This is a genomic window from Salmonella sp. JXY0409-18 (assembly GCF_020268625.1).
Lineage (GTDB): Bacteria > Pseudomonadota > Gammaproteobacteria > Enterobacterales > Enterobacteriaceae > Salmonella > Salmonella enterica.
The window spans coordinates 2641741-2699411 of record NZ_CP084216.1 but is presented as its reverse complement, the minus strand read 5'-3'; the positions used below and the strand labels follow the sequence as shown (position 1 = coordinate 2699411).

The window sequence follows — 57671 nt, the reverse complement described above, 5'->3', positions numbered from 1 at the left end:
GGATAAATTGCGGCAAGGTAAGCAAAGGGATTGCGGTAAGCATGGGAATACCCACACGTTCTACCCGTACTTTCCACCAGCGTTTTAACGGATAACGTAAAAACAACATGTACGAAAAATAACCAGAAATAACAAAAAACACCTGCATACGAAAAGCGTGGATAAAATCGTTAAACAGGGTTAGCCACCACGATGGCGCGGCGCTATTGACATGCCAACTGTGAGTGGAATAGATCAACGAGATATGAAAGGGAATCCCTAACAACATCAGCCATGCGCGGATAGAGTCAAGAAAATATTCGCGCGGCGCGGGTACAGAGCTCATATAAGGTCACGTATTCTCAGATTTTTCACCTTATCCATAAGGCGAATTATAGTTACATTCGGTAGCAACCCTACACCAACTCCGACAACCTGTCTCCAGGATAAGCACGCAAAGTGAAAACAGGCGCGGGAGGTGCTTAATCCATGAGCCAGCGCGCTGAACAAAGCCTGGATTCAGTTGTCGTAATGCCTGATTATCCATTAAAATGGATCGGATCGATATAAGCACACAAAGGGGGAAGTGCTTACTTATTATGAAACATAAACGACAAATGATGAAAATGCGTTGGTTGGGCGCAGCTATTATGTTAACGCTCTACGCATCATCGAGCTGGGCGTTCAGTATTGATGACGTGGCAAAACAAGCTCAATCTTTAGCCGGGAAAGGCTATGAGGCGCCTAAAAGCAACTTGCCCTCCGTTTTCCGCGACATGAAATATGCGGATTATCAGCAGATCCAGTTTAACAGCGATAAAGCCTACTGGAACAACTTAAAGACCCCTTTTAAGCTCGAATTTTACCATCAGGGGATGTACTTCGATACGCCGGTCAAGATTAACGAAGTGACGGCGACGACGGTCAAAAGAATCAAATACAGCCCGGATTACTTCAATTTTGGCAATGTTCAGCATGATAAAGACACGGTAAAAGATTTAGGCTTCGCCGGGTTCAAAGTCCTGTACCCCATCAACAGTAAAGATAAGAACGACGAAATCGTCAGTATGCTTGGCGCCAGCTATTTCCGCGTGATCGGCGCAGGCCAGGTATATGGCTTATCTGCGCGCGGCCTGGCGATTGATACCGCCTTACCATCTGGTGAAGAGTTTCCCCGCTTTCGCGAGTTCTGGATTGAGCGTCCAAAACCCACCGATAAGCGTTTGACCGTCTATGCATTACTCGATTCTCCGCGCGCGACCGGCGCTTACCGTTTTGTGATCATTCCTGGCCGCGATACCGTGGTGGACGTGCAGTCAAAAGTCTATCTGCGCGATAAAGTAGGCAAGCTGGGCGTTGCGCCATTAACCAGTATGTTCCTGTTTGGGCCAAACCAGCCGTCGCCGACGACCAACTATCGTCCGGAACTGCATGACTCGAACGGCTTATCCATTCATGCGGGTAATGGCGAGTGGATTTGGCGTCCGCTGAACAATCCAAAACACCTCGCGGTGAGCAGCTATGCGATGGAAAACCCTCAGGGATTCGGCCTGTTGCAGCGCGGCCGCGAGTTCTCGCGCTTTGAAGATTTAGACGATCGCTACGACCTGCGTCCAAGCGCCTGGATTACCCCGAAAGGCGACTGGGGCAAAGGTAAGGTTGAACTGGTTGAAATTCCGACCAATGATGAAACCAACGATAACATCGTCGCTTACTGGACTCCGGATCAATTGCCGGAACCGGGTAAAGAGATGAACTTCAAGTACACTCTGACCTTCAGCCGCGATGAAGATAAACTTCATGCGCCGGATAATGCCTGGGTGCTGCAAACACGCCGCTCAACGGGCGACGTTAAACAGTCAAATCTGATTCGCCAGCCCGACGGCACTATTGCCTTTGTGGTGGATTTCGTTGGTGCCGACATGAAAAAACTGCCGCCGGATACGCCTGTCGCTGCGCAAACCAGCATTGGCGATAACGGTGAAATCGTTGACAGTAATGTACGCTATAACCCAGTCACTAAAGGCTGGCGTTTAATGCTGCGCGTGAAAGTCAAAGACGCGAAGAAAACCACGGAAATGCGTGCCGCATTGGTGAATGCCGATCAGACGCTAAGTGAAACCTGGAGCTACCAGTTACCTGCCAATGAATAAAACAACTGAGTATATTGACGCACTGCTGCTTTCTGAACGTGAGAAAGCGGCATTGCCGAAAACTGACATCCGCGCCGTACATCAGGCGCTGGATGCCGAGCATCGGACTTACTCGCGAGAAGACGATTCACCGCAGGGTTCCGTAAAAGCCCGCCTTGAACACGCCTGGCCGGATTCATTGGCGAAGGGGCAGTTAATTAAAGATGATGAAGGGCGCGATCAGTTGCAGGCTATGCCAAAAGCGACGCGCTCTTCGATGTTTCCCGATCCCTGGCGAACCAACCCGGTTGGCCGTTTCTGGGATCGCCTGCGTGGGCGGGATGTAACGCCGCGCTATGTTTCTCGTCTGACAAAAGAAGAGCAGGCGAGCGAGCAAAAATGGCGTACCGTCGGCACTATACGCCGCTATATTTTGTTAATTTTGACTCTGGCGCAAACCGTTGTCGCGACCTGGTATATGAAGACCATTCTGCCTTATCAGGGATGGGCGCTCATCAATCCTATGGATATGGTGGGGCAGGATATTTGGGTCTCCTTTATGCAGCTCCTGCCCTACATGCTGCAAACCGGTATCCTGATTTTGTTTGCCGTGCTGTTCTGCTGGGTGTCAGCCGGATTCTGGACGGCGCTGATGGGCTTCCTGCAACTGCTTATCGGGCGCGATAAGTACAGCATCTCCGCGTCTACGGTTGGCGATGAGCCCCTCAATCCGGAACACCGGACGGCGCTGATCATGCCTATCTGTAATGAAGACGTTAGCCGCGTTTTCGCCGGTCTGCGCGCGACCTGGGAGTCCGTTAAAGCCACAGGCAACGCCGCGCATTTCGACGTCTATATCCTTAGCGACAGTTATAACCCGGATATCTGCGTGGCGGAGCAAAAGGCGTGGATGGAGCTTATTGCGGAAGTGCAGGGCGAAGGCCAAATTTTTTACCGTCGCCGCCGCCGCCGTATGAAACGCAAAAGCGGCAATATTGACGATTTTTGCCGCCGCTGGGGCAATCAGTACAGCTATATGGTGGTGCTGGACGCGGACTCAGTGATGAGTGGCGAGTGTCTGAGCGGGCTGGTGCGCCTGATGGAAGCGAATCCAAACGCCGGGATTATCCAGTCTTCGCCGAAAGCGTCGGGGATGGATACTCTGTATGCCCGCTGCCAACAGTTCGCGACCCGTGTTTATGGGCCGCTGTTTACCGCCGGGCTGCACTTCTGGCAGTTGGGAGAGTCGCACTACTGGGGGCACAATGCCATTATCCGCGTGAAACCGTTTATCGAGCACTGCGCTCTGGCGCCGCTGCCGGGAGAAGGTTCGTTCGCCGGATCGATTCTTTCTCACGACTTTGTGGAGGCGGCGCTAATGCGTCGGGCAGGGTGGGGCGTCTGGATTGCCTACGATCTCCCCGGCTCCTATGAAGAGCTGCCGCCAAACCTGCTGGATGAGCTTAAACGCGACCGCCGCTGGTGTCACGGCAACCTAATGAACTTTCGTCTGTTCCTGGTGAAAGGAATGCACCCGGTGCATCGCGCCGTGTTCCTGACGGGGGTAATGTCATATCTGTCCGCGCCGTTATGGTTTATGTTCCTCGCGCTTTCTACCGCGCTGCAGGTCGTTCATGCGTTAACAGAGCCGCAATATTTCCTTCAGCCGCGCCAGCTTTTTCCAGTCTGGCCGCAGTGGCGTCCGGAACTGGCAATCGCGCTGTTTGCGTCAACGATGGTGCTGCTGTTCCTGCCGAAGCTGCTCAGTATTATGCTGATCTGGTGTAAAGGCACCAAAGAGTATGGCGGTTTCTGGCGCGTTACGCTGTCGCTGTTGCTGGAAGTGCTGTTCTCCGTGTTGCTGGCGCCGGTGCGTATGCTGTTTCATACCGTGTTTGTGGTCAGCGCGTTTCTCGGCTGGGAAGTGGTCTGGAACTCACCGCAACGCGACGATGATTCTACGCCGTGGGGAGAAGCCTTTATGCGTCACGGCTCTCAACTGCTGCTGGGGCTGGTCTGGGCGGTGGGTATGGCGTGGCTGGATTTACGCTTTCTGTTCTGGCTGGCGCCGATTGTCTTTTCGCTGATTCTGTCGCCATTTGTTTCGGTGATCTCCAGTCGTTCAACGGTAGGATTACGCACCAAACGCTGGAAGCTGTTCCTGATCCCGGAAGAGTATTCGCCGCCTCAGGTGTTGGTCGATACCGATAAATATCTGGAGATGAATCGCCGCCGTATTCTGGACGATGGTTTTATGCATGCGGTATTTAACCCGTCGCTTAATGCGCTGGCGACCGCGATGGCCACCGCGCGTCACCGTGCCAGTAAGGTGCTGGAAATAGCCCGCGATCGTCATGTGGAGCAGGCGCTAAACGAAACGCCGGAGAAACTGAACCGCGATCGGCGTCTGGTTTTGCTCAGCGATCCGGTGACGATGGCGCGTTTACACTATCGGGTCTGGAATGCGCCAGAGAGATACTCTTCCTGGGTAAACCATTATCAGTCTCTCGTCCTGAATCCGCAGGCGTTGCAGGGACGAGCATCGTCAGCGGGATAAGGTCTTCAGGTCTGGAGTGAGGTGAAAAATACCGGCGTGATGCCGGTATTTTTATAGTGAAATGAGGTATCAGGTGCGTATATTCGCGGTGAGCATAATGGTGATTACCCTGAGCGGCTGCGGCAGTATTATCAGCAGAACGATCCCCGGACAAGGACACGGCAACCAGTATTACCCTGGCGTGCAGTGGGATATGCGTGATTCCGCATGGCGCTATATCACTATCCTCGATCTGCCCTTCTCACTGATCTTCGATACACTGCTACTGCCGCTCGATATTCACCACGGGCCTTATGAGTAATTAACGCTCATCCCATTCGTCTGCCGCAGTACGGCCTTCCTCGGTATCAAGCGGGGGTTCAAGCTGGAATTCCCCTTCATCCCATTCATGCAAGGTATTCTCTTCCTGCCATTCCTGGCGGATCTCTATCTCATCATAATCGCCGTCAAACACGCTCTGCGCGGCTTCACCACTCAGCATCGGCAGACATTCGCCATCTTCACCTTCATCGGCGAAAAATTCGACCTGCCACATGATGTCCCCATCCTGCAGTACATATTTCTGAACGTTGAACTGCTGCACATTCGCTTCATCTTGTTCGAGGCCTGGATGGTCAGCCAGAAATTCTTCCCGGGCTGCATCGATAGCTTCTTCCAGCGTGGCATACATGGTCATCAGTGTCTCCCTTTGATTTGACGAGGTATTTAGGGAAAGAATAGCTGATTCTGTGATATTGCAAGTATGAAAGCGCAAAAATCATTCTATTGCCAGTCTGCGCCGTCGTAAGCTGTTCCATGAATAGATAGCATTGAACAACACCACGCCTGCCGTGACGCAGAATACGGCGCGGAAGCCATAGCTCGCGGAAATTGCGGCGCCCATGAGAGGGCCGGTGACGTTGCCGATATCGCGGAAAGATTGGTTGTAACTGAATATGCGCCCGGCTATCTGGTTGGTAGAGTTGTAAACCAGCAGAGTTTGAACGGCTGGCAGCAGCGCGCCATCCGCCGCGCCAAGCAGAAACCGCAATAGCGCGAGCTGCCACGGCGTTTGCACAAAAGACATTGGAATCAGCAGCAGTACGGAAATAATCAGCGCGACGATAAGGATCTTTTCCGGGCCAATTTTGTCGCCGAGCTTGCCGAGTCGGGGGGCGCTAAGTAATGCCGCCACGCCGGGAACGGACGCTATCATCCCGCTAATGAACGCAATATTACTGACATTTCCCGCGAGTTCGCGCACATAGAGCGTCAGGATGGGCGCAATAGACCCCGTCGCCACCTGAATAATCAGCGTGGTGACAAACAGGCTTAACACCAGGCGGGGATTTTTTAACGAGGCGACCACTTCCCGAACGTGAAGCATCTCTTTTTTGCTCACCGGCAGGAAATTCTCGCGAATAAAAAAGAAGGTGAGCAGAAAACAGATAAACAACACGCTGGCGGTAATAAAAAAGACCGGGCGAAGGCCGTAATGGTCGGCGAGCAGACCGCCCGCAAGTGGGCCAAGCAGAGCGCCGCTGACGCCGCCAGTAGAGAGCGTCCCTAACGCCCAGCCGCTTTTATGGCGCGGCACCTGAGTGGCGATGAGCGCATTGGCGTTGGGAATAAATCCGCCCAGCAGGCCTAATAACGCGCGGAGGATCAGAAATTGCCAGATATTTTGCGCCATGCCCATTAACAGCATCACAATGGCCATGCCGAGAGCGGAACGCAACAGCATAATCTTACGCCCTTTACGATCCGCCAGACCGCCCCAAAAAGGGGAAGCGATAGCTGAAAAGAGGAACGTAATACTAAAGACCAGCCCGGACCACATGTTGAGCGCGCTATGGCCTGTTACGCCGAGTTGCTCAACGTAGAGAGGGAGAAAAGGCATGACCAGACTGAATGCCGCGCCGGTTAAAAAACAGCCCAACCAGGTAACGGTTAGATTGCGTTTCCAGTTTATGGGGACATCAGAGGGTGACATAGCGTTCCACAGTATGATGCGCGGTTTGCGCTATCATCAATTTAATTATGAGCGTACTAATTATAATTATGCGCCGACCTTACCAGCCTCGCAATGTGGGGAGCTTTTAAAGCTAAAAGAGGGGAAAAATTGCAGCCTGACGGCTGCAATCCTGTCAATAGCGCGATGGTACGCCTTCAGGGCGAGTTTTAAAGCGGCGATGCAGCCACATATACTGCTCTGGTGCCATCATAATGCACTGCTCGACAATTTTATTCATCCATGCGGCAGTCGCTTCTGCGCTCTCCAGCGGAGGCGAATATTCCGCAGGAAGAATGATCAGTTCGTAGCCTTTCCCATCGGGTTTACGGCGAGGCACGAAGGGGATAATACAGGCTTTAGACATGCGCGCGAGCATCCAGGTACCGGAGGTCGTGGCAGCCTGGTCGACAGCGAATAATGGTACAAAAACGCTGGCGCGCGGGCCATAATCGTGATCCGGCGCATACCAGATCAATTCGCCGCTTTTCAATGCCTTAACCATGCCTTTCAGATCTTTGCGATCCAACATCGATTTATTGGAGCGTAAGCGTCCCCAGGTCTGTAACCAGTCGAGCAACGGATTATCATTCGGGCGATAAACTCCAATACCCGGGTTATGCATACCAAACATGCGGGCGCCAAACTCAAGGGTAAGGAAATGTATTCCTACCAGAATGAACCCCAGTCCCTGCGCCTTAACTTCACGGATATGCTCCAGACCGCTCGCTTCCATCCAGCGGTTCACTCGCCGATCGGGCCAGAACCAGGCCATGCCGGTTTCCATCACGCCCATACCGACGGATTCAAAGTTTTTGACCACCATGGTGTGGCGTTCCTGCGCGCTCATTTCCGGAAAGCATAATTCAAGGTTGCGATAGGCGATTTTCGCGCGGCGTTTCATTACGCGTCGCGCCAGGTGGCCCAATGCGCAACCCAATTTATAGATGACCGGGTAGGGGAGTTGCACGACCAACCAAAGCGCGCCTATACCCAACCAGGTTAACCAATAGCGCGGGTGCAGTAAGGCCACGGAGAACTTAGGCAACTTCGTCATTTCTATCCTGTCTTTCAACGAACAATTCCTCGTATTCTCGCATCTTTTTGCGTTGAGCAAAAATATGTAGCAGGAGAGTGGCGATTAAATCGACAATTGTTGTTAATTATTTAGTGTAAAGCAGGAAATGTAGCGCAAAATGTGTGGATGTAAATTGGCGAGACTTGCCTTATCATGCCTGCCCACTTTATTTTTTGCTGATTGCAGGATACGTACACCATGCCAGTGTTACACAACCGCATCTCTAATGACGAGCTGAAAGCCAAAATGCTGGCGGAAAGCGAGCCGCGTACGACAATTTCTTTTTATAAATATTTCACAATCGCCTCGCCGCAACAGACGCGGGACGCGTTGTATCAGGTGTTTACGGCGTTGGACGTTTTTGGTCGCGTTTACCTGGCGCATGAAGGCATCAATGCGCAAATCAGCGTGCCGCAAAGCAAGCTCGAGACGTTTCGTCAACAGCTTTATACGTTCGACCCCGCGCTGGACGGGCTGCGTTTAAATATCGCTCTGGAGGATGACGGAAAGTCATTTTGGGTGCTGCGTATGAAAGTTCGCGACCGTATCGTTGCTGACGGTATTGATGATCCGACTTTTGACGCCAGTAATGTCGGCGATTATCTGAAGGCGGCAGATGTGAATGCGATGCTGGACGATCCTGACGCGGTCTTTATTGATATGCGCAACCATTATGAGTATGAAGTCGGCCATTTCGAAAATGCTCTGGAAATCCCGGCGGATACGTTTCGTGAACAGTTGCCAAAAGCGGTTGAAATGCTGCGGGAACATGCAGATAAAAAGATAGTGATGTACTGTACCGGCGGTATTCGTTGTGAGAAAGCCAGCGCCTGGATGAAACACAACGGTTTCAATAAAGTCTGGCATATTGAGGGTGGCATCATTGAGTACGCCCGTCGCGCGCGCGAGCAGGGGCTTCCCGTTCGCTTTATCGGCAAAAACTTTGTATTTGATGAACGAATGGGCGAACGAATCTCGGATGAGGTTATCGCGCATTGCCATCAGTGCGGCGCGCCCTGCGATAGCCATACCAACTGCAAAAATGACGGTTGCCATCTGCTGTTTATCCAGTGTCCGCAGTGCGCCAGTAAATTTAACGGCTGCTGTAGTGAACAATGCTGTGAAGAGTTGGCCTTGCCGGAGGAAGAACAGCGCCGACGTCGCGCGGGTCGCGAGAACGGCAACAAAATTTTTAATAAATCGCGTGGTCGGCTTAATAGCAAATTGAGCATTCCCGATCCGGCTGAGTAATATTTTGCCGGATAGCCGCGTAAAGGCCGCTATCCGGCATTTCGCCAGGCGTTACTTCTGCTGAACGCCTTCTACTGAGATGATAAGCTCAACCTCTTGTGAGGCCGGGCCGAGATCGGTAGTTATATTGAAATCTTTCAGCTTAATTTTTCCTTCGGCCTCAAAGCCCGCGCGTTTACCGCCCCACGGATCGTCGCCCTGGCCCATCAGCTTCGCTTCCAGCGTCACCGGTTTAGTCACGCCATTGAGCGTCAGATTGCCGGTAATATCCAGTTCATCGCCCTCTTTTTTCACGCTGGTAGAGGTGAAGGTTGCCTGCGGGAATTTCGCAACATTAAGAAATTCCGCGCTACGCAGGTGTTTGTCACGTTCGGCATGGTTAGTGTCGACGCTATTGGTGTTAATGGTCACGTTCACTTTGTCTGCCGACGGATTTTTTTCGTCAAAAGTGAACGTGCCGTCGAAATCTTTAAAGGTGCCGTATAGCCAGCTGTAGCCCAGATGCTGAATGCGGAAATTGACGAACGCATGTTGGCCTTCTTTATCAATTTTATACTCCGCCGCCACGGCGGAACCGGTCGTGAATAACAAGGATGCGAGGGTGAATCCCAGCAGGTTTTTTTTCATTTTTGAGCTCCATAGTCAGATGACGACATTCCTGTCATACGTTTCAGTGTGTCGTCTTTATCGATGAAATGGTGTTTTAGCGCCATAACCCCATGCGAGAGCGAGATAATGACCAGCGACCAGGCAAACCACAGATGCAGCGTTCCGGCGATGTCAGCCTGCGCGCCCGCGTCCGTAAGCGTGGCCGGAATCTCAAACCAGCCAAAGACGCTAATCGGTTTACCATCGGCGGTGGAAATCAGGTAGCCGCTAATGATTATTGCAAAGAGCAGGAGATACAGGAGAAAATGACCCGCGGCGGCGCCAGCGCGCGTTAAACGGGAATAGCTGGTCAACGCAACGGGCGGCGGAGAATAAAGCCGCCAGATAATACGCACGATCAGCGCCATCATCAGTAACATGCCAATACTTTTATGTATTTCCGGTGCCTGGTGATACCAGCCGTCGTAATAACTGAGCGTGACCATCCATAAACCCAACGCAAACATGCCATAGACCACCAGGGCGGTCAGCCAGTGGAGCGCGGCGGAAACCACGCCATAACGCTGTGGAGTATTTTTAAATTGCATAAACACACCAATGAATATTTCACGAGAGAATGAAAATGGCGTGGAAAAGCGCCGAATGCAACTTATAAATAAGAATTTGAATGATATTTATTTTTATTTCAATAATTTTGATGTTGTTTGCGGTTCAGCTTCAGAAGTTTCGAGATATTTCCCCCTGATAACCGCGCAACGGCAGGAACTGGCATTATTGCCGTGCTTCAACGTTATGAAATAAAAAGTGAGGAACTTTCAGGAAGTGTCAGTTAACGTCAGTGAAAAGCAATCAGAAGAAAAGGAGATAAACAATATCCATCACCGCCAGCAGCGACCAAAGAATAACGTAAAGCATGAAATGTTCGCGAATATTATTCATCAGAAAATGAAAGAGACGACGCATAGCTTACCTTAATAAACAGCCCCTTTACGGGGCCGACAAATTATTGGCTAAAACGGGAAAGCCGGAACGGCGTCAGATCAAAGGAGGGCGTTTTTCCCAACGCAAAATCCGCAGCGATTTCTCCTAACACCGGGGCGAATTTAAAACCATGTCCGCTGAGTCCAGTGATGACAAGCGTATTCTCATGGCCAGGCAGCGTATCGATAATAAAATCCTCGTCCGGCGAATTATCATAGGTACATGCCGCCCCATGTAAACAACCGCCGATACCCGGCAGTACATTACGCAAGAAAGGAAATGCTTCCGCGCCATCGCTGGCAACGGCGGCAAAGGGCTTGCGCTCTTCCGGAGCCTGTATTAGCTGTCCGCCATTGTGTTTGCCGATTTTTAACTCGTCGTTCTCCGCCGGGAAGCCGTAATATTGATCGCCGTTGGGCATTTCGCCGGTAAAGGCCGGAAAGCGGTTTTTAGTACTGTAACGTCCATCCGCCTTAAACCAGGCAAAAACTTTACGTACGGGCTGAACGGGCAGCTCCGGTACCAGCGCTTTGACCCAGGTGCCCGCGCTAATCAGCGCTTTGCTGGCGTGGTAGCAGCCTTCACTCGTCTCTATCGTCACACCGTTATCATCATGGTGAATATGGCTTACCGGGCTGTTGAATAGCTGTGCGCAGCCTGCTTCTCGGGCCAGACGAAGCCATGTGGTAATGGCTAATTCGCTGCGCAGGAAACCGGAGTCAGCTTCAAACAGCCCGATATAATTATCGGGCACGCGAATTTCCGGCCAGCGCGTCATGAGGGCCGTCGCGTCCAGGCGCTCGACGTTCAATTGCCACTGTTGCGCGCTTCGTGCGACGTTGGCTAAGAAAGCGGAATCGGCCGGTCCGAGGTTGACGACGCCGGAGCGGACAAAAATAGGCTCTTCATTGTGTGTGGAGAGTTCATCCCAAAGCGCCTGGGCGCGAAGCACCAGCGGGACATATTTTTCGCCTTCACCATAAGCGTGGCGGATAAGACGGGTATCGCCGTGGTGGCTGCCCTGTTGATGAGGCGGCATATGCGCATCGGTCATCAGGACCTTTAGCCCGGCGCGGGTGGCGTAATAACCAGCGGCGGCGCCAACCGAACCGCTGCCGATAATAATAAGGTCGTATTTCATCAGCTTCTCTCTGCTATCGCGATGATTTCAGGGTAAATAACTGCGCTGAGATATACAAGCCAGAAATAAGTGAGGCACCTTACGGTGCCTGAGAGAGGGGGAGCGCGTCACGCTAATGGCGACGATACTCGTTTTCCTGGTAATCACCTGATTCTATTTTGGCGATGCCGGCTTCTAATATTGAAATAAATTGCCTGGCTACATCTGTCGTTAACCAGAGCGTTTGACCAACTTCAGTCCCTTCCGGTTCCGGACGATTTGGGGTCTGGTAGTGCAAACGCAGCATCAGCGCATCATAGCTATCGACGGTGCTGATGTCCCATCCTACAAGCGGATGGGTCTGAATGACTTCATTATTCTTTTCCATCATGCCCCCCTGGTACGTGTTATAAGACAACGGTTCTCGAGGTTCAATGCGTGTTTTTCTTCTGAAGCAACTTCAGTATACCAATTAATAAGGCTATTCACTGCGTTTTTAAAGAGACCGGAGGATAAATTTCTCTTTTTAAGAATTATATGAACAATAAAGCGGCAGTTCATTCATATTTTTTTAGGATGTTGTGCAATTATTTTGACGGTCAGGCGAAATATTCATCAGTTGCGCAAATAAAAAAGCCGGGGCGACCCGGCAAACATACATCACTGCATATCATTTTTTATTCATTGATGAACCAGTCATCAGCGCTCTCCCAGGTCTCCTGGAGAATCTCGCTAATGCGTTCTTTGTCCTCTTTTGATGCGCCAATGACGGACAAGTTGTTGGCGGTAGCGTAACGTACGGTGACGTTACCCAAGTTCTCAGGAAAATGATGGCTAATACGACGGGAGAGTTCGCCCGCCAGCGCATCAATCGCACCGGCAGGCAGAGGTGACGTTTTGGCTATAGTGACTTCAATACGCATAATGGCCCCCTGTTGAATATACTGGATATATATACAGTTAAATCCAATATATAGCAACAAGTAAGCGCATTTTTTATTTTTTTACTGACCAGCGTACTGTTTCACCCGCTAAAAAAGGCACCAGCGAATCATCAGCCAGCGCGATATTTTCCGGTATCTGTTGTTCATCGCGAACCAGTTCCACCCACCCCGTATTCACTGGCAGGCCATAGAATTGCGGGCCATTGAGTGAACAGAACGCTTCAAAGTGCGCCAGCGCGTTCATTTCCTCAAACACGGCGGCATAACTGCCAAGGGCGGAGGGGGCGTTGAAACAACCAGCGCAGCCGCAACTGGTCTCTTTACGATGACGTGAATGCGGCGCTGAATCCGTCCCCAGGAAGGCGCGCGTAAAACCACTGGCAACCAGTTCGCGTAACGCCTGCTGGTGAATATTGCGTTTCAGAATCGGCAGACAGTACAGGTGAGGACGAATGCCGCCAACCAGCATATCATTACGGTTAAACATTAAATGTTGAGGCGTAATGGTAGCCGCCAGGTAGTCGTTGCCGTCACGGACATACTGCGCGGCATCTTTGGTCGTGATGTGTTCAAAGACCACTTTAAGCGCGGTCAGACGCTGGCGTAGCGGTTCCATTACGGTGTCGATAAAACGCGCTTCGCGATCGAAGATATCAACATCCGCATGGGTCACCTCACCGTGGACCAGTAATGGCATTCCGAGTTTTTCCATCCGCTCCAGTACCGGCATGATAGCGTCGACTGACGTTACGCCATGACTGGAGTTAGTGGTGGCATTGGCCGGGTAAAGCTTAGCCGCAGTAAACACGCCTTCATGGAAACCACGCTCCAGTTCATCGGCATCGAGCGAATCCGTTAAATAGCAGGTCATTAACGGCGTGAAATCATGCCCGGCGGGCACCGCATCGAGAATACGCTGGCGGTAGGCGATCGCTGCATCAACGGTCGTGATGGGGGACGCCAGGTTCGGCATCACGATAGCGCGACCATAAATTTCGCTGGTATAGGGTACGACCGTTTTTAACATGTCGCCATCGCGAAGGTGAACGTGCCAGTCGTCCGGGCGGCGGATCTTTAAAACCTGGGATGGTGCAGTCATTAATAAGCTCCGGCTGAGGAATAGTCTTTTTGCCGGAAACAAAGGATAAGCGGAAACGTTTTCGTTTGCACGTAAAAAAAGGGCGCGAGCGCGCCCTCCGAAATCAATTGGTGAAAGGAATAACGATTTCACCAGGTTTAACTTCAATGCCTTTCGCGAGTTTCTTCGCTAACGCTTCGCCTTTACTGCTGTCCTCACGCAACACGTAAGCGGGCCGCTGGTTAAAGTAGCTACGTAAAGACTGATTTAAATAGGGCAGGAGCGTTTGTAGCACCGATTGCATTTTCTCCGGCGTCACGGTGGCGTCTACTACTTCCATCTCCTGAAGATAGATGGCGCCTTTTTCTTTATCAAAGACCGGCAGGGCTTTTAGCTTGAGTTTCATCGTCGCTTTTTGACTGCCAAACAGGGAATTCATATCCAGCCTGGCATCGCCAGTAAGGGTGACTTTATTAGGCTCTTCCCGACCAATCTGGCTGACAAGGTTAGTCAATACGATATGCGCGTCGGCAATGCCGGGCAGACCAATATCTTTTGAGAAATTATTCCGTTTTTCAAGCGCTTGATTGATTTCTTGTTCGCTAATGGTGTATTGCGTAAGTTGATTACAACCCACTAACAGGCCGCTAACTACCAGCGCAGCGGCAAAAAAAAACTTTTTCATGGCGTTCCTTAGCATGTTGCCTGTGCCCTAATCTTGACACAAAGCAGCATGTCGCGCCAGCGGACATGGCGCCACTAGAAAAAGCTGAAAAAGGCGGCAAGAAAGGGTTGCCGCCTGGCGGGCGTTAGATAGCCATTGAGGAGAGTAAATTAATTTGCGTCTGCTTTGCCATATTATCGCGATAGTCCGCGACTTTTGTCGGCCAGTGAATACCGGCGACCAGCGTCAGATTACGCAGAAGCGGAAACAGATGAATATCATCTTCCGATAATTCGCCGTTAACGGCGTTAGGCTGTACGATGAGTTTATCCAGCAAACGTAAATCATCGCCGATCTTTTTAATCAGTCCGGCAGAGTGCGCAAGATGGTTGTCAAAACTGCCAGATGAGGCTTCTTTTTTGCGGATAAAATACTGGCGCGCCGCAGGGGTAGAAAATTCATCGAAAGCGGATTTTGCAAATCGCGGCAGCAGTAGCTGATTAACGTAACCGTTAACTTTGCGCAACCACTCCTCAATGGCTGGATTGCGTTTCCCGGTTAACAGCGGTTTGCCGTCGAGGTTGTCGACATAATGTACAATATCCATACTTTCAGGAAGGTAGCGACTATCATCCTTTTGCAGGATGGGCACCATCTTTTGACCAATCATCCGGGTGGGCGTCGCCTCGTCGTCATTTTGTAACACGTTAAGTTCAACGGGGATGTTCTTCAGGCCGAAAATCATGCGGGCTTTAACGCAGAAAGGGCAATGATCGTAAATATAAAGCTTCACGTTTCTCCTCCATTTGACTGTCGGTTCCTGACCAGTATGGAGGAGATAGCGACAGGTATCAAATCAGGCGCCGGGTTCCAGCATCCGGCGCGGCGTGCGTTTATGACTAAATTGCCAGCCTAAAGCCAAAAAGGTGATAAAGCCGATAATACCGAGCATCATCCACGGTAGTTCAGGCTGCGCAAGCGCTTTACCCATATCAAACAACCAGCCGCCGCCGATATAACCAATCGCGCCGCCAATGGCTAATCCCAGACGGCTAAAGCCCATATAGCTTCCCCGCGCCCTCGCGTCCGCGAGCGACGCGCTGAGCGTTTCGCGCGCCGGTTCGGCGATAACCGAGCCGATGTAGAAAGCGCAAATAAGCGTAAAAAGCTGTTGTAAATTGCCCACCATCCCGATGGGGATCATGCTCAGCGACATGACGAGTAAACCAGCCATCAGCCGATGCTCCAGCCGAAAACGCTTTTCGCTCCAGCGGGCAATCGGGTAGAGCAACGTCAGCGAGAGACACGCTTCGATAGCGTACATCCATTTCACGGCAGCAGGCGAACCGGCGATATCGTTTACCATAATCGGCAGCATTAACATGACCTGTACCGCCAGCATATAATAGCCCGCCAGCGTCAGCACGTAGGTGACAAACCTTTTATCGCTCATGACGCGGCGCATTCCTTCACGCACCGGCGTTCTGACCGTTGATAGCTTCCAGGCCGGAAGCAGCCATGCGTTGAAAAGGGCGCATAATATGAACAAAATAGCGCCCGTCGCGCAGACCAGGCGAAAATCGTATTGTAGCAACCAGCTTCCCAGCAGCGCGCCAATCACCGCACCCGCGCTGTCCTGCATCATCAACAGAGAGAAGAAGCGGCCCCGTTGCTCCGGACGAATTAATTTGACCACCAGCGCTGAGCGCGGCGGGTCGAAAAGCGTACCGCCGAGACCGGAAAGAAAGCAGGAAAACCACAAGAGCCAGGGCTCATGCGCGATACCCATAGTGGCAAAGCCGGCGGCGCGCATCAGCATACCGGTGACAATCATCGGTTTCGCGCCAAAGCGATCGGCGATGGCGCCGCCAAAAATGCCCAGACCTTGTTGAATAAACTGGCGCAGGCCGAGCGCGATCCCTACCATTACGGCAGCCCACCCCATTTGATCGACAAAGCGAATAGAGATGAGCGGGAAGACGACGAAAAAACCCAGCACCACTAACATGTTATCGATGAGAAGAAAATATTTACCCAGGTTCCTCGCCTGCGAGACGCGCGACATTTCCCCTCCCGGGAAATAAAAGATGAGCGTCTTCTATTCTGCGGCGGCGTTTCGTTTTTTCCTACCGTTAGCGGGACAATATTTTTTTATCAAAAGTCCTTTTTAATCGAGAGTTTTCATCAAAATGTGGCAGCAATTCAAAAAATGACGATTTGCGCTTTTCACAGAGCCTGGTTGCGCAGGTATAGTAATGTTACTGGCGTGCTGAAGACGTTACAGGAAGGAGTAGGTATAGAATGTTTGGCTATCGTAGTAACGTGCCAAAAGTGCGCTTAACCACCGATCGTCTGGTGGTACGTTTAGTGCATGAGCGTGATGCCTGGCGTCTGGCCGATTATTACGCGGAAAATCGTCATTTTTTAAAACCCTGGGAACCGGTCCGTGATGAAAGTCATTGTTATCCTTCAGGATGGCAGGCGCGTCTGGGAATGATCGGTGAATTTCACAAACAGGGCTCCGCCTTCTATTTCGCGCTACTTGATCCGGAAGAAAAAGAAATTATCGGCGTGGCGAATTTTTCCAATGTGGTGCGCGGTTCTTTTCATGCCTGTTATCTGGGCTATTCCATTGCGCAAAAGTGGCAGGGGCAGGGGCTGATGTTTGAAGCCTTAACCGCTGCGATTCGCTATATGCAGCGCACTCAGCATATCCACCGTATCATGGCGAACTATATGCCGCACAACAAACGTAGCGGCGCGTTGCTGGCGCGGCTTGGCTTTGAAAAAGAAGGCTATGCGAAAGATTACCTGTTGATTGATGGACAATGGCGCGACCATGTCCTGACGGCGTTAACCACGCCGTTATGGACGCCGGGGCGTTGAGCGGCTTACGGAATGAGAGGCAAAGGGAGAAAACGATGAAATATGAATTAACCGCCACTGAAGCGCGAGTGATTGGCTGTCTGCTGGAAAAGCAGGTGACAACGCCGGAACAGTATCCGCTTTCCGTCAACGGGGTGGTGACAGCCTGTAATCAGAAAACCAACCGTGAACCGGTGATGAACCTGACGGAACAAGAGGTACAAGAACAACTCGATAACCTGGTGAAACGCCACTTTTTGCGTACGGTCAGTGGGTTTGGCAATCGCGTCACCAAATATGAACAGCGCTTCTGTAATTCCGAATTTGGCGATCTGAAACTTAGCGCGGCGGAAGTGGCGCTCGTCACTACGCTGCTGCTGCGCGGCGCGCAAACGCCCGGCGAGTTGCGTAGTCGGGCGTCGCGGATGCATGAATTCAGCGATATGGCGGAAGTTGAATCCACGCTGGAACGGCTTGCCAGTCGTGAGGACGGCCCGTATGTCATCCGTCTGGCGCGTGAACCGGGTAAGCGCGAAAGCCGTTATATGCACCTTTTTTGCGGCGACGTCGATGAACTGTCTCTCCAGACGTCTGCGCCGGAAAGTGCGTCGGGCGATCTTCAGTCGCGCGTCGAAGCGCTGGAAAGCGAAGTGGCGGAGTTAAAGCAACGGCTGGATTCTTTGTTAGCTCACCTGGGAGAGTAATGTGAGAACATTACGGATTGGCATTGTCGGATTAGGCGGTATTGCGCAGAAGGCCTGGCTGCCGGTATTAACCAACACCGCCGGATGGACGTTACAGGGCGCCTGGTCTCCTTCGCGGGATAAAGCCTTACGTATCTGCGAAAGCTGGCGCATACCGTATGTGGATTCGCTGGCGAATTTAGCGTCCGGCTGCGATGCAGTCTTCGTCCACTCCAGTACCGCAAGCCATTATGCCGTGGTCAGCGAACTTCTCAATGCCGGCGTCCATGTTTGCGTGGATAAGCCGCTGGCGGAAAGTCTACGTGATGCCGAACGGCTGGTGGCGCTGGCGGCGCAAAAAAAATTGACGCTGATGGTTGGCTTTAATCGCCGTTTCGCGCCGCTGTACCGCGAACTGAAGACGCGCCTCGGTACTGCGGCGTCACTGCGTATGGATAAACATCGTACCGATAGCATCGGGCCGCACGACTTACGTTTTACTTTGCTCGATGACTATCTGCATGTCGTGGATACCGCTCTGTGGCTGGCGGGCGGCGAGGCGCGCCTTGCCAGCGGCACGTTGCTCACCAGCGAGTCCGGCGAAATGTGCTATGCGGAACATCATTTTTCCGCCGACAAACTACAAATTACTACCAGTATGCACCGGCGCGCCGGAAGTCAGCGTGAATCGGTCCAGGCCGTCACCGACGGCGGGCTGTATGACGTAACGGATATGCGTGAATGGCGCGAAGAGCGCGGGCAGGGTATTCTCATCAAACCCATTCCGGGTTGGCAAACGACGCTTGAACAGCGTGGTTTTGTCGGATGCGCGCGACATTTCATTGACTGCGTACAAAATCAGACGGTTCCGGAAACGGCGGGGGAGCAGGCGATTTTGGCCCAGCGCGTCGTGGAGGCGCTGTGGCGGGACGCCATCAGCGAATAATCCTCTGTAACATCTGGCGGTAGTAATTCATCGTAATCCAGGTACTATACCCTCAATAATTCGAGTTGCAGAAAAGCTAACGCACATGCAACTCGAAGTATGGCGGGTATATATGCCCACTCTACATAATACCTCTTTTCACAGTGAATAATGGCAAACCGTGGGGAGTCTGTAAGGCCTGATAAGACGTTTTAACGTCGCCGTCAGGCGCGGTGATACAGCCGGATACGGCAGAAGTTGCGTTATCCGGTCGATGGATCAGCCATGCAGGAGTTTTACGCCAGGGTCTGGAATACAAAAGAAATGAATTTATTGAAATCGCTGGCTGCTGTCAGCTCGATGACTATGTTTTCACGCGTGTTGGGCTTTGCCCGTGATGCGATTGTCGCCAGAATTTTTGGCGCAGGGATGGCGACCGACGCCTTTTTTGTGGCGTTTAAACTCCCCAATCTACTACGCCGGATCTTTGCCGAAGGCGCTTTTTCTCAGGCCTTTGTGCCTATCCTGGCGGAATATAAGAGCAAGCAGGGTGAAGAAGCGACGCGGATCTTTGTCGCTTACGTTTCCGGCCTGTTGACGCTGGCATTGGCCGTCGTGACGGTGGCCGGTATGCTGGCCGCCCCGTGGGTGATTATGGTAACCGCGCCGGGTTTTGCCGATACTGCGGATAAATTCGCGCTGACGACGCAACTGCTGCGGATTACGTTTCCCTATATTCTGCTGATCTCGCTGGCTTCACTGGTTGGCGCCATTCTCAACACCTGGAATCGCTTCTCCATTCCCGCTTTTGCGCCGACATTTCTTAATATCAGCATGATCGGTTTTGCATTATTCGCCGCGCCATACTTTAATCCGCCGGTGCTGGCGTTAGCCTGGGCAGTCACCGTCGGCGGCGTGCTGCAACTGGTGTATCAACTTCCGTATTTGAAAAAGATCGGTATGTTGGTGCTGCCGCGCATTAACTTTCGCGACACCGGGGCGATGCGGGTGGTCAAACAGATGGGGCCGGCGATTTTGGGCGTATCCGTCAGTCAGATCTCCCTTATCATCAATACCATTTTTGCCTCGTTTCTGGCCTCCGGCTCGGTCTCATGGATGTACTATGCCGATCGGTTGATGGAGTTCCCGTCCGGCGTGCTGGGCGTGGCATTGGGGACCATCCTGTTGCCGTCATTGTCGAAAAGCTTTGCCAGCGGCAATCATGATGAGTACTGCCGCCTGATGGACTGGGGGCTGCGTTTGTGCTTTTTACTGGCGTTGCCGAGCGCGGTAGCGTTAGGCATTCTGGCGAAGCCGCTGACGGTCTCGCTGTTTCAGTACGGTAAATTCACCGCCTTTGATGCGGCAATGACGCAGCGGGCGTTAATCGCCTATTCGGTGGGGCTGATTGGCTTGATCGTCGTAAAAGTGCTGGCCCCGGGCTTCTATTCTCGCCAGGATATTAAAACGCCGGTGAAAATCGCCATCGTGACGTTAATCATGACGCAGTTAATGAACCTGGCGTTTATTGGACCGCTGAAACACGCCGGGCTGTCGCTCTCTATTGGTCTGGCGGCATGTCTCAATGCGTCGCTGCTGTACTGGCAACTGCGCAAACAGAATATCTTTACGCCACAACCGGGCTGGATGTGGTTCCTGATGCGTCTGATCATTTCCGTACTGGTGATGGCCGCCGTATTGTTCGGCGTGTTGCATATTATGCCGGAGTGGTCGCAAGGGTCGATGCTATGGCGTTTGCTACGTTTGATGGCGGTAGTGATCGCGGGTATCGCGGCCTATTTCGCCGCGCTTGCCGTGCTGGGCTTTAAAGTGAAAGAGTTTGTTCGCCGGACGGCGTAAATTCAGTGCCTGATAGCGCTGTGCTATCAGGCCTACAAGGCATTCAGGCCGGAAAGGCGCAACGTCGCCATCCGGCACTGATTAGATAGAAATTTTTTTACCGCCGCGGTGAGAGACGGAAGTCTGACCGTCAGCCCCGTACAAGGTCGGCTCCTGGTGAGGTTTCAGCACCTCCAGCGCCTGTTGATTACGCTCAATTTGCCCTTCCAGTAGCCAGCCGTTGTGCTGGTTGAGGTCGCGAAGATGCTGCGTTTTTTCGGTAATCGCCTGCCAGCGCTCTGCAATGTCATCGTTTGCGCTACGCTGCGCGTTCTGCTCCAGACGGCGCTGTTGTTCCAGATAATCCAGCGTCGCCAGCAACGAGCTTTTTTCTTCTGTAATACGCTGTAGCTGGCTGCCGTTAATCTGGCCTACGGAAAGCTGTTGTTGCTCGGCGTCCATCACCGTCTTCAGGTCATTCAGGACGGTGGTCATCTGGTCAAGTATTTCTGACAAACGAGTCATACGCTTATTTACTCTGTAAGTAGCTCTGCGCCTCGCGAATGAGCGAGTCTGCTATTTTTCCCGTATCCATTTTTAACTCACCGTTACGGATAGCTGTTTTTAATGCTTCGACGCGTTCCATATTAATGTCGCTGACGCCTGGCTGCATGAGCTTCGCTTGCGCGTCGCTTAACGTTACGCTGGCGCTCGTCGCGGCGGACGTTTTTTCCTGACGCGTTTTTTGTACCGGCGTATCGCTGGTTTCGCGCGTCTGGACAGTGCTAACGGGTTTCAAAGGTGAGGTACGGTCAATGCTCATTTATTTATCCTCATCGAGGGTTACGTTGTAGCGGCCAGCTACCATCATGGTTGAATATCTCATCGGCAGCCGCGACAAAATCTTTACACAATTATAGGTTAATAAGAATATTCCCATCAGAATCGACGGTTCCACTCACGATTTGACCCGATGTCATGCGCACGCGCGCATTTTGCGCGACGGCGGCATTATTCATCGCCTGACCTTCCGCATTGACGCTAAACCCCTCGCCATTGGCGATGACCTGTACTCGTTGCCCCGCTTTGACGCGCCAGGCCTGACGTATCATCGTAAGCTGTACCGGCTGCCCAGGAGCGAGATCGCGCAAACTGACGGCATCCTGAATCTGACGGATATCCAGTACCGTCCGCGGCGGTAACTGATCCAGCCTGCCACGTTTTAGCGTGACGTTGGCCGGCGTCAATTTTCCGCCGCGCGCGACGGGCGCGGCAACGGCGACATAATTGCCGGTCGCTTGCACATTCACCTGCAAATAACGTTTTTCATTGGCGCAGCGCGCCACCACATTGACGTTGCCCCACAGCTTCGCGCTGCCCGTCATGCTGAAGGCTGGCTGCTCGCAGCTCGGCAGCAGATTAGGCGATGAACGGAGCGTGACAACCACCTCATCGCTGAAGCCAGCCAGACGCTGGGAAAACCACGTGGTCAATTGGGCGTTGATGTCCTGCGCCATTGTCAGGGGGCTGAACAGCAAAGCCGCCACGGCGAATCCTCGTTTTAACGTTTGCATGGTACTTCCCCCTGGTTGATGTCATGACAGGATTCTACCCGTGTGAAGCAAGCATCAACGCAATAAATAGCGACGCATTTTGCGTTTATTCCGGCGATAACGCGCGCGTGAAGGCATTTAAGCTGTCGGCTGAATTTTGCCATTTGCGGAGGAGATATGCTCGACAGGCTCGATGCCGCCTTACGATTTCAGCAGGAAGCGCTAAATCTGCGCGCGCAACGTCAGGAAATATTAGCGGCGAATATCGCCAATGCCGATACGCCGGGGTATCAGGCGCGCGATATTGATTTTGCCAGTGAGTTAAAAAAGGTGATGGTGCGTGGACGGGAAGAAACCGGCGGCGTCGCGTTAACGTTGACTTCCTCTCACCATATTCCCGCTCAGGCGGTCTCTTCTCCCGCAGTGGATCTGCTTTACCGCGTACCCGATCAGCCTTCTTTGGATGGTAACACCGTAGATATGGACAGGGAACGTACGCAGTTTGCGGATAACAGTCTCAAATATCAGATGGGGCTTACCGTTCTGGGTAGCCAACTCAAAGGCATGATGAATGTGCTACAGGGAGGAAACTAATTCGTGGCGCTGTTAAACATTTTTGATATTGCCGGATCGGCGCTTGCCGCGCAGTCCAAGCGGTTGAACGTTGCGGCCAGTAACCTGGCGAATGCGGATAGCGTCACCGGCCCGGACGGACAGCCTTATCGCGCCAAACAGGTGGTTTTTCAGGTGGACGCCGCGCCGGGTCAAGCCACTGGCGGGGTAAAGGTCGCCAGCGTGATTGAAAGTCAGGCACCGGAAAAGCTGGTTTATGAGCCAGGCAATCCGCTGGCGGACGCTAATGGTTACGTCAAAATGCCCAACGTCGATGTGGTCGGCGAAATGGTTAACACGATGTCAGCCTCGCGCAGCTATCAGGCAAATATCGAAGTCCTGAATACCGTAAAAAGCATGATGCTTAAAACGCTGACATTAGGCCAGTAAAGGAGGCGCGTATGTCTATTGCCGTAAATATGAATGACCCGACCAACACGGGCGTCAAAACGACGACCGGCAGCGGGTCGATGACCGGAAGCAACGCTGCCGATCTGCAAAGCAGTTTCCTGACCTTACTGGTCGCGCAATTGAAGAACCAGGACCCGACTAACCCATTACAAAATAATGAGTTAACGACACAGTTGGCGCAAATCAGTACCGTGAGCGGCATTGAAAAACTGAATACGACGCTGGGGGCTATTTCCGGGCAAATCGATAATAGTCAGTCCCTACAGGCGACCACGCTGATTGGACATGGCGTTATGGTGCCTGGCACCACAATTCTGGCGGGTAAAGGCGCGGAAGAAGGGGCCGTGACGTCCACGACGCCGTTTGGCGTGGAATTGCAACAGCCTGCGGACAAAGTGACGGCAACCATTACCGATAAAGATGGCCGGGTGGTACGGACGCTGGAGATCGGTGAGTTGCGAGCCGGGGTACACACCTTTACCTGGGATGGTAAGCAAACGGACGGAACAACGGTACCGAATGGTTCTTACAACATTGCGATTACCGCCAGCAATGGCGGGACGCAACTGGTGGCGCAGCCGCTGCAATTCGCTCTGGTACAGGGTGTGACGAAGGGCAGTAACGGCAACCTGTTGGATCTGGGTACCTACGGCACCACCACACTCGACGAAGTTCGGCAAATAATCTAAGCCCTTACACTTATCAGGAGTCAGTCATGTCTTTTTCTCAAGCGGTTAGCGGCCTGAACGCTGCGGCCACCAACCTTGATGTTATCGGTAATAACATCGCCAACTCCGCCACCTATGGCTTTAAGTCCGGTACGGCATCATTTGCCGATATGTTTGCCGGTTCCAAAGTGGGGCTGGGCGTAAAAGTGGCGGGGATTACCCAGGATTTTACCGACGGTACGACAACGAACACCGGGCGCGGGCTGGATGTCGCGATTAGCCAGAACGGTTTTTTCCGCCTGGTAGACAGCAACGGTTCCGTGTTCTATAGCCGCAACGGCCAGTTCAAACTGGACGAGAACCGTAACCTGGTCAATATGCAGGGGATGCAGTTGACCGGCTATCCGGCCACCGGTACGCCGCCGACCATTCAGCAGGGGGCGAATCCTGCGCCGATCACCATTCCGAACACGCTGATGGCGGCGAAATCGACCACCACCGCGTCAATGCAGATCAACCTGAACTCGACGGACCCTGTACCGTCTAAAACGCCCTTTAGCGTGAGTGATGCGGATTCGTATAACAAAAAAGGCACCGTCACCGTTTATGACAGCCAGGGTAATGCCCATGACATGAACGTCTATTTTGTGAAAACCAAAGATAATGAATGGGCCGTGTACACCCATGACAGTAGCGATCCTGCAGCCACAGCGCCGGCGGCACCATCAACCACTCTGGTATTTAACGCAAACGGGACACTGCAATCCGGCGGTACGGTGAACATCACCACCGGTACGATTAATGGCGCGACAGCGGCCACCTTCTCCCTCAGCTTCCTTAACTCCATGCAGCAGAACACCGGGGCTAACAACATCGTCGCCACCAATCAGAACGGCTATAAGCCGGGCGACCTGGTGAGCTACCAGATTAACAACGATGGCACCGTAGTTGGCAACTATTCCAACGAACAGGAGCAGGTGCTGGGGCAGATTGTGCTGGCTAACTTCGCCAACAACGAAGGTCTGGCATCCCAGGGCGATAACGTCTGGGCGGCGACGCAGGCCTCCGGGGTTGCGCTGCTGGGGACTGCCGGTTCCGGCAACTTCGGTAAGCTGACGAACGGCGCGCTGGAAGCCTCTAACGTGGATTTGAGTAAAGAGCTGGTGAATATGATCGTCGCGCAGCGTAACTACCAGTCGAATGCGCAGACCATCAAAACCCAGGACCAGATCCTCAATACGCTGGTTAACCTGCGCTAAGCGCCTGACGGGATAGCTTAATGGATCACGCAATTTATACCGCCATGGGGGCGGCCAGCCAGACGCTTAACCAGCAGGCGGTAACGGCCAGCAACCTGGCTAATGCCTCAACGCCGGGCTTTCGCGCGCAGCTTAACGCGCTACGCGCGGTGCCCGTTGATGGCCTCTCTTTAGCGACGCGCACGCTGGTTACGGCGTCGACGCCGGGGGCGGATATGACCCCGGGTCAGTTGGACTACACCTCCCGCCCACTGGATGTCGCGTTACAGCAGGACGGCTGGCTGGTGGTGCAAGCGGCGGATGGCGCTGAAGGATATACCCGTAACGGGAATATCCAGGTGGGCCCGACCGGGCAGTTAACCATTCAGGGACATCCGGTTATCGGCGAAGGCGGCCCGATCACCGTTCCTGAAGGGTCGGAAATCACCATTGCGGCAGACGGCACGATCTCCGCGCTCAATCCCGGCGACCCGCCAAACACGGTGGCGCCCGTTGGGCGACTGAAGCTGGTCAAAGCGGAAGGCAATGAGGTGCAGCGGAGCGATGACGGTTTATTCCGCCTTACCGCCGAGGCACAGGCTGAACGCGGGGCGGTACTGGCCGCCGATCCGTCAATTCGCATTATGTCGGGCGTGCTGGAGGGCAGTAACGTCAAGCCGGTTGAAGCCATGACCGACATGATCGCCAACGCACGTCGTTTTGAAATGCAGATGAAGGTTATCACCAGCGTAGATGAGAACGAAGGGCGAGCTAACCAACTGCTGTCGATGAGTTAATACAGGACATTTTATGATCAGTTCATTATGGATCGCCAAAACCGGTCTGGACGCGCAGCAAACCAATATGGATGTGATTGCCAATAACCTGGCAAACGTCAGCACCAATGGTTTTAAGCGTCAGCGCGCGGTATTTGAAGATCTGTTGTATCAGACCATTCGCCAGCCGGGCGCGCAGTCGTCCGAGCAGACGACGCTGCCTTCCGGGCTGCAAATCGGTACCGGCGTGCGTCCGGTCGCCACGGAGCGTCTGCACAGTCAGGGGAACCTGTCGCAGACCAACAACAGTAAAGATGTGGCGATTAAAGGGCAGGGCTTTTTCCAGGTCATGCTGCCGGACGGTACGTCTGCCTATACCCGCGACGGCTCTTTCCAGGTGGATCAGAATGGTCAACTGGTGACGGCGGGCGGTTTTCAGGTGCAGCCGGCAATCACCATTCCGGCCAACGCGTTAAGTATCACCATTGGCCGCGACGGCGTGGTCAGCGTGACCCAGCAGGGGCAGGCCGCGCCGGTTCAGGTCGGGCAGCTTAACCTGACCACCTTTATGAACGACACCGGTCTGGAAAGCATCGGCGAGAACCTCTATATCGAAACGCAATCGTCCGGCGCGCCGAACGAAAGCACGCCGGGGCTCAACGGCGCGGGGTTGTTGTATCAAGGGTATGTCGAAACGTCGAACGTTAACGTGGCGGAAGAGCTGGTGAACATGATTCAGGTTCAACGCGCCTATGAAATTAACAGTAAAGCAGTATCGACGACCGATCAGATGCTGCAGAAACTGACGCAACTCTAAGGGGCCGCCGGTGGGGATACGCCACCGGCTCCCTGATTTTGAAGATGAAGGTAATGCAAAAATACGCGCTTCACGCTTACCCAGTTATGGCCCTGATGGTCGCGACGCTGACAGGATGCGCCTGGATACCCGCTAAACCGCTCGTGCAGGGGGCGACCACGGCGCAGCCGATACCTGGCCCGGTACCGGTGGCGAATGGCTCCATATTTCAGTCTGCGCAGCCGATTAATTATGGCTATCAGCCGCTTTTTGAAGATCGTCGACCGCGTAATATCGGCGATACGCTCACGATTGTGTTACAGGAAAACGTCAGCGCCAGTAAAAGCTCGTCGGCAAATGCCAGTCGCGACGGCAAAACCAGCTTTGGTTTTGATACGGTACCGCGTTATCTGCAGGGATTATTCGGTAATTCCCGCGCGGATATGGAGGCCTCCGGCGGCAACTCTTTTAACGGTAAAGGCGGCGCGAATGCCAGCAATACCTTTAGCGGCACGCTAACCGTGACCGTCGATCAGGTTCTGGCCAATGGCAATTTACACGTCGTGGGGGAAAAACAGATCGCGATTAATCAGGGAACGGAATTCATCCGCTTCTCCGGCGTGGTAAATCCACGCACCATCAGCGGCAGCAACTCTGTTCCCTCGACACAGGTGGCGGATGCGCGGATTGAATATGTCGGGAACGGCTATATTAACGAAGCGCAAAATATGGGCTGGCTGCAACGTTTCTTCCTTAATTTGTCGCCGATGTAAGCGAGGTGTATGTGTTTAAAGCTCTTGCAGGAATCGTTCTGGCACTGGTTGCCACTCTGGCGCACGCCGAGCGTATTCGGGATCTGACCAGTGTCCAGGGAGTACGGGAAAACTCGCTGATCGGTTACGGGCTGGTGGTCGGGCTGGACGGTACGGGCGACCAGACGACCCAGACGCCATTTACCACCCAGACGCTGAATAACATGCTGTCACAACTGGGGATTACGGTCCCCACCGGCACCAACATGCAGTTGAAAAACGTGGCGGCGGTGATGGTGACGGCGTCGTATCCGCCTTTTGCGCGACAGGGACAAACGATCGATGTCGTCGTTTCCTCAATGGGGAACGCTAAAAGTCTGCGTGGCGGGACGTTATTAATGACGCCGTTAAAAGGGGTGGACAGCCAGGTGTATGCTCTGGCGCAGGGCAATATTCTGGTCGGCGGCGCGGGCGCTTCCGCAGGCGGCAGTAGCGTGCAGGTTAACCAGCTTAATGGCGGGCGCATCACTAACGGCGCGATTATCGAACGCGAGTTGCCGACTCAGTTCGGCGCTGGCAACACCATTAATCTGCAATTGAACGACGAAGATTTTACGATGGCGCAGCAAATTACCGATGCCATCAACCGCGCCCGCGGTTACGGCAGCGCCACTGCGCTTGATGCGCGAACGGTACAGGTACGCGTGCCCAGCGGCAACAGCTCGCAGGTGCGTTTTCTGGCGGACATTCAAAATATGGAAGTCAACGTGACGCCGCAGGATGCAAAAGTCGTGATCAACTCGCGTACCGGTTCGGTGGTCATGAATCGGGAAGTCACGCTGGATAGCTGCGCTGTGGCGCAGGGCAATTTGTCAGTGACAGTCAATCGCCAGCTCAACGTCAACCAGCCGAATACGCCATTTGGCGGCGGGCAGACCGTGGTGACGCCACAGACTCAGATAGATTTGCGTCAGAGCGGCGGATCGCTACAGAGCGTGCGTTCCAGCGCCAATCTGAACAGCGTAGTGCGCGCGCTGAATGCGCTTGGCGCGACGCCGATGGACCTGATGTCGATTTTGCAGTCCATGCAGAGCGCGGGCTGTCTACGCGCCAAACTGGAAATCATCTGATGATCGGAGACGGTAAATTGCTGGCCAGCGCGGCCTGGGATGCGCAATCTCTGAACGAACTGAAAGCGAAAGCGGGCCAGGACCCGGCGGCGAATATCCGTCCTGTGGCCCGTCAGGTGGAAGGGATGTTTGTTCAGATGATGCTGAAAAGTATGCGCGAGGCTTTACCCAAAGATGGTTTATTCAGCAGCGATCAGACCCGTCTGTATACCAGCATGTATGACCAGCAGATCGCCCAGCAGATGACCGCCGGTAAGGGGTTGGGGCTGGCGGATATGATGGTTAAACAGATGACGGGCGGGCAGACGATGCCTGCAGATGATGCGCCGCAAGTACCGCTTAAATTCTCCCTGGAGACGGTAAACAGCTATCAAAATCAGGCGCTGACCCAACTGGTGCGCAAAGCCATACCGAAAACGCCGGACAGCAGCGATGTGCCGCTCTCCGGCGACAGTAAAGACTTTCTGGCCCAGCTTTCGCTCCCGGCGAGGCTGGCCAGCGAACAAAGCGGGGTGCCGCATCATCTGATTCTGGCGCAGGCGGCGCTGGAGTCGGGCTGGGGGCAACGGCAAATCCTGCGGGAGAATGGCGAACCCAGCTATAACGTATTTGGCGTGAAAGCGACCGCCAGTTGGAAAGGGCCGGTGACGGAAATCACCACCACTGAATACGAAAATGGCGAAGCGAAAAAAGTGAAAGCGAAATTCCGCGTCTATAGCTCGTATCTGGAGGCGTTATCGGATTATGTCGCGCTGTTAACGCGTAACCCACGCTACGCTGCCGTGACCACTGCCGCCACGGCAGAGCAGGGCGCAGTGGCCCTGCAAAACGCCGGATACGCCACTGACCCGAATTACGCGCGTAAATTGACCAGCATGATTCAGCAGTTGAAAGCGATGAGTGAAAAGGTCAGCAAAACCTACAGCGCGAATCTCGACAATCTCTTTTAAATTGCTCAAGTCCACGTAGTCGCTGCCGATAACAACGAGTATTGAAGGATTAAAAGGAACCATCATGTCCAGCTTGATTAATCACGCCATGAGCGGACTTAACGCCGCGCAGGCCGCGTTAAATACGGTCAGTAATAACATCAACAATTATAACGTTGCGGGTTATACCCGGCAGACAACTATTCTGGCGCAGGCAAACAGTACGTTAGGGGCTGGCGGCTGTATAGGTAATGGCGTTTACGTTTCAGGCGTACAGCGCGAATATGATGCGTTTATCACTAATCAGCTACGCGGCGCGCAAAACCAGAGCAGCGGCTTGACCACGCGCTATGAACAAATGTCGAAAATCGACAACCTGCTGGCCGATAAATCCAGCTCACTGTCTGGTTCGTTGCAGAGTTTTTTTACCAGCCTGCAAACGTTAGTCAGTAACGCGGAAGATCCTGCGGCGCGTCAGGCGCTGATTGGTAAAGCGGAAGGGCTGGTAAACCAGTTCAAAACCACCGATCAGTATCTGCGCGATCAGGATAAACAGGTCAATATCGCGATTGGCTCCAGCGTGGCGCAAATCAACAATTACGCGAAGCAGATAGCTAACCTGAACGATCAAATCTCCCGTATGACGGGCGTAGGCGCGGGCGCATCGCCGAACGACCTGCTCGATCAGCGTGATCAGTTGGTCAGCGAGCTTAACAAGATCGTTGGCGTCGAGGTGAGTGTACAGGACGGCGGCACCTATAACCTGACGATGGCCAATGGCTATACGCTGGTGCAGGGGTCGACGGCGCGTCAGTTGGCGGCGGTTCCCTCCAGCGCCGACCCGACGCGAACGACTGTCGCTTATGTCGATGAGGCCGCCGGTAACATCGAAATTCCGGAAAAGTTGCTGAACACCGGTTCGCTCGGCGGATTACTGACATTCCGTTCTCAGGATCTGGATCAGACTCGTAATACGCTGGGCCAGTTGGCGTTAGCGTTTGCCGATGCGTTTAACGCGCAGCATACCAAAGGTTATGACGCCGACGGCAATAAAGGGAAAGACTTCTTTAGCATTGGCTCGCCGGTGGTATATAGCAACAGTAATAATGCCGATAAAACGGTATCGCTAACCGCTAAGGTGGTCGACAGCACGAAGGTTCAGGCGACGGATTATAAGATTGTTTTTGACGGTACAGACTGGCAGGTTACTCGCACTGCGGATAACACTACCTTCACGGCGACAAAAGATGCTGACGGAAAACTGGAGATTGACGGTCTGAAAGTGACGGTAGGGACCGGCGCACAGAAAAACGACAGTTTTCTTCTCAAGCCGGTCAGCAATGCTATCGTCGACATGAACGTTAAAGTGACAAATGAAGCCGAGATTGCGATGGCGTCTGAGTCAAAACTCGATCCTGATGTGGATACCGGCGACAGCGATAACCGCAATGGTCAGGCATTGCTGGACTTACAAAACAGCAATGTAGTGGGCGGCAACAAAACCTTTAACGATGCTTACGCCACGTTGGTCAGCGATGTGGGTAACAAAACGTCAACGCTGAAAACCAGCAGCACCACGCAGGCGAATGTGGTTAAACAGCTTTATAAACAGCAACAGTCGGTTTCCGGCGTTAACCTCGACGAAGAGTACGGCAATTTGCAGCGTTATCAGCAGTATTATCTGGCGAATGCGCAAGTATTGCAGACCGCGAATGCGCTGTTTGATGCGTTACTGAATATTCGCTAAAGGAGAAGGATGACATGCGTATCAGTACCCAGATGATGTACGAACAAAATATGAGCGGCATCACTAATTCTCAGGCCGAATGGATGAAGCTGGGCGAGCAGATGTCTACCGGTAAGCGCGTTACCAACCCATCTGACGATCCGATCGCCGCGTCGCAGGCGGTAGTACTCTCTCAGGCGCAGGCGCAGAATAGCCAGTACGCCCTGGCGCGTACGTTTGCCACCCAAAAAGTGTCGCTGGAAGAAAGCGTACTCAGTCAGGTGACGACGGCGATTCAAACCGCGCAGGAAAAAATCGTCTATGCCGGAAACGGCACGTTAAGCGACGATGACCGCGCGTCGCTGGCGACGGATTTACAGGGGATCCGCGATCAGCTGATGAACCTGGCAAACAGCACTGACGGCAATGGTCGCTATATCTTTGCCGGGTATAAAACGGAAGCGGCGCCATTCGACCAGGCGACAGGTGGTTATCATGGCGGCGAGAAAAGTGTTACCCAGCAGGTGGATTCCGCACGCACGATGGTAATTGGTCATACGGGAGCGCAAATTTTTAATAGCATCACCAGCAATGCGGTGCCGGAACCGGATGGCTCGGACTCCGAAAAGAATCTGTTTGTCATGCTCGATACGGCAATTGCCGCACTCAAGACCCCGGTGGAAGGCAATGACGTGGAAAAAGAAAAGGCCGCTGCCGCCATTGATAAAACCAATCGCGGCTTAAAAAATTCGCTCAATAACGTCCTGACCGTTCGTGCGGAACTGGGAACGCAACTGAGCGAACTCAGTACGCTGGATTCACTGGGAAGCGACCGTGCGCTGGGACAGAAGCTGCAGATGAGCAACCTGGTAGATGTGGACTGGAACTCGGTCATTTCCTCCTACGTCATGCAACAGGCGGCATTACAGGCGTCCTATAAAACGTTTACCGACATGCAGGGAATGTCGCTTTTCCAGTTGAACCGGTAACGCCTCTTTTTGAAACATATCACGAAACTGGATATGTTTTGTCTGCCCGCGCCATCCACCCCGGCGCGGGCATTTTTTTAGTCGTCATTGAGTTAGTGGTCATATTGTCGCGCCCGTAGCGACGCCATCCGTACGTATTATCCCGCCCGATCTCATAAACGCCTGGAGTGACTAAAAGACGCCATGGGGTGAAGCATCGCCCTGTAAGGGGCATAAAAAAGCCGACCTGGCGGTCGGCTTTGTATCAGCATTTACATCATTCTACCGGCTGTGGGCGTGTCGCCGGGGCGCTGGCGACACGTGTGGCGCTGTGTCCGCCTGCTGCGCCTTTACCTTCAAAGTGGAAGGAAGGACGCTGCCAGTCGCTATGGTGCGGGGTTTCCGGCACATATTCCGGCGCTGGCGCACGCGTCATCGGCGCGCTGGCGTGGTTGTGATCGTCAACACAGACAACGTCCTGCGGCTTTTCCACCACCTGGGCCGGTGCGATAACGGTTTCTTCTGCCGTGTGCTCCACAACAGCCGCTTCCGCTTTTGTCTCTTCTTCTGGCTCGACAACGACAACATCAGCTACGTTTTCAGCCACCGTAATGGACGCGTCGGCGGTTTCTGCTACCGGTTCGGCGTCAGCAATAACCTCTTGCGCCACCGGCGTATCGCTTTCGGCAATCAGTTGCGGCTGTTCATCAACCGGCGCGGCAATCACTTCCGGATGCGTTGTCTCGACCTCGACGACTTCCGGCACCTGTGGTTCGGCGACAGTCTGCGGCTCAACGGCAACGTTTTCTACCGCCTGTACCGACGCTTGTGGTTCTAACGCTACGGTCGCAGCGATAACCTGCGGTTCAGCGACAACCGGTTGTGGCAGCGCCAGATCTGCTTCACGCTGCTCTTCAACAACCTGCGTTTCCTGAGGACGGACAATCGGGTAGCGGATCCAGACTTTACCGGACGCCATTTCCGGCGACGCGCAGGCGACGGTTAACGGCATCGGCGATTGTGTCGGGTAGCGCTCGTCACGATAGCGACGACGACGCTGACCGCTAACGCGCAGGTGGCGCGGAGAACGGCGGGAGCGACGCGGCATACCAGTATTATCGCGAGGTTCTACGCTATCATCCTGCTCCGGCGCGATATCGGCAATGACAGGTAAATCAACTTTCGCCAATTCGGTACGCGGCGCTGGAACGGGCTGTTCAACGTTTTCAACCGGGCGTGGTTCGTCGACGACGACTGGCGTATCAACCGTTTCAACCACTGCGCTGTTGGTAAAGCGGACTTTCTGATTAAGCTGACGCTGCTTGCGGCGCGGCTGAACCTGCTGAACGCGTTCTTCCTGCTCGGTCTCCTGGACAGGCAGTTCTTCGCGGTTAAGCGCTTTTACTTCCTGCTGCGCCTGGCGTTTGTCATCATTGCGGCGGCGGCTGCGTTCGCGACGCGGCGTCTGTTGCTGCTCATCGCCGGTTTTCACTTTTTCCGCCGTTTCCTGCTGGCGGGTATCGCGCGCTTCCGCATTTTGCTGCTGCGCCTGGCGACGGTTACGACGATTATCGTCGCGGCTCTCGCCGCCGTCACGTCCGGCACGGTTATCACGGGTGTCGCGGCGTTCGTTACGATCGCGACGGTTGTTCTGCCGTGGCTTGCGACGATCCTGCTGACGCTCCGCTTTTTCTTCCGCTTTCGGCGCGGCTGTTTCGACGGCTTTCGTTTCTTCACCGCTGAACAGTTGTTTCAGCGCGTTAAGGAAGCGGCTAAACAGACCTGGCTGGGCAGGCTGCGCGGCGGCAACATTATCCTTTTTCGCCGTGGCGACGCTAACCGCCGGTTCGACAGGCGTCGGCGCCGGAGGCACATCTGGCATAGCGAATGTCGCCAGCGCAGGCTGTTCCGGGCGTTTACGCTCGGCGTACTCTTCTTCAGAAGGCAGCGCCATCGCTTCTTCGTGCAGCTTCGGCAGCATGTAGCTCAGGGTCGGCGTTTCTTCCCCTTTGCGTACGCGCAGCACGGAATAGTGCGGCGTTTCCATCTGATCGTTCGGGACGATGACACAGCGGACGCCATCCTGACGCGTCTCAATAGCGTTAACTGCCGTCCGTTTTTCGTTAAGCAGATAAGAGGCGATCGGCACCGGAACAATGGCATGGACTTCCTGCGTATTCTCTTTCAGCGCTTCTTCTTCAATCAGGCGCAGAATGGACAGCGACAGAGATTCGTTATCGCGCACGGTGCCGGTACCGCTACAGCGCGGACACACGTGATGACTGGATTCGCCCAGCGACGGGCTCAGGCGCTGACGCGACATTTCGAGCAGGCCGAAGCGGGAAATATGGCTAATCTGAATACGCGCCCGGTCCTGACGCACCGCTTCACGCAGACGGTTTTCTACCGCGCGCTGGTGACGTACCGGCGTCATATCGATAAAGTCGATAACGATCAGGCCGCCCAGGTCGCGCAGACGCAACTGGCGGGCAATCTCATCGGCCGCTTCCAGGTTGGTATTAAACGCCGTTTCTTCGATATCGCCGCCGCGAGTCGCGCGGGCGGAGTTGATATCGATGGCGGTTAACGCTTCGGTACTGTCAATGACGATGGAGCCGCCGGAGGGCAGGCGCACTTCACGCTGGAACGCTGACTCGATCTGCGATTCGATCTGGTAATGGCTGAACAACGGGATTTCACCGGTGTACAGCTTAATTTTGCTGCTAAAATCCGGGCGGCCCAACGCGGCGATATGCTGACGCGCCATTTCCATCACTTTGGGATTGTCGATCAGGATTTCACCGATATCCTGACGCAAATAGTCGCGAAACGCGCGTACGATGACGTTGCTTTCCTGATGGATCAGGAACGGCGCGGGACGGCTTTCAGCGGCTTTCTGAATGGCTTCCCAGTGTTTCAGGCGGAAGCTTAAATCCCACTGCAACGCTTCGGCGGATTTACCCACGCCTGCGGTACGCACGATAAGCCCCATTCCTTCAGGAAGTTCCAGGCTGGCCAGCGCTTCTTTTAACTCGGTACGATCGTCGCCTTCAATGCGACGGGAAATACCACCCGCGCGCGGGTTATTCGGCATCAGCACCAGGTAGCTGCCCGCCAGACTGATAAAGGTGGTTAACGCCGCGCCTTTGTTGCCGCGCTCTTCTTTATCGATTTGAACAATGACTTCCTGGCCTTCGCGTAACACGTCTTTAATGTTCGGGCGACCATGAGCGCTGTAGTTAGCGGGGAAATATTCGCGGGCAATTTCTTTTAACGGGAGGAAACCGTGGCGTTCTGCGCCGTAATCAACAAAAGCCGCTTCCAGGCTCGGTTCAATACGGGTAATTTTGCCTTTGTAGATGTTCGCTTTTTTCTGCTCGTGTCCGGGGCTTTCTATATCCAGATCGTACAGACGCTGCCCATCTACAAGGGCGACGCGCAACTCTTCCTGCTGAGTCGCGTTGATTAACATTCTTTTCATCGTAACTTACTCATTATTCTTACGTTGACGACTAAGCTGCGGGCATGGTGACGCCTTACCGGGCATGAACCGATGGCCTCGTGACTATTTCGCGTCGCCAACCTCACGGTTATCGTCAGCTCAAAGAGGCGCAGAGTGTCGGTTGCCTGTATTTCATACGGAAACACAGCGCAATTATCAGGGAAGCAGCCTGGGCATTACTCTCCAGAGAAGATCCTATCTACCGGTAAGGACTGCAACCCGCAGCCCGCTAACTGTCTGAAAAATCAATACGTCTTACGCCATTGCTGCGTTGATGATCGGTCAGACAAAATGGGTTATTCCGCTAAACTTTTTGTTTTAACAAGTTTCGGTGCGGAAACCGCATCATTATTCCACTGCTAACCTTGTTATAGCAAGATGACTTTTACCATTTATCACCCGCTTACTCACAGTTTTTTCACCAGCGCGAGCCAATCGCTTTAATAACCAGCAAAACCGCAGTGAAAAATGTTCATCCACTGGCGTAGACGTCTCTATAAGCATAGAAAAATGTGTGGCGCGAATCTCACAGGCTATTTAGAATCGCCCCCCATGAAAACAGAAACGCCATCCGTAAAAATTGTTGCCATCGCCGCTGACGAAGCGGGGCAACGCATTGATAACTTTTTGCGCACCCAACTGAAAGGGGTACCAAAAAGTATGATTTATCGCATCTTGCGTAAAGGCGAGGTGCGGGTGAACAAAAAACGCATTAAACCGGAATACAAACTGGAAGCGGGCGATGAAGTCCGCATTCCGCCGGTTCGCGTTGCTGAACGCGAAGAAGAGGCCGTGTCGCCGCATTTGCAAAAAGTGGCGGCCTTGGCGGACGTCATTTTGTATGAAGACGACCATATTCTGGTGCTGAATAAGCCTTCCGGCACCGCCGTACACGGCGGGAGTGGGTTAAGTTTTGGCGTCATCGAAGGGCTGCGGGCGTTGCGTCCGGAAGCGCGATTCCTGGAACTGGTGCATCGTCTTGACCGCGATACTTCCGGCGTGCTGTTGGTGGCAAAAAAACGTTCCGCGCTGCGTTCGCTGCATGAGCAACTGCGCGAAAAGGGAATGCAGAAAGATTATCTGGCGCTGGTGCGCGGCCAGTGGCAATCGCACGTTAAAACCGTACAGGCGCCATTATTAAAGAACATTCTGCAAAGCGGCGAACGCATTGTTCGCGTGAGCCAGGAAGGCAAACCGTCAGAAACGCGCTTCAAGGTGGAAGAGCGCTATGCCTTCGCCACGCTGGTGCGCTGTAGCCCGGTCACGGGCCGTACGCATCAGATTCGCGTACATACCCAATATGCCGGTCACCCTATTGCGTTCGACGATCGCTACGGCGACCGTGAGTTTGATCAACAGCTTACCGAAGCGGGAACCGGACTTAAACGTCTCTTTCTGCACGCCGCGGCGTTGAAGTTCACGCATCCGGGAACGGGCGAAGTCATGCGCATTGAAGCGCCAATGGATAACGCCCTGAAGCGCTGTCTGCAGGTGCTGCGTAACGCAAAATAGTTCCTCTTTCGGGCAGGTTATCTGCCCGAATCTCACTTTTCTCATAATATTTTTGTTTTGCTGTATCCGACGCATTTTTACCGTTGTGCACTGTTTATTCTTGCGATCCGGATTTCGGCGTGTTTAAGGACGAACAGATGGCCAATACTAGCTGGATGCGCTCATTTACTCAGCGTTGGGGAAAATACGTTATCGTGCCGCTCGTGATCGCGATGCTGACCGGTTGCGAAGGAAAGGGCGATAGTTCACGACGGGCTTTCGTTGAGTATTTGAATACGCAAATCATTACGTCTCCCGTGGTGGGCGTCTGTGAGTTGACGCCAGCCCAACGTCAGGCTTTTGGTCATTACGCCGATGACTACGATGTACTATTAGCTGCCTACGGGCAAATCTTTGCTGTGGTGTATGAGACCGGCCAGGAGGATAAGATCACCGGTGTTATTCAGTCTGAGCGTGATAATCTGGTTTTCCTGAACGAGCTACGTGTGGCTCGCGACGTAAACAATCGATTTATCCTTCGGTTGAAAAATGTGAGTAGTGAAAACAGAAAAAAACATTCTGCTTTAAAGTTCCCCTCTGATGTGAAGCTTGTCTTTGACGCTGCGTGGAATAAAACCGTAACACCGCTGGATGAGACGATGACTCGCTATTATTTTCTGCGCGGAAAGCGGCTCGACCAACTGGTCGCAATGGGCGAGTTTCTGCAAAAACAGGGAAATAAAGTCCGCTTTGAAACGAATGGAAAAGCGGTTTTTGCCGACCTGGCAGCAAAAGAACACTTTCAGGATCAACAATTTAATTTTTTCATTACGCAGAATGATATAAACCATCTTACTCAGCAGATGGTTGAATTTATAAATAGTCAACAAGATGCGGCTGATGCTGGCGGCGTTAATTAAAGGAATGTGTCGTGAGGTGAAGCAATGTTAGGGGGGCGTAAACTCATCGCGAGATGGAATTTAACGAGTCGCAAGGGGAAGGTTTCAGGACAGTAAACGTCCTGAGAGTTGCTCGCGAGAATAAGTTCGTAAGCCGCTTTTGACGCCGTAGAGCGCGTCAGGCGAGTATTGAGAACACGTGTTTTTACAAAACTGAACTGAGATGGGGAATTCATTAACGCGCACGTATACCGCTGTTGATACCCTATGGGATAAAACGCACCGTACATCAGTTCGTAATGCCAATGCTTTTTTTCTGGTCGGTGAATGGATTGACCAGGAAACGGGCCCGCACGAAGAGAGTGAAGATCGGCAGGCGCTAAATTGTTCACAACAAGCGCTTTCCAGTTGGTTAGAACTGGAAGCGGTCGAAACTGCTCCCCTATAAACGGGAGATAGCTACCAACACGTGCAGAAACGGCTTTTAGCGGTATTTGAAAAGCCTACAGAGTAGGCCGTTTACTGCTGTAGCGGGTTAAAGCCCTCCCGTCGCAGCATCTGGCACAGGGCAATAAGCGGCAAGCCGATCAGCGTGTTCGGATCGCGACCCTCCAGGCGTTCAAATAATGCAATGCCTAAACCTTCGCTTTTAAAACTTCCCGCGCAGTGCAGCGGATGCTCTTTACGGACATAGTCGTCTATTTCCGCTTCGCTTAAATGGCGAAAATGAACGTCAAAAGGCTCCACTTCGGTTTGTAAGTGCCCGGAGGCGGAGTTATACAGCGCCAGTCCGGTATAAAACGTCACAATATTTCCGCTGGCTTTGGCTAATTGCTGACGCGCTTTTTCTTCCGTCAGCGGTTTGCCGGTGATTTCGCCGTCCAGAACACAAATTTGGTCGGAGCCAATAATCAAATGATTCGGGAAACGCGCGGCGAGCGATTGCGCCTTCGCCTGCGCCAGCCGCAGCACCAACTGACGCGGCGCTTCGCCCGGCATGGGGGTTTCATCAACATCCGGCGCGGCGCATTCGAAAGGAATCGTCAGCTTTTCCAGCAGCGCGCGACGCCAGGGAGAGGTAGACGCAAGGATGAGACGGGGCATATTTTTTCCCTCAGATATAGCGTAATGATGAGAGCCATCTTAAACTATGCTCTTCGGTCTTCAAGCCTGTCATACTGACTCGTCTTGAGCGAAAATAAGTCTGTAACCCGCAATGTGTGCGAATTATTGGCAAAAGGCAACCGCAGGCTGCCTTTTTCTTTGACTATATGACGTTACGAAGTTAATATGCGCGCCCTATGCAAAAGGTAAAATTACCCCTGACTCTTGATCCGGTTCGTACCGCTCAAAAACGCCTTGATTACCAGGGTATCTATACCCCCGATCAGGTTGAGCGCGTTGCCGAGTCTGTAGTCAGTGTGGACAGTGATGTGGAATGCTCCATGTCGTTCGCTATCGATAACCAGCGTCTCGCCGTTTTAACCGGCGATGCGGTCGTTACGGTGTCGCTCGAATGCCAGCGTTGCGGGAAACCGTTTACCCATCAGGTTCACACAACGTATTGTTTTAGCCCTGTCCGTTCCGACGAGCAGGCTGAAGCACTGCCGGAAGCGTATGAGCCGATTGAGGTAAACGAATTCGGCGAAATCGATCTGCTGGCGACGGTTGAAGATGAAATCATCCTCGCCTTGCCGGTAGTTCCGGTGCATGATTCTGAACACTGTGAAGTGTCCGAGGCGGACATGGTCTTTGGCGAACTGCCTGATGAAGCGCAAAAGCCAAACCCATTTGCCGTATTAGCCAGCTTAAAGCGTAAGTAATAGGTCTTCCCCGCGGACGCAGGGATAAACCGTAATTGAGGAGTAAGGTCCATGGCCGTACAACAGAATAAACCAACCCGTTCCAAACGTGGCATGCGTCGTTCCCATGACGCTCTGACCGCAGTCACCAGCCTGTCTGTAGACAAAACTTCTGGTGAAAAACACCTGCGTCACCACATCACTGCCGACGGTTACTACCGCGGCCGTAAGGTCATCGCTAAGTAATCGCGCGATACTCGATGCCTTTTGCATCACAGGCGTGCCTGTGGTGTAAAAGCCGAAGAGTACAAGCGTGATAAAGCTTAGTGAGGATTTCTCCGCGTAAGCGGAGAACACCGAACCAGGCAGCGACGATACCTTGACACGTCTAACCCTGGCGTTAGATGTCATGGGGGGCGATTTTGGTCCTTCCGTGACGGTGCCTGCAGCATTGCAGGCACTGAACGCTAATTCGCAGCTCACTCTTCTTTTAGTCGGGAATCCCGATATTATCACGCCATTACTTGCCAAAGCTGACTTTGAACAACGTTCGCGTCTGCAGATTATCCCTGCACAGTCAGTTATTGCCAGTGATGCCCGGCCTTCGCAGGCGATCCGCGCCAGTCGCGGGACATCCATGCGTGTGGCCCTGGAGCTTGTGAAAGAAGGCCGAGCCGAAGCTTGCGTTAGCGCCGGTAATACCGGGGCGCTGATGGGGCTGGCGAAATTATTGCTCAAGCCTCTTGAGGGGATTGAGCGTCCGGCGTTGGTGACGGTATTACCGCACCAGCAAAAGGGCAAAACGGTAGTGCTTGATTTGGGGGCCAACGTCGACTGCGACAGTACCATGCTGGTGCAGTTTGCCGTGATGGGCGCCGTTTTGGCGGAAGAGGTCGTCGGGATCAAAAATCCCCGCGTGGCGCTACTCAATATCGGGGAAGAAGAAACCAAAGGCCTCGACAGTATTCGCGAAGCCTCTTTAATGTTAAAAACAGTTCCAACCATCAATTACATCGGCTACCTTGAGGCGAATGAGTTACTGACGGGAAAAACTGATGTACTGGTGTGTGACGGCTTTACAGGCAATGTCACACTTAAAACGATGGAGGGGGTTGTCAGAATGTTCCTTTCACTGCTGAAATCACAGGGCGAAGGGAAAAAACGGTCGTGGTGGCTGCTGTTATTAAAACGTTGGTTACAAAAAAGCCTGACGAGGCGATTCAGTCACCTCAACCCCGACCAGTATAATGGCGCCTGTCTGTTAGGATTGCGCGGCACGGTGATAAAAAGTCATGGTGCGGCCAATCAGCGAGCATTTGCAGTCGCGATTGAACAGGCAGTGCAGGCGGTGCAGCGACAAGTTCCTCAGCGAATTGCCGCTCGCCTGGAATCTGTATACCCAGCCGGATTTGAACCGCTGGACGATGGCAAAGGCGTAAACCTGCGGGCGCACAGATAATATCGCTGTCTCCCCGGCGCCGCCAGCGTGCCAGACGTTTACAGGTAACGGTATATAACCGAAAAGTGACTGAGCGTACATGTATACGAAGATTATTGGTACTGGCAGCTATCTGCCCGAACAAGTGCGGACTAACGCCGATCTGGAAAAAATGGTTGAGACCTCTGACGAGTGGATTGTCACTCGTACAGGTATTCGTGAACGCCATATCGCCGCGCCGAATGAAACTGTCGCGACGATGGGCTTTACCGCTGCGAATCGCGCGATTGAGATGGCGGGGATCGATAAAGACCAAATTGGCTTGATTGTGGTGGCTACCACATCAGCAACGCATGCATTTCCAAGCGCGGCATGTCAGATTCAAAGTATGCTCGGTATTAAAGGTTGCCCGGCGTTTGATGTCGCGGCAGCGTGCGCAGGTTTCACCTACGCGTTAAGCATCGCCGACCAGTACGTTAAATCCGGCGCGGTTAAACACGCGCTGGTGGTCGGTTCCGATGTATTAGCCCGCACTTGCGATCCTGGCGATCGCGGTACGATCATTATTTTCGGCGATGGCGCAGGCGCGGCCGTACTGAGCGCTTCTGAAGAACCGGGTATTATCTCCACTCATCTTCATGCCGATGGCCGTTACGGTGAATTACTGACCCTGCCGAATGCCGATCGCGTAAATCCGGATAACCCGATTTACCTGACGATGGCGGGCAATGAAGTCTTTAAAGTTGCGGTCACTGAACTGGCGCATATTGTCGATGAGACGCTGGCGGCTAATAACCTGGATCGCTCAGAACTCGATTGGCTGGTGCCGCATCAGGCTAACCTGCGTATCATTAGCGCGACAGCGAAAAAACTCGGCATGTCGATGGACAATGTCGTCGTCACGCTGGACAGGCACGGCAATACCTCCGCGGCTTCTGTGCCGTGCGCGCTGGATGAAGCCGTGCGTGACGGGCGAATTAAAGCCGGTCAGCTGGTATTGCTTGAAGCCTTCGGGGGTGGATTCACCTGGGGCTCCGCGCTGATTCGTTTCTAGTATAAGGATTTAAACATGACGCAATTTGCATTTGTGTTCCCCGGTCAGGGTTCTCAGAGCGTTGGGATGTTGGCCGAAATGGCGGCAAATTACCCTATCGTAGAAGAAACGTTTGCTGAAGCTTCTGCGGCTCTGGGATATGATCTGTGGGCGCTCACCCAGCAAGGTCCAGCGGAAGAACTGAATAAAACCTGGCAGACGCAGCCGGCGTTATTAACCGCTTCCGTCGCGCTTTGGCGCGTTTGGCAGCAGCAGGGCGGTAAAATGCCTGCGTTAATGGCAGGTCACAGCCTGGGCGAATATTCCGCGCTGGTTTGCGCTGGCGTCATCAACTTTGCTGATGCCGTTCGTCTGGTGGAAATGCGCGGTAAATTCATGCAGGAAGCGGTTCCGGAAGGTACTGGCGGCATGTCTGCGATCATCGGTCTGGATGATGCCTCTATTGCTAAAGCCTGTGAAGAATCTGCCGAAGGGCAGGTTGTTTCGCCGGTTAACTTTAACTCGCCGGGACAGGTGGTTATCGCCGGGCATAAAGAGGCAGTAGAACGCGCGGGCGCAGCCTGTAAAGCCGCTGGCGCGAAACGCGCGCTGCCGCTGCCGGTGAGCGTACCGTCGCACTGCGCGCTGATGAAACCAGCGGCAGATAAGCTGGCGGTTGAATTAGCCAAAATTACCTTTAGCGCGCCAACGGTGCCGGTAGTAAACAACGTTGACGTGAAATGTGAAACCGATGCCGCCGCTATCCGCGATGCGCTGGTTCGCCAGTTGTACAATCCGGTACAGTGGACGAAGAGCGTGGAATTTATCGCGGCGCAGGGCGTTGAACATCTTTATGAAGTGGGTCCAGGTAAAGTCCTCACTGGTCTGACGAAACGTATTGTCGACACCCTGACAGCGTCGGCGCTGAACGAGCCGGCGGCGCTGTCTGCGGCACTTACGCAATAAAAGAGGAAAACCATGAGCTTTGAAGGAAAGATTGCGCTGGTGACTGGTGCAAGCCGTGGCATAGGCCGCGCAATTGCAGAGACTCTCGTTGCCCGCGGCGCGAAAGTTATCGGGACTGCGACCAGTGAAAATGGTGCGAAGAACATTAGCGACTATTTAGGTGCTAACGGGAAAGGTTTGATGTTGAATGTGACCGATCCTGCATCTATTGAATCTGTTCTGGAAAATATTCGCGCAGAATTTGGTGAAGTGGATATCCTGGTTAATAATGCCGGTATCACTCGTGATAATCTGTTGATGCGAATGAAAGATGATGAGTGGAACGATATTATCGAAACCAATTTATCATCCGTTTTCCGCCTGTCAAAAGCGGTAATGCGCGCTATGATGAAAAAGCGTTGTGGTCGCATTATCACTATTGGTTCTGTGGTTGGTACCATGGGAAATGCAGGTCAGGCAAACTACGCTGCGGCGAAAGCGGGTCTGATCGGTTTCAGTAAATCACTGGCGCGTGAAGTTGCGTCCCGTGGTATTACTGTCAATGTTGTGGCTCCGGGTTTTATTGAAACGGACATGACGCGTGCGCTGTCTGACGATCAGCGTGCGGGTATCCTGGCGCAGGTGCCTGCGGGTCGCCTCGGCGGCGCTCAGGAAATCGCTAGTGCGGTTGCATTTTTAGCCTCTGACGAAGCGAGTTACATCACTGGTGAGACTCTGCACGTCAACGGCGGAATGTACATGGTTTAATCACGATTGAAAAATATTTGCGTTATTAGGGCGAAAGGCCGCAAAATAACGTAAAATCGTGGTAAGACCTGCCGGGATTTAGTTGCAAATTTTTCAACATTTTATACACTACGAAAACCATCGCGAAAGCGAGTTTTGATAGGAAATTTAAGAGTATGAGCACTATCGAAGAACGCGTTAAGAAAATTATCGGCGAACAGCTGGGCGTTAAGCAGGAAGAAGTAACCAACAATGCTTCTTTCGTTGAAGACCTGGGCGCAGATTCTCTTGACACCGTTGAGCTGGTAATGGCTCTGGAAGAAGAGTTTGATACTGAGATTCCGGACGAAGAAGCTGAGAAAATCACCACCGTTCAGGCTGCCATTGATTACATCAACGGCCACCAGGCGTAAGTGAACATCTCCAGGCGGTCATTCGACCGCCTGAGTTTTATCTTTTTGTCCCACTAGAATCATTTTCCCTCCCTGGAGGACAACCGTGTCTAAGCGTCGTGTAGTTGTGACCGGACTGGGCATGTTGTCTCCTGTCGGCAATACCGTAGAGTCTACCTGGAAAGCTCTCCTTGCCGGTCAGAGTGGCATCAGCCTGATCGACCATTTCGATACTAGCGCCTATGCAACGAAATTTGCTGGCTTAGTAAAGGATTTTAACTGTGATGACATTATCTCGCGCAAAGAACAGCGCAAGATGGATGCCTTCATTCAATATGGAATTGTCGCTGGCGTACAGGCCATGCAGGATTCTGGCCTTGAAGTGACGGAAGAGAACGCAAGCCGTATTGGCGCCGCTATCGGCTCCGGTATCGGTGGTCTCGGTCTGATCGAAGAAAACCACAGTTCGCTGGTAAAAGGCGGACCGCGTAAGATTAGCCCGTTCTTTGTCCCGTCGACGATTGTTAACATGGTAGCAGGCCATCTGACTATCATGTATGGCCTGCGTGGGCCAAGCATCTCTATTGCGACTGCCTGTACTTCAGGCGTGCATAACATCGGCCATGCCGCGCGTATCATCGCCTATGGCGATGCGGACGCGATGGTGGCAGGTGGCGCAGAAAAAGCCAGTACGCCGCTGGGCGTAGGTGGTTTTGGCGCAGCGCGCGCGCTGTCGACCCGCAACGATAACCCACAGGCGGCGAGCCGTCCGTGGGATAAAGAACGCGATGGTTTTGTACTGGGCGACGGTGCCGGTATGTTGGTGCTTGAAGAGTACGAACATGCAAAAGCGCGTGGTGCGAAAATCTATGCTGAAATCGTCGGCTTTGGTATGAGCAGCGATGCTTACCATATGACGTCGCCGCCGGAAAATGGCGCAGGCGCTGCGCTGGCGATGGTTAACGCGTTGCGTGATGCCGCGATTGAGCCTGCTCAGATTGGCTACGTCAACGCACACGGCACGTCGACGCCTGCCGGCGACAAAGCTGAGACGCAGGCGGTTAAGTCAGTCTTTGGCGATGCCGCAAGCCGAGTGATGGTGAGCTCGACCAAATCGATGACCGGCCATCTGTTGGGCGCCGCAGGCGCAGTAGAGTCTATTTTCTCTATTCTGGCGCTGCGCGATCAGGCCATTCCGCCAACCATTAATCTGGATAACCCGGATGAAGGTTGCGATCTGGACTTCGTGCCGCATGAAGCGCGCCAGGTCAGCGATCTGGAGTACGCTCTGTGTAACTCCTTTGGCTTTGGCGGTACTAACGGTTCGTTGATTTTCAAACGTATCTAGTCAGTACTGTTATGAATAAAAAAGCGGAGCGCCTGGCGCTCCGCTTTTTTATGTATTCTTGATCTGAAGGCTACTGGTACGTAAAGTTCAGTTGAACGACAGTCTTGAATTCCCCTGGCGTTACGCGACCCGTCGGTGTGTACATGCGCGCAGAGAGCGGGAAAACGGCCCGGTGGTCATTGCCGTTCACTTTCACGGCCAGCGTATCCGCCGGTGAGATTTCCGTCTGATGATCGCGGGTCATAATTTCCAGTGCCATACCGGTAGCGCTGCCCTGGCTGTTAGCGAATTTGGTGGCATCGTCAGTGTCGGCATCACCGCTGAACAGGGCAGTCACCTGAGTAGTTGATGGCGGGCAGGAGGAGAGGGTCAGTTCAAAATCCTGCCACTCACTGGTATCGCCCACCTTAAGGTAATCAACGGCGCGTGCCTGCTGGAACGTGACCGTCTGTTCCTTTGTGCCCGTATCCACGATGCAGGCAGAAGCAATTACTATACCGCTCAGGTTAATATCGGTTGCCTGCACGGAATAAATACTGCTTACCGCCCATAGACAGGCCAACGCGGGGAGCAGTTTATTTATCTGTTGCGCCATTGTCCCGTCCTGGATTACTGGTAGGTGAAGGTTGCCTGTACTTGGCCCTCGATGGTGCCTGGCATCACGAGGCCTGTTGCCACTGCACGGGAGCGCAGTTTCAGGTCATAGGCATGCGTGTCGGATGGGATTGCGATGTCCTTCAGAGCAGCGCCATTTTTATAGGCGTGCTCGCTTTTGTCATCCGTTAACTCAAGCTTCAGGTTGGTGGCAGTGCCGGTATTTTTGTAGAAGTCTGTATCCGTGTCGGCGGTGCCAGCAAAGGCTACGCTAAATGAGGTGGTGGAGGCTGGGCAATCGGTGAGCGTCAATGTCTTTTCAACCCATGGGGTAGTGCTGCCACTTGTTTCTAGAGTATTGGCCTGAATCCCGGTCCCCAGATTAATAGCGAGAGACTCATCGCCGCCGTTAACCACACAAGGTGAGGCGATAACGGTACCGCTGATATCAATATTGACAGCCTGACTGGATGAGGAAAATAACCAACCAAGCGCAATGATGAATGCCACTGTCTTTTTCCTGTTTGTAACAATCATATATAATCCCTATTAGTTGTAAGTAACTTTAAGCTCAATGGCTGTTTTGACATTACCCGCAGTTACGCTTTCAGCATCATCTATAAAATAAGACACTTTAAAGTCAGGCAACACATAATCCCCGGAGCCGTTATAATTCTGGAGCGCGATCGCTGAATTAATTGTATGAGGCGTACCATCGGTATTCTGTATCTGCACATAAACATTTTTCGCGTAGGTATCACCCGTCACAGTATTAAGAACCCCATTGGCTTCGTCGTGGGCTCCATAGACTGCGGAAAAATTATAAGAGATACCATTGATGGCCCCCGGGCAGTTTGTGAGCGTTATCGTCGGCGCCTGAATACTATTTTGTGCGCCCGTTTTTAGGCTATTCCCATAAAGTGGGTTGAGTTTAATTTCTGTTGGTGCGTTAATTCCACAAGCCGTATACTTTGGCTGACTAGCCACACCAGAACGGGCCACGAAAGTCACATCTCCATATCCGCTATCCGCTGGGTTATGATAAGAAACAGTAACGCTTGGCACCTCAGTAATGGGGCCCGCCGGTAGTTCATCCGTTAAACGCACCAGCATGTAGCGAATAATTAGGTCGCCGGATGCGTTGACATTACTATCGACGTCTAAACGAAATGGAGCCGTATAATCTTTATCCGGGGTTACTACGCCCGCTGGGGTGTAAGTCATTTGATAGGCAATGCCTACACCCGGGTTATTGGTTTTATACACCGTTGCGTCATTAGTAGTCGTTCCCCCTGTCGGTTCGCCATTCACAGTAAAATCAATATAACCTTTTTGGCTGCTAGCTATTATTGGCAATTTCCAGTGTTCCCCCCAGTCGTCAAACCAGGTTGTCCCCCCGGCCGAACTCGGCATAGTAAAGGAGCTGAATTTATAAGGTAAAGTTGATGTATTCGCACTGCTTGTATTTATGATACCTGCAAGAGCATCAACGGACGTTATTAACGGGCACACAGATATTAACAACGCAAGGCCGACTGGTTTTTTCACGAATGCGTTTTCCTTATGACGATTATTGTCATCGTTATTAACGACAAGATTCTTGCGTTTCCATCACACCATCAGTCGCATTCAATTCTGTTAAATTGAATGTTACGTGACAGGTGTCATTCGCCGTACGGCCCCACGTTACCTTTAAGGTTCCGCGTTCGGGCGCACCGGTAAGATAGACTTGCCCGTGGTCACCCACGATGAAGCTCTTATCCGCAGGTTGACCCTCTATCGTTGCCAGCGCTCCAAATGGCACTATCTCCGTAGGGGTACGTGACAAATTCATGAGTACCCTTTTACCGATACGGGTATCAAAATGTGCGCGTACAATTGCGCCGCGCGTGGGAGTAATCATCTGGCTGGTCAGGTCGACGTCAGCACCATCAGGCAGCGTTTCGGTATCCAGTGAGACGGCGGTTTCACGGTACGGCGTTACGTAAGGCACCACGGTGTAACCGCGGAAGTCGGTTTTTACACCCGTCTGGTTGCTTATCGTAACACCATTCGCCCCGGGGGCTTCTACCAGTGCTGAGGTTTCGCCCAACGACTGGCTGAGCGTGACACCATGCGCGTGCGCGACAATGCCGCCTTCCATGCCGTAGTTAACGCGTTTCTGGTCGTTGTCATAGCTGTAGGCACCATTCATTCGTGCGTAGGCCCCCTGATAATCGAGGCTGGCGTAACCGCCATTCCCTTCGCCGTGATTCGTTTCGCTCTGCTGGAGACTCCAGTTCAGGTTATTGTCTTCTAATGCTGACCCGTTTAGCCCGACGGTATGGTTGGTATTGCCCCGTTTGCTAGTATTCAGGTTGTAGGTGGCGTAACTGTGACTTAACCAGCGGTCGAGCGGGATGTTTATGCTCAGTGAGAAGACCTGATCTTCATCGTAGATTTTGTCGCTATCGTCACTGTCGGTGGTATTGCGGTTATAGCTGTAATTGATGTTGTACGTCACGCCGCCCCAGCTATTACTGTAACCCACACCGAGAGAGCGCATCTTCCGGTCACTGTTCCAGTAATCTTCGCTAATAGCATTGAGCGACAGTGACCCCAGACTCGCCCCGATACTCTGGTTAAGCTGAAGTTCAGCACGGTTGCGGCGGCGGTCGTTATTATTTTGCGACTCGTCGTCACGCCAGGTATCCAGTACTTCCGGGAGAGTGTAATAACCTGATGTTGAATACCTATAACCGGAAATGGATATATTGGTGCCGGTTTCGAGAATATTTTTACTGTAACGGATGCGCCAGGACTGGCCGCTCTCTTTATCCTGATCTTTTTGCGTTGACCATGCCTGAGTGCCATCCACCGAGACGGCACCCAACTCGCCGAGGTTTTTTCCAAGCCCGGTGAGCAGGGACTTGTAGTGCTGTGAGAACTGGCCCCCGCCATATACCGTAAACCCGGCTGGCAGGCCATAAATCAGGGTGGCCTGGGTAAACATTTTTTTGTCAATATCGCTCTCATAGGGGCGATACTGGCCGCTGGTCACGCTGTACTTCAGCCGCCCTTCGCGCTGCAGAATAGGCAGAGAGGCGAAGGCCACCGTCTGATGCTGTTCGCTACCGTCGGCCTCTTTAATTGTGACGTCAAGATCGCCGCTGCTGCCGGTTGGGTACATATCGGTAATCTCAAATGCGCCCGGCGAAACATAGCTTTGATAAATGGTGTAACCATTCTGTTTGATAATTACCTGCGCGTTAGTACGGGCGATGCCGCGCACCACCGGCGCGTAGCCACGCAGGCTATCGGGCAACATATCATCGTCGGAGGCCAGCTGTGCGCCGCGGAACGGCACACTATCAAACAGCTCGGAGGGCGCGGTGCTGTCGCCGAATGTTAGCTGACTTTTCAGCGCGATAATATTGCGTTGGGCGTAGGTGTAGAGCGAATCCCAGCTTTCATCGGCGCTATCGCCGTTGACGTTGCGATTCCAGGTGCTGTAGTTGCGAATGCGCCAGGGGCCAATATTCAGGCCCGGACGCAGGCTCAGATAATAGCTGTCGGAGTCGGTCATATCGCCGCGGCGCGCTTCGGTGTTGGCGCCGGAAAAGCTATAGTTGAGCAGCAGGGCGTTAATGCCCTCATCGAGCCGTTCCGGGGCGACGTAGCCGCGGGCATGGCTGTCTACGGCGGCCTGCGGAATAGACAGCCGTAGCTGCTGGCGTTCAAAGGCGAACTCGGCGCTGGCCTGCGGGATCGCCGCCAGGTTAGCGCAGTCGCCGTGACCAGCAAGATTTGGAAACGCGTCGGTACGAATACCGAACTCGCGCAGCGAGTCAACGCTGAAGCAGGGCTGCAGAGTGGTGTTGCCTGCCGTATCTTTTTGCATAACAAAATTAACGTCATGCACGCCAGCGGACGATTTATTCACAATGACGTCAACGCGATAGGTGCCAGGCATTTGGCCGATGCCTTCTTCAAAAGCGGAAAGATCGGTAAGCTCTTTTCCCGGCCCGTCGATCCCCAGCAGCGCTGGGTTAAAATATTCGCGGGCAAACGCAGTGTTACCGGCTGGCAGTGCGCACTGCAGGGCGATAAAGCAGGCGATTCGACTGAGCGTCATTATTTTTTTGTATGCGTCTGCATTCATCCCGATATCCTTTCGGTGTGGTCTTACAGGCGTGTGTGGTGTTCAGACCCGATAGAGCCGAAATCGTTAATAAGTGTCCAGGTTACGTCGCCGCTGGCTTCGGCGGGCGCGGTAAAGCTGGCGGAACTCATCGGCGCGACATAGGTAGCGTCTTTCACGGTGCTGGTTCCTATCTTCACCGTGCTGAAGTTCATGTAGTAGGCTGTGGGATTGGTCACGGTAAGACGGTTACCGCTGTGCTGCCAGGTCAGCTTCGCGGTGACGTTTTCCGGTTGCTCCGTCAACGCCTGCGGACGGTAAATTAATTTAATGCGGGTTTTCACCGCAATTTGCAGAGTGTTAACGTTATCCTGCTTTTCTGTCGTCGATGGGATCGACTTAATATTCATCCAGTAGAGGGACTCACGATCTTCCGGCAAATTGCCGCCAGTACGGAGAATTCGCAGATTATTTTCCTGCCCTGCGCCTAAACGAAAAAGCGGCGGCGTGACCATAAACGGCGATTTATCGCTGCTTTTTTCCCCGGCGTCACTCCATGACTGAATGAGATAAGAAGATTGGTCCGGATTTTTAACGCTAATCGACGTTTCTTTTTTATCGCCGTTATAAATAATACGGGTTCCGCCGATAATAACACCGGCCTGTACGGTTGCCGTAGTGAATATAAGCGTGGCGGCAGTGAGTAAACTATATTTATTCATGGAGTATCTCCAAAGCAAAGCCGGGTCCATCCGGCTTTATTGGTTTACTAAAACGAGAGAATAAATTCCGCGCGATTAGTTGTAGGTCAGGGTAAAGTTAACGACGCCGTTGGCATCGCCGCCTGATACGCTATCTTCTGTCGCGATATAACGGGCGAAAAAGTCGAGGTTCGTTTCTTCTGCCGCATCGGAGGCAATGGTAACGGATTTAGACTCAGTACCCAGCGGCAGTTCGCTGGTATCGCTATTCAACAACTGGATAGCGACACCTTTAGCGACGCCGGTAGTACCGTAACCGGTAATTTGCAGATAGTCGTTATTCAGGGTGTCCGGCATACCGTCATATTTTACGGAAACCGGTTTCCCCAGCAGATCTGCAGGGCAGGCGGTTAATACCAATGAAAACTTGGTGGTTGCTGCCGTTGAGCCAGCGGCGGTAAACGCTGTTTTAGAGACCTCGCCCAGCTTGACATCCTGAGAGCTGGTAACACTGCCGTTAATTTTGCAACCTGCTTCGATGATTTTGCCGGTAAAATTAACCTGGCCATCCTGAGCCATTGCAGTCGAAGCAAGCCCCATTGCGGTGAATAATACGGCAGCGGCAAATTTTCCTTTCATTAAAAATGTCCTTTCATGGTCGACTCGATACGTAGATATTACTCAGCGCACGATAAATAGGCTTTGAGTAATAAATATATTAATTATGACTTTCTAATTGCAGTATTAAATATGATAGGGTAACGTCAGACGATACCCAATTACATTTTGACCATATGTGAAAGTTATGACTATAAATAATATCTAATTAATGCTTTTTGTTTTGCTAAATATATTCGCTAAATAAATTAATTTCGTCATTTAAGGTGCTGTGATTAATATTATTGCTATAATTTATTTGTTATGGTTGACATAAATATGCCTTTTCTTATTAAAATAAGGAAAACCTGATAAATAACGTGTTATCTTGCTGGCAAAGTCCTTGCGCGCAGGCCATTCCCCTGGCACTCTGATGGGCGGTTATCTGGAGGATGAATGTATCTGATTAACGGCCAATCCACTGAACGACTCGCGGTGAATGACCGGGGGGTGCAGTTCGGAGACGGTTGCTTTACCACTGCGCGGATCGCGGCGGGGGAGATTGCCTTGTTTTCCCGTCATCTGGCTCGCCTGGAAGAAACGTGCTCTCGTTTGGCGATCCCCTTTAACGATTGGGATGTATTAGTAAAAGAGATGCGCAGCCTGGCACAACCGCATCGGGAAGGCGTGCTGAAAGTGATGATTACCCGCGGCGCAGGCGGACGCGGTTACAGCGCCGCCAGTTGTCAATTACCCACACGGATTCTTAGCGTGTCGCCTTACCCTGCCCACTACGCCCGCTGGAAAGACGAGGGCATCACTCTTACCCTTAGTCCCATACCGCTTGGGCGCAATCCTTATCTTGCCGGATTAAAACATCTGAACCGCCTCGAACAGGTGTTGATTCGCTCTCATCTTGAGCAGACGGACGCCGATGAGGCGCTGGTTCTTGACAGCGAGGGATGGGTTACGGAATGCTGTGCGGCTAATTTGTTCTGGCGTACAGGCGACATTGTTTTTACGCCGCGTCTGGATCAGGCCGGGGTGAACGGCATTATGCGACAATTTTGTTTACGCCAACTGGCGCAATCTCCTTTCCAGGTTCTTGAAGTACAGGCGAGAGAGGAGGCAGTCAGGCAGGCGGATGAGATTATCATCTGCAACGCGCTAATGCCGATTATTCCCATACGCGCCTATCACGGGACGTCGTATTCTTCGCGAACACTGTTTCAATTTTTAGCCCCATTTTGTGAGCATCCGAATTAGTTATGAAAAAATTGTCAGGCGTTTTCCTTCTGCTGTTGGTTGTGCTGGGTATTGCCGCGGGCGTGGGGTTGTGGAAAGTTCGCCATCTGGCGAACAGCACGTTACTTATTAAAAACGAGACTATCTTTACGCTCAAGGCGGGAACGGGGCGGCTGGCGCTTGGCGACCAGCTTTATGATGAAAAAATCATTAATCGCCCCCGGGTATTTCAGTGGCTGCTGCGCGTGGAGCCTGAGTTATCGCACTTTAAAGCGGGAACTTACCGTTTTACGCCGGGGATGACCGTACGGGAGATGCTTGAGTTGCTGGAGAGCGGCAAAGAAGCGCAATTCCCGTTGCGGTTTGTGGAAGGGATGCGCCTTAGCGATTACCTGAAACAGCTACGAGAGGCGCCGTATATTCGCCATACATTGTCGGATGATGACTACGCCACTGTCGCTCAGGCATTAAAGCTTGCGCACCCGGAATGGGTAGAAGGGTGGTTCTGGCCCGATACCTGGATGTATACCGCCAACACCAGCGATGTCGCTATTCTCAAGCGAGCGCACCAAAAGATGGTGAAAGCTGTCGATACTGTCTGGAAAGGCCGGGCCGAGGGGCTGCCTTATAAAGATCAGAACCAACTGGTGACAATGGCCTCGATTATTGAAAAAGAGACGGCTGTCGCCAGCGAACGCGATCAGGTGGCTTCAGTCTTTATTAATCGCCTGAGAATCGGTATGCGCCTTCAGACCGATCCCACCGTGATTTACGGGATGGGGACGAGTTATAATGGTAACTTGTCGCGTGCGGATCTGGAAAAGCCGACGGCTTATAACACGTATACCATAACCGGGCTGCCGCCAGGACCGATTGCATCGCCCAGCGAAGCGTCATTGCAGGCGGCGGCGCATCCGGCGAAAACGCCGTATCTCTATTTTGTGGCCGACGGTAAAGGCGGTCACACATTTAACACCAATCTTGCCAGCCATAATCGGTCAGTGCAGGAGTACCTGAAAGTGCTTAAGGAAAAAAATGGGCAGTAATTATATCGTCATCGAGGGCCTGGAAGGCGCCGGAAAAACCACTGCGCGCGACGTGGTGGTGGAGACCCTTGAGCAACTGGGTATTCGTAACATGATTTTTACCCGTGAGCCGGGCGGTACGCAGCTTGCCGAAAAACTGAGAAGTCTGGTGCTGGATATTCGATCGGTAGGCGACGAAGTGATTACCGATAAAGCGGAAGTGCTGATGTTTTATGCCGCTCGCGTACAGCTCGTCGAAACGGTAATCAAACCCGCGCTGGCGCAAGGCGTATGGGTGATCGGCGATCGACACGATCTCTCGACCCAGGCGTATCAGGGGGGAGGGCGCGGCATTGATCAAACCATGCTGGCGACACTACGCGATGCCGTGCTGGGCGATTTTCGCCCTGACCTGACGCTGTATCTGGATGTCACGCCGGAAGTCGGGCTAAAACGCGCCAGAGCGCGCGGCGATTTGGATCGCATTGAGCAGGAATCTTTTGATTTCTTTAACCGGACTCGCGCGCGCTATCTGGAACTGGCGGCGCAAGACTCGCGTATCCGCACCATTGACGCGACCCAGCCGCTGGATGCCGTCATGCGCGACATTCGCGCCACGGTGACGAAGTGGGTACAGGAGCAAGCGGCATGAAATGGTATCCATGGTTACGGCCCGCCTATGAAAAACTGGTAGAAAGTTACCAGGCGGGACGTGGGCACCATGCGCTACTGATTCAGGCCTTACCTGGCATGGGCGACGAGGCGCTGTGCTATGCGCTGAGCCGTTATCTGTTATGCCAGCAGCCTGAGGGCCACAAAAGCTGTGGGCATTGCCGTGGCTGTCAGCTTATGCAGGCTGGCACGCATCCGGACTATTACACGCTGACGCCGGATAAAGGCAAAAGCAGCCTCGGCGTAGATGCGGTACGCGAGGTCAGCGAGAAATTGTACGAGCACTCCCGTCTGGGCGGTGCGAAGGTGGTGTGGATTGCGGATGCGGCGCTATTAACCGACGCCGCTGCCAATGCGTTGCTCAAAACGCTGGAAGAGCCGCCGGAGCAAACCTGGTTTTTCCTTGCTAGCCCGGAGCCTGCTCGTCTGTTGGCGACATTACGCAGCCGCTGCCGGCTGCATCATCTGGCGCCGCCGTCCGAATCGTATGCGATGTCATGGCTGTCGCGAGAAGTGACGGCGTCACAAGAAGCGTTGCTCACGGCGCTACGCCTGAATGCGGGGTCGCCCGGCGCCGCGCTGGCGCTGTTGCAGTCTGAACGTTGGGCGCAGCGTGAGGCGCTGTGTCAGGCGTTAATGGACAGTTTACATACGGGCGACTGGTATGCGTTATTAACGGCGCTCAATCATGAGCAAGCCCCGGCGCGCCTGCACTGGCTGGCGACGCTGCTGGTTGATGCTCTTAAACGTCAGCACGGCGCGTCGTACCTGACAAACGTTGATGCGGACGCGGTTGTTGCCGCGTTGGCGGGGCCGCTATCCCCGGCGCGTATTCAGGCAATCCTGAACGATGTTTGCCATTGTCGTGATCAATTACTTCATGTGACCGGATTAAACCGCGAACTGGTATTAACCGATCTCATTCTCCGCATCGAGCATTACCTGCAACCAGGCACCTTGTTGCCTGTTCCTCATCTTTGAGAGAGACATTATGTTTTTAGTCGACTCACACTGCCATCTTGATGGTCTGGATTATCAATCTTTGCATAAGGACGTGGACGATGTGCTGGCGAAAGCCGCCGCGCGCGATGTGAAGTTCTGTTTAGCGGTGGCGACGACGCTGCCGGGGTATCGCCATATGCGCGAGCTGGTGGGCAAGCGCGATAATGTGGTCTTTTCCTGCGGCGTGCATCCGTTAAATCAGGATGAAGCGTATGACGTAGAAGAACTGCGCCTCCTTGCTGCAGAAGACGATGTGGTGGCGATGGGCGAGACCGGGCTTGATTATTTTTACACGCCTGAGACCAAAATCCGCCAGCAGGCGTCTTTTATTCATCATATCCAGATTGGCCGCGAATTGCATAAACCGGTGATTGTCCATACTCGCGACGCGCGTGCCGATACGCTGGCTATCCTGCGTGAAGAAAAAGTGACGGATTGCGGCGGCGTACTACACTGTTTTACAGAAGACAGAGAAACGGCCGGCAAATTGTTGGATCTGGGGTTTTATATCTCTTTTTCCGGCATCGTAACGTTCCGTAACGCTGAACAGTTGCGTGATGCGGCGCGCTATGTGCCGCTGGATCGGTTATTAGTCGAGACCGATTCTCCTTATCTGGCGCCGGTGCCGCATCGCGGTAAAGAGAACCAGCCTGCGATGGTACGCGACGTCGCAGAATATATGGCGGTATTGAAAGGGGTTGCCGTTGAAGAACTGGCGCAGATCACCACCGATAACTTTGCTCGCCTGTTCCATATTGACGCGTCTCGCCTGTCATCAATCCGTTAAACGAGTTTTTTTAAAGCTCGTAATTAATAAGCAAAGCGCGTAAAGTTCACCGCCACAAAAGGGGCGGTGAGCGAGCTTATGGAAACATTCGGAAACTCATTTTGGCAGAATGTGATACTTTTTAGGCTATCTGGCGCTGAAACGTGATAGCCGTCAAACAAAATCAGACGTATTTATTTTACTCTGTGTAATAAATAAAAGGGCACTTAGATGTCCTGTCCACGGCGGGGTTCTCCCCCCTCGCCAATGCGTGAGAACGTAGAAAAGCACAAATACTCAGGAGCACTCTCAATTATGTTTAAGAATGCATTTGCTAACCTGCAAAAGGTCGGTAAATCGCTGATGCTGCCGGTATCCGTACTCCCTATCGCAGGTATCCTGCTGGGTGTCGGTTCCGCTAACTTCAGCTGGCTGCCAGCCGTTGTATCGCACGTTATGGCAGAAGCGGGCGGATCTGTTTTTGCCAATATGCCGCTGATTTTCGCTATCGGCGTGGCGTTGGGCTTTACCAACAACGACGGCGTTTCGGCTCTGGCGGCGGTAGTAGCGTATGGCATCATGGTGAAAACCATGGCTGTGGTTGCGCCGCTGGTTCTGCATTTACCTGCTGAAGAGATCGCCGCTAAACACCTTGCTGATACGGGTGTTCTCGGGGGGATTATCTCCGGTGCGATCGCAGCGTATATGTTTAACCGCTTCTACCGTATCAAACTGCCTGAGTATCTGGGCTTCTTTGCGGGCAAACGCTTCGTGCCGATCATTTCGGGTCTGGCCGCTATTTTTACCGGTGTGGTGCTGTCTTTCGTATGGCCGCCAATCGGTACGGCTATCCAGGCGTTCTCGCAGTGGGCGGCTTATCAGAACCCGGTTGTCGCGTTTGGCATTTACGGTTTCATCGAGCGTTGCCTGGTGCCGTTTGGTCTGCATCATATCTGGAACGTTCCTTTCCAGATGCAGATCGGCGAATACACCAACGCAGCGGGTCAGGTATTCCACGGCGACATTCCGCGCTATATGGCGGGCGACCCGACGGCGGGTATGTTGTCTGGCGGCTTCCTGTTCAAAATGTACGGTCTG

At 53.0% G+C, this 57671-nt stretch carries 61 protein-coding genes (2 of these 61 only partly in view); 36 read left to right on the top strand and 25 right to left on the bottom strand.

The genetic code is table 11. The features are described from left to right. Positions 1-325, bottom strand: the 5' end (the start) of a protein-coding gene (gene mdoC / locus LDB27_RS13130) for a glucans biosynthesis protein MdoC (RefSeq protein WP_000100058.1). It extends 830 nt beyond the left edge of the window; only the first 325 of its 1155 coding nucleotides appear in the window; it begins with the start codon at positions 323-325; the stop codon falls past the left edge of the window. A gap of 271 nt (positions 326-596) precedes the next feature. Here mdoC and mdoG point away from each other — a divergent pair, with 271 nt between their 5' ends. From mdoG to LDB27_RS13115, 3 genes are all read left to right on the top strand, one after another. Continuing rightward, the gene (mdoG, locus tag LDB27_RS13125; RefSeq protein WP_001562609.1) at positions 597-2132 is read left to right on the top strand and encodes a glucans biosynthesis protein MdoG; all 1536 of its coding nucleotides are present in this window, start codon (positions 597-599) and stop codon (positions 2130-2132) included. Continuing rightward, positions 2125-4668 carry a glucans biosynthesis glucosyltransferase MdoH gene (gene mdoH, locus LDB27_RS13120; RefSeq protein ID WP_001044607.1) on the top strand — a complete coding sequence of 848 codons (2544 nt, stop codon included), beginning with the start codon at positions 2125-2127 and terminating at the stop codon, positions 4666-4668. The genes mdoG and mdoH overlap by 8 nt, the downstream gene beginning before the upstream one ends. 73 nt (positions 4669-4741) lie before the next feature. Further along, on the top strand, positions 4742-4969 hold the full coding sequence (locus tag LDB27_RS13115) for a YceK/YidQ family lipoprotein (RefSeq protein ID WP_001217832.1): 228 nt from the start codon (positions 4742-4744) through the stop codon (positions 4967-4969). On the opposite strand, the gene LDB27_RS13110 is transcribed toward LDB27_RS13115, so the two are convergent. From LDB27_RS13110 to LDB27_RS13100, 3 genes are all read right to left on the bottom strand, one after another. Further along, complete coding sequence (locus LDB27_RS13110; protein WP_000180050.1) at positions 4970-5344, bottom strand: MysB family protein; 375 nt, start codon at positions 5342-5344, stop codon at positions 4970-4972. An 81-nt stretch (positions 5345-5425) separates the two neighbouring features. Beyond that, positions 5426-6640, bottom strand: a complete 1215-nt coding sequence (gene mdtG, locus LDB27_RS13105; RefSeq protein ID WP_000075050.1) for a multidrug efflux MFS transporter MdtG — start codon at positions 6638-6640, stop codon at positions 5426-5428. Positions 6641-6794: 154 nt separating this feature from the next. Beyond that, a complete protein-coding gene (locus LDB27_RS13100) occupies positions 6795-7715 on the bottom strand; it encodes a Kdo(2)-lipid IV(A) acyltransferase (protein ID WP_000163973.1) in 921 nt (306 codons plus the stop codon). Positions 7716-7934: 219 nt separating this feature from the next. Between LDB27_RS13100 and LDB27_RS13095 the strand changes: the two genes are divergently transcribed. Continuing rightward, on the top strand, positions 7935-8987 hold the full coding sequence (locus LDB27_RS13095; RefSeq protein ID WP_001144629.1) for a rhodanese-related sulfurtransferase: 1053 nt from the start codon (positions 7935-7937) through the stop codon (positions 8985-8987). Positions 8988-9038: 51 nt separating this feature from the next. On the opposite strand, the gene LDB27_RS13090 is transcribed toward LDB27_RS13095, so the two are convergent. From LDB27_RS13090 to mdtH, 10 genes are all read right to left on the bottom strand, one after another. Next, positions 9039-9614 (bottom strand): YceI family protein, encoded by a 576-nt coding sequence (locus LDB27_RS13090; RefSeq protein WP_000739886.1) that lies wholly within the window; start codon positions 9612-9614, stop codon positions 9039-9041. Continuing rightward, complete coding sequence (locus LDB27_RS13085) at positions 9611-10183, bottom strand: cytochrome b (protein WP_001159789.1); 573 nt, start codon at positions 10181-10183, stop codon at positions 9611-9613. Before LDB27_RS13085 ends, LDB27_RS13090 begins: the two co-directional genes overlap by 4 nt. 262 nt (positions 10184-10445) lie before the next feature. Then, positions 10446-10559 carry a YceO family protein gene (locus LDB27_RS13080; RefSeq protein WP_001253282.1) on the bottom strand — a complete coding sequence of 38 codons (114 nt, stop codon included), beginning with the start codon at positions 10557-10559 and terminating at the stop codon, positions 10446-10448. Between the two features lie 40 nt (positions 10560-10599). After that, positions 10600-11718 carry an N-methyl-L-tryptophan oxidase gene (gene solA, locus LDB27_RS13075; RefSeq protein ID WP_000872763.1) on the bottom strand — a complete coding sequence of 373 codons (1119 nt, stop codon included), beginning with the start codon at positions 11716-11718 and terminating at the stop codon, positions 10600-10602. Positions 11719-11830: 112 nt separating this feature from the next. Further along, positions 11831-12085, bottom strand: a complete 255-nt coding sequence (gene bssS, locus LDB27_RS13070) for a biofilm formation regulator BssS (RefSeq protein ID WP_000414441.1) — start codon at positions 12083-12085, stop codon at positions 11831-11833. Positions 12086-12374: 289 nt separating this feature from the next. Beyond that, positions 12375-12620 carry a DNA damage-inducible protein I gene (dinI, locus tag LDB27_RS13065; protein ID WP_001217763.1) on the bottom strand — a complete coding sequence of 82 codons (246 nt, stop codon included), beginning with the start codon at positions 12618-12620 and terminating at the stop codon, positions 12375-12377. A gap of 73 nt (positions 12621-12693) precedes the next feature. After that, entirely contained in the window at positions 12694-13740 is a 1047-nt protein-coding gene (gene pyrC, locus LDB27_RS13060; protein ID WP_000126586.1) for a dihydroorotase, read from the bottom strand. Between the two features lie 103 nt (positions 13741-13843). Then, positions 13844-14404 (bottom strand): lipoprotein, encoded by a 561-nt coding sequence (locus LDB27_RS13055; RefSeq protein WP_000713057.1) that lies wholly within the window; start codon positions 14402-14404, stop codon positions 13844-13846. Positions 14405-14528: 124 nt separating this feature from the next. Beyond that, positions 14529-15176 (bottom strand): glutaredoxin 2, encoded by a 648-nt coding sequence (gene grxB / locus LDB27_RS13050; protein WP_000780893.1) that lies wholly within the window; start codon positions 15174-15176, stop codon positions 14529-14531. Positions 15177-15239: 63 nt separating this feature from the next. Further along, entirely contained in the window at positions 15240-16448 is a 1209-nt protein-coding gene (mdtH, locus tag LDB27_RS13045; RefSeq protein ID WP_000092174.1) for a multidrug efflux MFS transporter MdtH, read from the bottom strand. A 236-nt stretch (positions 16449-16684) separates the two neighbouring features. On the opposite strand from mdtH, the gene rimJ reads away from it, so the two are divergent. The 4 genes from rimJ (at position 16685) to murJ (ending at position 20716) form a co-directional block, all read left to right on the top strand. After that, positions 16685-17269, top strand: coding sequence for a ribosomal protein S5-alanine N-acetyltransferase (gene rimJ / locus LDB27_RS13040; RefSeq protein WP_000468204.1), 585 nt, complete (start codon positions 16685-16687; stop codon positions 17267-17269). 35 nt (positions 17270-17304) lie between these two features. Next, positions 17305-17952: a YceH family protein gene (locus tag LDB27_RS13035; RefSeq protein WP_000873043.1), complete on the top strand. Its 648-nt coding sequence runs from the start codon at positions 17305-17307 to the stop codon at positions 17950-17952. Position 17953: 1 nt separating this feature from the next. Beyond that, positions 17954-18877, top strand: a complete 924-nt coding sequence (locus LDB27_RS13030) for a Gfo/Idh/MocA family protein (RefSeq protein ID WP_001259733.1) — start codon at positions 17954-17956, stop codon at positions 18875-18877. Between the two features lie 303 nt (positions 18878-19180). Further along, positions 19181-20716, top strand: a complete 1536-nt coding sequence (gene murJ / locus LDB27_RS13025) for a murein biosynthesis integral membrane protein MurJ (RefSeq protein ID WP_001537775.1) — start codon at positions 19181-19183, stop codon at positions 20714-20716. 81 nt (positions 20717-20797) lie between these two features. Here murJ and flgN read toward each other — a convergent pair whose 3' ends face one another. From flgN to flgA, 3 genes are all read right to left on the bottom strand, one after another. Then, on the bottom strand, positions 20798-21220 hold the full coding sequence (gene flgN / locus LDB27_RS13020) for a flagella biosynthesis chaperone FlgN (RefSeq protein ID WP_000197547.1): 423 nt from the start codon (positions 21218-21220) through the stop codon (positions 20798-20800). A gap of 4 nt (positions 21221-21224) precedes the next feature. Further along, on the bottom strand, positions 21225-21518 hold the full coding sequence (gene flgM, locus LDB27_RS13015; RefSeq protein ID WP_000020893.1) for a flagellar biosynthesis anti-sigma factor FlgM: 294 nt from the start codon (positions 21516-21518) through the stop codon (positions 21225-21227). A gap of 91 nt (positions 21519-21609) precedes the next feature. Further along, positions 21610-22269 carry a flagellar basal body P-ring formation chaperone FlgA gene (flgA, locus tag LDB27_RS13010; RefSeq protein WP_001194086.1) on the bottom strand — a complete coding sequence of 220 codons (660 nt, stop codon included), beginning with the start codon at positions 22267-22269 and terminating at the stop codon, positions 21610-21612. Between the two features lie 156 nt (positions 22270-22425). Between flgA and flgB the strand changes: the two genes are divergently transcribed. From flgB to flgL, 11 genes are all read left to right on the top strand, one after another. Beyond that, the gene (gene flgB / locus LDB27_RS13005; RefSeq protein WP_000887043.1) at positions 22426-22842 is read left to right on the top strand and encodes a flagellar basal body rod protein FlgB; all 417 of its coding nucleotides are present in this window, start codon (positions 22426-22428) and stop codon (positions 22840-22842) included. A gap of 3 nt (positions 22843-22845) precedes the next feature. After that, positions 22846-23250, top strand: coding sequence for a flagellar basal body rod protein FlgC (flgC, locus tag LDB27_RS13000; RefSeq protein WP_001196448.1), 405 nt, complete (start codon positions 22846-22848; stop codon positions 23248-23250). A gap of 11 nt (positions 23251-23261) precedes the next feature. Further along, a complete protein-coding gene (gene flgD / locus LDB27_RS12995; RefSeq protein WP_000020450.1) occupies positions 23262-23960 on the top strand; it encodes a flagellar hook assembly protein FlgD in 699 nt (232 codons plus the stop codon). A 26-nt stretch (positions 23961-23986) separates the two neighbouring features. Next, on the top strand, positions 23987-25198 hold the full coding sequence (gene flgE / locus LDB27_RS12990) for a flagellar hook protein FlgE (RefSeq protein ID WP_000010562.1): 1212 nt from the start codon (positions 23987-23989) through the stop codon (positions 25196-25198). A 20-nt stretch (positions 25199-25218) separates the two neighbouring features. Beyond that, positions 25219-25974, top strand: coding sequence for a flagellar basal body rod protein FlgF (locus tag LDB27_RS12985; protein WP_000349278.1), 756 nt, complete (start codon positions 25219-25221; stop codon positions 25972-25974). A gap of 13 nt (positions 25975-25987) precedes the next feature. Continuing rightward, positions 25988-26770, top strand: a complete 783-nt coding sequence (gene flgG, locus LDB27_RS12980; RefSeq protein WP_000625851.1) for a flagellar basal-body rod protein FlgG — start codon at positions 25988-25990, stop codon at positions 26768-26770. A gap of 53 nt (positions 26771-26823) precedes the next feature. Beyond that, complete coding sequence (gene flgH / locus LDB27_RS12975; RefSeq protein WP_001174897.1) at positions 26824-27522, top strand: flagellar basal body L-ring protein FlgH; 699 nt, start codon at positions 26824-26826, stop codon at positions 27520-27522. Between the two features lie 11 nt (positions 27523-27533). Beyond that, positions 27534-28631 carry a flagellar basal body P-ring protein FlgI gene (locus LDB27_RS12970; RefSeq protein ID WP_001518955.1) on the top strand — a complete coding sequence of 366 codons (1098 nt, stop codon included), beginning with the start codon at positions 27534-27536 and terminating at the stop codon, positions 28629-28631. Then, on the top strand, positions 28631-29581 hold the full coding sequence (gene flgJ / locus LDB27_RS12965) for a flagellar assembly peptidoglycan hydrolase FlgJ (protein WP_000578687.1): 951 nt from the start codon (positions 28631-28633) through the stop codon (positions 29579-29581). The genes LDB27_RS12970 and flgJ overlap by 1 nt, the downstream gene beginning before the upstream one ends. Before the next feature lie 64 nt (positions 29582-29645). Continuing rightward, entirely contained in the window at positions 29646-31307 is a 1662-nt protein-coding gene (gene flgK / locus LDB27_RS12960) for a flagellar hook-associated protein FlgK (RefSeq protein WP_225519851.1), read from the top strand. Between the two features lie 14 nt (positions 31308-31321). Then, positions 31322-32275, top strand: a complete 954-nt coding sequence (gene flgL, locus LDB27_RS12955) for a flagellar hook-associated protein FlgL (protein ID WP_001223032.1) — start codon at positions 31322-31324, stop codon at positions 32273-32275. Between the two features lie 256 nt (positions 32276-32531). Here the strand turns inward: flgL and rne are convergent, their stop codons facing one another. Beyond that, positions 32532-35735 (bottom strand): ribonuclease E, encoded by a 3204-nt coding sequence (gene rne / locus LDB27_RS12950; RefSeq protein ID WP_000827447.1) that lies wholly within the window; start codon positions 35733-35735, stop codon positions 32532-32534. Positions 35736-36308: 573 nt separating this feature from the next. Here rne and rluC point away from each other — a divergent pair. From rluC to LDB27_RS12935, 3 genes are all read left to right on the top strand, one after another. Further along, a complete protein-coding gene (rluC, locus tag LDB27_RS12945; RefSeq protein WP_000846319.1) occupies positions 36309-37268 on the top strand; it encodes a 23S rRNA pseudouridine(955/2504/2580) synthase RluC in 960 nt (319 codons plus the stop codon). A gap of 155 nt (positions 37269-37423) precedes the next feature. Next, on the top strand, positions 37424-38167 hold the full coding sequence (locus LDB27_RS12940; protein WP_077906407.1) for a DUF3053 domain-containing protein: 744 nt from the start codon (positions 37424-37426) through the stop codon (positions 38165-38167). Positions 38168-38369: 202 nt separating this feature from the next. Then, on the top strand, positions 38370-38594 hold the full coding sequence (locus LDB27_RS12935; RefSeq protein ID WP_000528427.1) for a hypothetical protein: 225 nt from the start codon (positions 38370-38372) through the stop codon (positions 38592-38594). A gap of 71 nt (positions 38595-38665) precedes the next feature. On the opposite strand, the gene LDB27_RS12930 is transcribed toward LDB27_RS12935, so the two are convergent. After that, positions 38666-39250, bottom strand: coding sequence for a Maf family protein (locus LDB27_RS12930; RefSeq protein ID WP_001137605.1), 585 nt, complete (start codon positions 39248-39250; stop codon positions 38666-38668). Between the two features lie 197 nt (positions 39251-39447). Between LDB27_RS12930 and yceD the strand changes: the two genes are divergently transcribed. From yceD to fabF, 8 genes are all read left to right on the top strand, one after another. Further along, positions 39448-39969 carry a 23S rRNA accumulation protein YceD gene (yceD, locus tag LDB27_RS12925; protein ID WP_001174492.1) on the top strand — a complete coding sequence of 174 codons (522 nt, stop codon included), beginning with the start codon at positions 39448-39450 and terminating at the stop codon, positions 39967-39969. A gap of 51 nt (positions 39970-40020) precedes the next feature. Beyond that, positions 40021-40194 (top strand): 50S ribosomal protein L32, encoded by a 174-nt coding sequence (rpmF, locus tag LDB27_RS12920; protein WP_000290727.1) that lies wholly within the window; start codon positions 40021-40023, stop codon positions 40192-40194. Between the two features lie 133 nt (positions 40195-40327). After that, positions 40328-41407 (top strand): phosphate acyltransferase PlsX, encoded by a 1080-nt coding sequence (gene plsX, locus LDB27_RS12915; protein WP_001518286.1) that lies wholly within the window; start codon positions 40328-40330, stop codon positions 41405-41407. A 79-nt stretch (positions 41408-41486) separates the two neighbouring features. Further along, on the top strand, positions 41487-42440 hold the full coding sequence (gene fabH, locus LDB27_RS12910; protein WP_000288148.1) for a beta-ketoacyl-ACP synthase III: 954 nt from the start codon (positions 41487-41489) through the stop codon (positions 42438-42440). 15 nt (positions 42441-42455) lie between these two features. Further along, a complete protein-coding gene (fabD, locus tag LDB27_RS12905; RefSeq protein WP_000191343.1) occupies positions 42456-43385 on the top strand; it encodes an ACP S-malonyltransferase in 930 nt (309 codons plus the stop codon). A 12-nt stretch (positions 43386-43397) separates the two neighbouring features. Further along, entirely contained in the window at positions 43398-44132 is a 735-nt protein-coding gene (fabG, locus tag LDB27_RS12900) for a 3-oxoacyl-ACP reductase FabG (RefSeq protein WP_000007236.1), read from the top strand. A gap of 155 nt (positions 44133-44287) precedes the next feature. After that, the gene (acpP, locus tag LDB27_RS12895) at positions 44288-44524 is read left to right on the top strand and encodes an acyl carrier protein (protein WP_000103754.1); all 237 of its coding nucleotides are present in this window, start codon (positions 44288-44290) and stop codon (positions 44522-44524) included. Positions 44525-44609: 85 nt separating this feature from the next. After that, positions 44610-45851, top strand: coding sequence for a beta-ketoacyl-ACP synthase II (gene fabF / locus LDB27_RS12890; RefSeq protein ID WP_000044666.1), 1242 nt, complete (start codon positions 44610-44612; stop codon positions 45849-45851). Positions 45852-45921: 70 nt separating this feature from the next. On the opposite strand, the gene LDB27_RS12885 is transcribed toward fabF, so the two are convergent. The 6 genes from LDB27_RS12885 to LDB27_RS12860 form a co-directional block, all read right to left on the bottom strand. Then, complete coding sequence (locus tag LDB27_RS12885; protein ID WP_000068580.1) at positions 45922-46446, bottom strand: fimbrial protein; 525 nt, start codon at positions 46444-46446, stop codon at positions 45922-45924. A 14-nt stretch (positions 46447-46460) separates the two neighbouring features. Further along, complete coding sequence (locus LDB27_RS12880; RefSeq protein WP_012513009.1) at positions 46461-46982, bottom strand: fimbrial protein; 522 nt, start codon at positions 46980-46982, stop codon at positions 46461-46463. A gap of 12 nt (positions 46983-46994) precedes the next feature. Beyond that, positions 46995-47993, bottom strand: a complete 999-nt coding sequence (locus LDB27_RS12875; protein WP_000743308.1) for a fimbrial protein — start codon at positions 47991-47993, stop codon at positions 46995-46997. Between the two features lie 37 nt (positions 47994-48030). After that, positions 48031-50586: a fimbria/pilus outer membrane usher protein gene (locus tag LDB27_RS12870; RefSeq protein WP_000990584.1), complete on the bottom strand. Its 2556-nt coding sequence runs from the start codon at positions 50584-50586 to the stop codon at positions 48031-48033. Between the two features lie 23 nt (positions 50587-50609). Next, positions 50610-51287 (bottom strand): molecular chaperone, encoded by a 678-nt coding sequence (locus tag LDB27_RS12865; RefSeq protein WP_001046428.1) that lies wholly within the window; start codon positions 51285-51287, stop codon positions 50610-50612. Positions 51288-51362: 75 nt separating this feature from the next. Beyond that, entirely contained in the window at positions 51363-51905 is a 543-nt protein-coding gene (locus LDB27_RS12860) for a fimbrial protein (protein WP_000676517.1), read from the bottom strand. 414 nt (positions 51906-52319) lie between these two features. Between LDB27_RS12860 and pabC the strand changes: the two genes are divergently transcribed. The 6 genes from pabC to ptsG all read left to right on the top strand — a co-directional run. Next, positions 52320-53129 (top strand): aminodeoxychorismate lyase, encoded by an 810-nt coding sequence (pabC, locus tag LDB27_RS12855; protein ID WP_000280844.1) that lies wholly within the window; start codon positions 52320-52322, stop codon positions 53127-53129. 2 nt (positions 53130-53131) lie between these two features. Then, complete coding sequence (gene yceG / locus LDB27_RS12850; RefSeq protein ID WP_000736453.1) at positions 53132-54154, top strand: cell division protein YceG; 1023 nt, start codon at positions 53132-53134, stop codon at positions 54152-54154. After that, positions 54144-54785, top strand: coding sequence for a dTMP kinase (tmk, locus tag LDB27_RS12845; protein WP_000535399.1), 642 nt, complete (start codon positions 54144-54146; stop codon positions 54783-54785). The genes yceG and tmk overlap by 11 nt, the downstream gene beginning before the upstream one ends. Beyond that, complete coding sequence (gene holB, locus LDB27_RS12840; RefSeq protein WP_000872450.1) at positions 54782-55786, top strand: DNA polymerase III subunit delta'; 1005 nt, start codon at positions 54782-54784, stop codon at positions 55784-55786. Before tmk ends, holB begins: the two co-directional genes overlap by 4 nt. 10 nt (positions 55787-55796) lie before the next feature. After that, positions 55797-56594, top strand: a complete 798-nt coding sequence (locus tag LDB27_RS12835) for a metal-dependent hydrolase (protein WP_000480268.1) — start codon at positions 55797-55799, stop codon at positions 56592-56594. A 294-nt stretch (positions 56595-56888) separates the two neighbouring features. After that, positions 56889-57671: the 5' portion of a PTS glucose transporter subunit IIBC gene (gene ptsG / locus LDB27_RS12830; protein WP_000475705.1), read on the top strand. 651 nt of this gene lie beyond the right edge of the window; only the first 783 of its 1434 coding nucleotides appear in the window; it begins with the start codon at positions 56889-56891; its stop codon lies beyond the right edge, outside the window.

Bases quoted from the DNA above. Each gene is read 5' to 3' on its own strand.
- LDB27_RS12935 (WP_000528427.1), top strand. From the start codon at position 38,370: ATGGGGAATTCATTAACGCGCACGTATACCGCTGTTGATACCCTATGG.
- LDB27_RS12940 (WP_077906407.1), top strand. From the start codon at position 37,424: ATGCGCTCATTTACTCAGCGTTGGGGAAAATACGTTATCGTGCCGCTC.
- flgM (WP_000020893.1), bottom strand. From the start codon at position 21,518: ATGAGCATTGACCGTACCTCACCTTTGAAACCCGTTAGCACTGTCCAG.
- LDB27_RS13090 (WP_000739886.1), bottom strand. From the start codon at position 9,614: ATGAAAAAAAACCTGCTGGGATTCACCCTCGCATCCTTGTTATTCACG.
- LDB27_RS13095 (WP_001144629.1), top strand. From the start codon at position 7,935: ATGCCAGTGTTACACAACCGCATCTCTAATGACGAGCTGAAAGCCAAA.
- LDB27_RS12860 (WP_000676517.1), bottom strand. From the start codon at position 51,905: ATGAAAGGAAAATTTGCCGCTGCCGTATTATTCACCGCAATGGGGCTT.
- mdtG (WP_000075050.1), bottom strand. From the start codon at position 6,640: ATGTCACCCTCTGATGTCCCCATAAACTGGAAACGCAATCTAACCGTT.
- mdoH (WP_001044607.1), top strand. From the start codon at position 2,125: ATGAATAAAACAACTGAGTATATTGACGCACTGCTGCTTTCTGAACGT.
- LDB27_RS13080 (WP_001253282.1), bottom strand. From the start codon at position 10,559: ATGCGTCGTCTCTTTCATTTTCTGATGAATAATATTCGCGAACATTTC.
- yceD (WP_001174492.1), top strand. From the start codon at position 39,448: ATGCAAAAGGTAAAATTACCCCTGACTCTTGATCCGGTTCGTACCGCT.
- flgB (WP_000887043.1), top strand. From the start codon at position 22,426: ATGCTCGACAGGCTCGATGCCGCCTTACGATTTCAGCAGGAAGCGCTA.
- rpmF (WP_000290727.1), top strand. From the start codon at position 40,021: ATGGCCGTACAACAGAATAAACCAACCCGTTCCAAACGTGGCATGCGT.
- LDB27_RS12865 (WP_001046428.1), bottom strand. From the start codon at position 51,287: ATGAATAAATATAGTTTACTCACTGCCGCCACGCTTATATTCACTACG.
- flgH (WP_001174897.1), top strand. From the start codon at position 26,824: ATGCAAAAATACGCGCTTCACGCTTACCCAGTTATGGCCCTGATGGTC.
- LDB27_RS12870 (WP_000990584.1), bottom strand. From the start codon at position 50,586: ATGAATGCAGACGCATACAAAAAAATAATGACGCTCAGTCGAATCGCC.
- fabH (WP_000288148.1), top strand. From the start codon at position 41,487: ATGTATACGAAGATTATTGGTACTGGCAGCTATCTGCCCGAACAAGTG.
- LDB27_RS12880 (WP_012513009.1), bottom strand. From the start codon at position 46,982: ATGATTGTTACAAACAGGAAAAAGACAGTGGCATTCATCATTGCGCTT.
- LDB27_RS13055 (WP_000713057.1), bottom strand. From the start codon at position 14,404: ATGAAAAAGTTTTTTTTTGCCGCTGCGCTGGTAGTTAGCGGCCTGTTA.
- rne (WP_000827447.1), bottom strand. From the start codon at position 35,735: ATGAAAAGAATGTTAATCAACGCGACTCAGCAGGAAGAGTTGCGCGTC.
- yceG (WP_000736453.1), top strand. From the start codon at position 53,132: ATGAAAAAATTGTCAGGCGTTTTCCTTCTGCTGTTGGTTGTGCTGGGT.
- acpP (WP_000103754.1), top strand. From the start codon at position 44,288: ATGAGCACTATCGAAGAACGCGTTAAGAAAATTATCGGCGAACAGCTG.
- murJ (WP_001537775.1), top strand. From the start codon at position 19,181: ATGAATTTATTGAAATCGCTGGCTGCTGTCAGCTCGATGACTATGTTT.
- LDB27_RS12930 (WP_001137605.1), bottom strand. From the start codon at position 39,250: ATGCCCCGTCTCATCCTTGCGTCTACCTCTCCCTGGCGTCGCGCGCTG.
- LDB27_RS12985 (WP_000349278.1), top strand. From the start codon at position 25,219: ATGGATCACGCAATTTATACCGCCATGGGGGCGGCCAGCCAGACGCTT.
- flgN (WP_000197547.1), bottom strand. From the start codon at position 21,220: ATGACTCGTTTGTCAGAAATACTTGACCAGATGACCACCGTCCTGAAT.
- LDB27_RS13035 (WP_000873043.1), top strand. From the start codon at position 17,305: ATGAAATATGAATTAACCGCCACTGAAGCGCGAGTGATTGGCTGTCTG.
- fabD (WP_000191343.1), top strand. From the start codon at position 42,456: ATGACGCAATTTGCATTTGTGTTCCCCGGTCAGGGTTCTCAGAGCGTT.
- solA (WP_000872763.1), bottom strand. From the start codon at position 11,718: ATGAAATACGACCTTATTATTATCGGCAGCGGTTCGGTTGGCGCCGCC.
- fabG (WP_000007236.1), top strand. From the start codon at position 43,398: ATGAGCTTTGAAGGAAAGATTGCGCTGGTGACTGGTGCAAGCCGTGGC.
- pabC (WP_000280844.1), top strand. From the start codon at position 52,320: ATGTATCTGATTAACGGCCAATCCACTGAACGACTCGCGGTGAATGAC.
- flgL (WP_001223032.1), top strand. From the start codon at position 31,322: ATGCGTATCAGTACCCAGATGATGTACGAACAAAATATGAGCGGCATC.
- LDB27_RS12885 (WP_000068580.1), bottom strand. From the start codon at position 46,446: ATGGCGCAACAGATAAATAAACTGCTCCCCGCGTTGGCCTGTCTATGG.
- bssS (WP_000414441.1), bottom strand. From the start codon at position 12,085: ATGGAAAAGAATAATGAAGTCATTCAGACCCATCCGCTTGTAGGATGG.
- mdtH (WP_000092174.1), bottom strand. From the start codon at position 16,448: ATGTCGCGCGTCTCGCAGGCGAGGAACCTGGGTAAATATTTTCTTCTC.
- flgD (WP_000020450.1), top strand. From the start codon at position 23,262: ATGTCTATTGCCGTAAATATGAATGACCCGACCAACACGGGCGTCAAA.
- flgJ (WP_000578687.1), top strand. From the start codon at position 28,631: ATGATCGGAGACGGTAAATTGCTGGCCAGCGCGGCCTGGGATGCGCAA.
- holB (WP_000872450.1), top strand. From the start codon at position 54,782: ATGAAATGGTATCCATGGTTACGGCCCGCCTATGAAAAACTGGTAGAA.
- dinI (WP_001217763.1), bottom strand. From the start codon at position 12,620: ATGCGTATTGAAGTCACTATAGCCAAAACGTCACCTCTGCCTGCCGGT.
- LDB27_RS13085 (WP_001159789.1), bottom strand. From the start codon at position 10,183: ATGCAATTTAAAAATACTCCACAGCGTTATGGCGTGGTTTCCGCCGCG.
- pyrC (WP_000126586.1), bottom strand. From the start codon at position 13,740: ATGACTGCACCATCCCAGGTTTTAAAGATCCGCCGCCCGGACGACTGG.
- rimJ (WP_000468204.1), top strand. From the start codon at position 16,685: ATGTTTGGCTATCGTAGTAACGTGCCAAAAGTGCGCTTAACCACCGAT.
- rluC (WP_000846319.1), top strand. From the start codon at position 36,309: ATGAAAACAGAAACGCCATCCGTAAAAATTGTTGCCATCGCCGCTGAC.
- flgG (WP_000625851.1), top strand. From the start codon at position 25,988: ATGATCAGTTCATTATGGATCGCCAAAACCGGTCTGGACGCGCAGCAA.
- flgK (WP_225519851.1), top strand. From the start codon at position 29,646: ATGTCCAGCTTGATTAATCACGCCATGAGCGGACTTAACGCCGCGCAG.
- flgA (WP_001194086.1), bottom strand. From the start codon at position 22,269: ATGCAAACGTTAAAACGAGGATTCGCCGTGGCGGCTTTGCTGTTCAGC.
- LDB27_RS13100 (WP_000163973.1), bottom strand. From the start codon at position 7,715: ATGACGAAGTTGCCTAAGTTCTCCGTGGCCTTACTGCACCCGCGCTAT.
- mdoG (WP_001562609.1), top strand. From the start codon at position 597: ATGATGAAAATGCGTTGGTTGGGCGCAGCTATTATGTTAACGCTCTAC.
- flgE (WP_000010562.1), top strand. From the start codon at position 23,987: ATGTCTTTTTCTCAAGCGGTTAGCGGCCTGAACGCTGCGGCCACCAAC.
- tmk (WP_000535399.1), top strand. From the start codon at position 54,144: ATGGGCAGTAATTATATCGTCATCGAGGGCCTGGAAGGCGCCGGAAAA.
- LDB27_RS12835 (WP_000480268.1), top strand. From the start codon at position 55,797: ATGTTTTTAGTCGACTCACACTGCCATCTTGATGGTCTGGATTATCAA.
- LDB27_RS13110 (WP_000180050.1), bottom strand. From the start codon at position 5,344: ATGACCATGTATGCCACGCTGGAAGAAGCTATCGATGCAGCCCGGGAA.